This window comes from Pseudomonas sp. (genome assembly GCF_046581935.1).
GTDB lineage: Bacteria > Pseudomonadota > Gammaproteobacteria > Pseudomonadales > Pseudomonadaceae > Aquipseudomonas.
This window is the reverse complement of sequence record NZ_JAYGFK010000005.1, coordinates 56725-114395: the sequence shown is the minus strand read 5'-3', so window position 1 is coordinate 114395 and position 57671 is coordinate 56725. Positions and strand designations below refer to the sequence as shown.

General features: G+C 58.3%; 53 protein-coding genes and 2 pseudogenes (2 of these 55 only partly in view). 13 read left to right on the top strand and 42 right to left on the bottom strand.

Annotation, left to right across the window (positions count from 1 at the left end; translation table 11 throughout):
• Together VCA57_RS05310 and VCA57_RS05305 are read right to left on the bottom strand one after the other, a co-directional pair.
• A protein-coding gene (locus VCA57_RS05310) for a BolA family protein (RefSeq protein WP_411183917.1) crosses the window boundary here: on the bottom strand, positions 1-148 show its 5' portion. Its footprint begins 146 nt before the window's first position; the window shows 148 of its 294 coding nt (coding positions 1-148); the start codon lies at positions 146-148; its stop codon lies beyond the left edge, outside the window.
• A 12-nt stretch (positions 149-160) separates the two neighbouring features.
• Positions 161-661, bottom strand: coding sequence for a DUF2059 domain-containing protein (locus VCA57_RS05305; protein ID WP_411183916.1), 501 nt, complete (start codon positions 659-661; stop codon positions 161-163).
• Positions 662-1184: 523 nt separating this feature from the next.
• Here VCA57_RS05305 and VCA57_RS05300 point away from each other — a divergent pair.
• The 3 genes from VCA57_RS05300 to VCA57_RS05290 all read left to right on the top strand — a co-directional run bounded on the left by VCA57_RS05300 (position 1185) and on the right by VCA57_RS05290 (position 4318).
• Positions 1185-2195 carry a DUF2804 domain-containing protein gene (locus VCA57_RS05300; protein ID WP_411183915.1) on the top strand — a complete coding sequence of 337 codons (1011 nt, stop codon included), beginning with the start codon at positions 1185-1187 and terminating at the stop codon, positions 2193-2195.
• A 115-nt stretch (positions 2196-2310) separates the two neighbouring features.
• Positions 2311-3705 carry a class II fumarate hydratase gene (locus VCA57_RS05295; RefSeq protein WP_411183914.1) on the top strand — a complete coding sequence of 465 codons (1395 nt, stop codon included), beginning with the start codon at positions 2311-2313 and terminating at the stop codon, positions 3703-3705.
• On the top strand, positions 3698-4318 hold the full coding sequence (locus tag VCA57_RS05290; RefSeq protein WP_411183913.1) for an NAD(P)H-dependent oxidoreductase: 621 nt from the start codon (positions 3698-3700) through the stop codon (positions 4316-4318). Before VCA57_RS05295 ends, VCA57_RS05290 begins: the two co-directional genes overlap by 8 nt.
• 30 nt (positions 4319-4348) lie before the next feature.
• On the opposite strand, the gene VCA57_RS05285 is transcribed toward VCA57_RS05290, so the two are convergent.
• The gene (locus tag VCA57_RS05285) at positions 4349-5311 is read right to left on the bottom strand and encodes a DMT family transporter (protein WP_411183912.1); all 963 of its coding nucleotides are present in this window, start codon (positions 5309-5311) and stop codon (positions 4349-4351) included.
• Positions 5312-5601: 290 nt separating this feature from the next.
• Here VCA57_RS05285 and VCA57_RS05280 point away from each other — a divergent pair, with 290 nt between their 5' ends.
• Positions 5602-5811 (top strand): DUF6316 family protein, encoded by a 210-nt coding sequence (locus VCA57_RS05280; protein WP_411183911.1) that lies wholly within the window; start codon positions 5602-5604, stop codon positions 5809-5811.
• A 146-nt stretch (positions 5812-5957) separates the two neighbouring features.
• On the opposite strand, the gene VCA57_RS05275 is transcribed toward VCA57_RS05280, so the two are convergent.
• From VCA57_RS05275 to VCA57_RS05255, 5 genes are all read right to left on the bottom strand, one after another.
• Positions 5958-7142 (bottom strand): thiolase family protein, encoded by a 1185-nt coding sequence (locus VCA57_RS05275; RefSeq protein WP_411183910.1) that lies wholly within the window; start codon positions 7140-7142, stop codon positions 5958-5960.
• 118 nt (positions 7143-7260) lie between these two features.
• Positions 7261-8748, bottom strand: a complete 1488-nt coding sequence (gene pap, locus VCA57_RS05270) for a polyphosphate:AMP phosphotransferase (RefSeq protein ID WP_411183909.1) — start codon at positions 8746-8748, stop codon at positions 7261-7263.
• A gap of 60 nt (positions 8749-8808) precedes the next feature.
• On the bottom strand, positions 8809-9117 hold the full coding sequence (locus VCA57_RS05265; protein ID WP_411183908.1) for a class I SAM-dependent methyltransferase: 309 nt from the start codon (positions 9115-9117) through the stop codon (positions 8809-8811).
• Between the two features lie 390 nt (positions 9118-9507).
• Positions 9508-9942 carry a DoxX family protein gene (locus tag VCA57_RS05260; protein WP_411183907.1) on the bottom strand — a complete coding sequence of 145 codons (435 nt, stop codon included), beginning with the start codon at positions 9940-9942 and terminating at the stop codon, positions 9508-9510.
• A gap of 278 nt (positions 9943-10220) precedes the next feature.
• Complete coding sequence (locus tag VCA57_RS05255; protein WP_411183906.1) at positions 10221-11606, bottom strand: transglycosylase SLT domain-containing protein; 1386 nt, start codon at positions 11604-11606, stop codon at positions 10221-10223.
• A 234-nt stretch (positions 11607-11840) separates the two neighbouring features.
• On the opposite strand from VCA57_RS05255, the gene VCA57_RS05250 reads away from it, so the two are divergent.
• The 3 genes and pseudogenes from VCA57_RS05250 (at position 11841) to VCA57_RS05240 (ending at position 14330) form a co-directional block, all read left to right on the top strand.
• Entirely contained in the window at positions 11841-12665 is an 825-nt protein-coding gene (locus VCA57_RS05250) for a TatD family hydrolase (protein ID WP_411183905.1), read from the top strand.
• A gap of 195 nt (positions 12666-12860) precedes the next feature.
• A pseudogene (locus VCA57_RS05245) lies at positions 12861-13460 on the top strand (HAMP domain-containing protein); the annotation flags it as partial.
• Positions 13461-13781: 321 nt separating this feature from the next.
• Positions 13782-14330, top strand: a complete 549-nt coding sequence (locus tag VCA57_RS05240; RefSeq protein ID WP_411183930.1) for a methyl-accepting chemotaxis protein — start codon at positions 13782-13784, stop codon at positions 14328-14330.
• Positions 14331-14388: 58 nt separating this feature from the next.
• Here VCA57_RS05240 and VCA57_RS05235 read toward each other — a convergent pair whose 3' ends face one another.
• The 9 genes and pseudogenes from VCA57_RS05235 to VCA57_RS05195 all read right to left on the bottom strand — a co-directional run bounded on the left by VCA57_RS05235 (position 14389) and on the right by VCA57_RS05195 (position 23141).
• Positions 14389-15186, bottom strand: coding sequence for an acyl-CoA thioesterase (locus VCA57_RS05235; protein WP_411183904.1), 798 nt, complete (start codon positions 15184-15186; stop codon positions 14389-14391).
• A 111-nt stretch (positions 15187-15297) separates the two neighbouring features.
• Complete coding sequence (locus VCA57_RS05230) at positions 15298-16065, bottom strand: CHAD domain-containing protein (RefSeq protein WP_411183903.1); 768 nt, start codon at positions 16063-16065, stop codon at positions 15298-15300.
• A 72-nt stretch (positions 16066-16137) separates the two neighbouring features.
• Positions 16138-18126: a DUF3488 and DUF4129 domain-containing transglutaminase family protein gene (locus tag VCA57_RS05225; protein WP_411183902.1), complete on the bottom strand. Its 1989-nt coding sequence runs from the start codon at positions 18124-18126 to the stop codon at positions 16138-16140.
• Positions 18123-19079: a DUF58 domain-containing protein gene (locus VCA57_RS05220; RefSeq protein WP_411183901.1), complete on the bottom strand. Its 957-nt coding sequence runs from the start codon at positions 19077-19079 to the stop codon at positions 18123-18125. Before VCA57_RS05220 ends, VCA57_RS05225 begins: the two co-directional genes overlap by 4 nt.
• On the bottom strand, positions 19076-19993 hold the full coding sequence (locus tag VCA57_RS05215) for an AAA family ATPase (protein WP_411183900.1): 918 nt from the start codon (positions 19991-19993) through the stop codon (positions 19076-19078). Before VCA57_RS05215 ends, VCA57_RS05220 begins: the two co-directional genes overlap by 4 nt.
• A 102-nt stretch (positions 19994-20095) precedes the next feature.
• The gene (locus VCA57_RS05210) at positions 20096-20809 is read right to left on the bottom strand and encodes a methyl-accepting chemotaxis protein (protein WP_411183929.1); all 714 of its coding nucleotides are present in this window, start codon (positions 20807-20809) and stop codon (positions 20096-20098) included.
• Between the two features lie 141 nt (positions 20810-20950).
• A pseudogene (locus VCA57_RS05205) lies at positions 20951-21367 on the bottom strand (HAMP domain-containing protein); the annotation flags it as partial.
• 887 nt (positions 21368-22254) lie between these two features.
• Complete coding sequence (locus tag VCA57_RS05200) at positions 22255-22863, bottom strand: flavin reductase family protein (RefSeq protein ID WP_411183899.1); 609 nt, start codon at positions 22861-22863, stop codon at positions 22255-22257.
• Positions 22863-23141: a hypothetical protein gene (locus VCA57_RS05195; protein ID WP_411183898.1), complete on the bottom strand. Its 279-nt coding sequence runs from the start codon at positions 23139-23141 to the stop codon at positions 22863-22865. Before VCA57_RS05195 ends, VCA57_RS05200 begins: the two co-directional genes overlap by 1 nt.
• A gap of 220 nt (positions 23142-23361) precedes the next feature.
• Here VCA57_RS05195 and VCA57_RS05190 point away from each other — a divergent pair, with 220 nt between their 5' ends.
• Entirely contained in the window at positions 23362-24387 is a 1026-nt protein-coding gene (locus tag VCA57_RS05190) for a patatin-like phospholipase family protein (protein ID WP_411183897.1), read from the top strand.
• Here the strand turns inward: VCA57_RS05190 and VCA57_RS05185 are convergent.
• The 17 genes from VCA57_RS05185 to VCA57_RS05105 all read right to left on the bottom strand — a co-directional run bounded on the left by VCA57_RS05185 (position 24384) and on the right by VCA57_RS05105 (position 44360).
• Positions 24384-25076 (bottom strand): response regulator, encoded by a 693-nt coding sequence (locus VCA57_RS05185; protein ID WP_411183896.1) that lies wholly within the window; start codon positions 25074-25076, stop codon positions 24384-24386. The two genes, VCA57_RS05190 and VCA57_RS05185, sit on opposite strands and share 4 nt — an antisense overlap.
• Positions 25077-25086: 10 nt before the next feature.
• Positions 25087-27741 (bottom strand): DUF4118 domain-containing protein, encoded by a 2655-nt coding sequence (locus VCA57_RS05180; protein ID WP_411183895.1) that lies wholly within the window; start codon positions 27739-27741, stop codon positions 25087-25089.
• 5 nt (positions 27742-27746) lie between these two features.
• On the bottom strand, positions 27747-28313 hold the full coding sequence (gene kdpC / locus VCA57_RS05175) for a potassium-transporting ATPase subunit KdpC (protein ID WP_411183894.1): 567 nt from the start codon (positions 28311-28313) through the stop codon (positions 27747-27749).
• 186 nt (positions 28314-28499) lie between these two features.
• Positions 28500-30551 (bottom strand): potassium-transporting ATPase subunit KdpB, encoded by a 2052-nt coding sequence (gene kdpB / locus VCA57_RS05170; protein WP_411183893.1) that lies wholly within the window; start codon positions 30549-30551, stop codon positions 28500-28502.
• Between the two features lie 12 nt (positions 30552-30563).
• Entirely contained in the window at positions 30564-32264 is a 1701-nt protein-coding gene (gene kdpA, locus VCA57_RS05165; protein WP_411183892.1) for a potassium-transporting ATPase subunit KdpA, read from the bottom strand.
• An 8-nt stretch (positions 32265-32272) separates the two neighbouring features.
• On the bottom strand, positions 32273-32362 hold the full coding sequence (kdpF, locus tag VCA57_RS05160; RefSeq protein ID WP_090253391.1) for a K(+)-transporting ATPase subunit F: 90 nt from the start codon (positions 32360-32362) through the stop codon (positions 32273-32275).
• A gap of 222 nt (positions 32363-32584) precedes the next feature.
• Positions 32585-34072 (bottom strand): YdgA family protein, encoded by a 1488-nt coding sequence (locus VCA57_RS05155; RefSeq protein WP_411183891.1) that lies wholly within the window; start codon positions 34070-34072, stop codon positions 32585-32587.
• A 280-nt stretch (positions 34073-34352) separates the two neighbouring features.
• The gene (locus VCA57_RS05150) at positions 34353-35429 is read right to left on the bottom strand and encodes an AI-2E family transporter (RefSeq protein WP_411183890.1); all 1077 of its coding nucleotides are present in this window, start codon (positions 35427-35429) and stop codon (positions 34353-34355) included.
• A gap of 90 nt (positions 35430-35519) precedes the next feature.
• Positions 35520-36332, bottom strand: a complete 813-nt coding sequence (locus VCA57_RS05145) for a DUF4892 domain-containing protein (RefSeq protein WP_411183889.1) — start codon at positions 36330-36332, stop codon at positions 35520-35522.
• Entirely contained in the window at positions 36329-36991 is a 663-nt protein-coding gene (locus tag VCA57_RS05140) for a glutathione S-transferase family protein (protein WP_411183888.1), read from the bottom strand. The genes VCA57_RS05145 and VCA57_RS05140 overlap by 4 nt, the downstream gene beginning before the upstream one ends.
• A 51-nt stretch (positions 36992-37042) precedes the next feature.
• Complete coding sequence (locus tag VCA57_RS05135) at positions 37043-37906, bottom strand: alpha/beta fold hydrolase (protein ID WP_411183887.1); 864 nt, start codon at positions 37904-37906, stop codon at positions 37043-37045.
• Positions 37903-38712 (bottom strand): alpha/beta fold hydrolase, encoded by an 810-nt coding sequence (locus VCA57_RS05130; protein ID WP_411183886.1) that lies wholly within the window; start codon positions 38710-38712, stop codon positions 37903-37905. Before VCA57_RS05130 ends, VCA57_RS05135 begins: the two co-directional genes overlap by 4 nt.
• 238 nt (positions 38713-38950) lie before the next feature.
• Positions 38951-39397 (bottom strand): hotdog fold thioesterase, encoded by a 447-nt coding sequence (locus VCA57_RS05125; protein ID WP_411183885.1) that lies wholly within the window; start codon positions 39395-39397, stop codon positions 38951-38953.
• Positions 39398-39459: 62 nt separating this feature from the next.
• Positions 39460-41127 carry an AMP-binding protein gene (locus VCA57_RS05120; protein WP_411183884.1) on the bottom strand — a complete coding sequence of 556 codons (1668 nt, stop codon included), beginning with the start codon at positions 41125-41127 and terminating at the stop codon, positions 39460-39462.
• A 209-nt stretch (positions 41128-41336) separates the two neighbouring features.
• Entirely contained in the window at positions 41337-43211 is a 1875-nt protein-coding gene (locus VCA57_RS05115; RefSeq protein ID WP_411183883.1) for an MFS transporter, read from the bottom strand.
• Positions 43212-43317: 106 nt separating this feature from the next.
• Entirely contained in the window at positions 43318-43647 is a 330-nt protein-coding gene (locus VCA57_RS05110) for an AzlD domain-containing protein (RefSeq protein ID WP_411183882.1), read from the bottom strand.
• Entirely contained in the window at positions 43647-44360 is a 714-nt protein-coding gene (locus tag VCA57_RS05105; RefSeq protein ID WP_411183881.1) for an AzlC family ABC transporter permease, read from the bottom strand. The genes VCA57_RS05110 and VCA57_RS05105 overlap by 1 nt, the downstream gene beginning before the upstream one ends.
• A 167-nt stretch (positions 44361-44527) precedes the next feature.
• Here VCA57_RS05105 and VCA57_RS05100 point away from each other — a divergent pair, with 167 nt between their 5' ends.
• Together VCA57_RS05100 and VCA57_RS05095 are read left to right on the top strand one after the other, a co-directional pair.
• A complete protein-coding gene (locus tag VCA57_RS05100; protein ID WP_411183880.1) occupies positions 44528-45784 on the top strand; it encodes an MgtC/SapB family protein in 1257 nt (418 codons plus the stop codon).
• Positions 45785-46159: 375 nt separating this feature from the next.
• A complete protein-coding gene (locus VCA57_RS05095; protein WP_411183879.1) occupies positions 46160-47137 on the top strand; it encodes an alpha/beta fold hydrolase in 978 nt (325 codons plus the stop codon).
• 76 nt (positions 47138-47213) lie between these two features.
• On the opposite strand, the gene rmuC is transcribed toward VCA57_RS05095, so the two are convergent.
• The 4 genes from rmuC to VCA57_RS05075 all read right to left on the bottom strand — a co-directional run bounded on the left by rmuC (position 47214) and on the right by VCA57_RS05075 (position 50920).
• Positions 47214-48578: a DNA recombination protein RmuC gene (rmuC, locus tag VCA57_RS05090; protein WP_411183928.1), complete on the bottom strand. Its 1365-nt coding sequence runs from the start codon at positions 48576-48578 to the stop codon at positions 47214-47216.
• A 236-nt stretch (positions 48579-48814) separates the two neighbouring features.
• Positions 48815-49222: a tetratricopeptide repeat protein gene (locus VCA57_RS05085; RefSeq protein WP_411183878.1), complete on the bottom strand. Its 408-nt coding sequence runs from the start codon at positions 49220-49222 to the stop codon at positions 48815-48817.
• A 379-nt stretch (positions 49223-49601) separates the two neighbouring features.
• Positions 49602-50354, bottom strand: coding sequence for an RES family NAD+ phosphorylase (locus VCA57_RS05080; protein ID WP_411183877.1), 753 nt, complete (start codon positions 50352-50354; stop codon positions 49602-49604).
• A 197-nt stretch (positions 50355-50551) separates the two neighbouring features.
• On the bottom strand, positions 50552-50920 hold the full coding sequence (locus VCA57_RS05075) for an antitoxin Xre/MbcA/ParS toxin-binding domain-containing protein (RefSeq protein WP_411183876.1): 369 nt from the start codon (positions 50918-50920) through the stop codon (positions 50552-50554).
• A gap of 144 nt (positions 50921-51064) precedes the next feature.
• On the opposite strand from VCA57_RS05075, the gene VCA57_RS05070 reads away from it, so the two are divergent.
• The 3 genes from VCA57_RS05070 to VCA57_RS05060 are packed head-to-tail and all read left to right on the top strand — an operon-like array spanning position 51065 to position 54234.
• The gene (locus tag VCA57_RS05070; protein WP_411183875.1) at positions 51065-53665 is read left to right on the top strand and encodes a YdbH domain-containing protein; all 2601 of its coding nucleotides are present in this window, start codon (positions 51065-51067) and stop codon (positions 53663-53665) included.
• Between the two features lie 22 nt (positions 53666-53687).
• Positions 53688-53879: a YnbE family lipoprotein gene (locus VCA57_RS05065; protein ID WP_392539624.1), complete on the top strand. Its 192-nt coding sequence runs from the start codon at positions 53688-53690 to the stop codon at positions 53877-53879.
• Positions 53880-53889: 10 nt separating this feature from the next.
• The gene (locus tag VCA57_RS05060; RefSeq protein WP_411183874.1) at positions 53890-54234 is read left to right on the top strand and encodes a YdbL family protein; all 345 of its coding nucleotides are present in this window, start codon (positions 53890-53892) and stop codon (positions 54232-54234) included.
• Between the two features lie 60 nt (positions 54235-54294).
• Here VCA57_RS05060 and VCA57_RS05055 read toward each other — a convergent pair whose 3' ends face one another.
• From VCA57_RS05055 to VCA57_RS05040, 4 genes are all read right to left on the bottom strand, one after another.
• Positions 54295-55287 (bottom strand): sulfate/molybdate ABC transporter ATP-binding protein, encoded by a 993-nt coding sequence (locus VCA57_RS05055; protein ID WP_411183873.1) that lies wholly within the window; start codon positions 55285-55287, stop codon positions 54295-54297.
• 3 nt (positions 55288-55290) lie between these two features.
• Complete coding sequence (gene cysW, locus VCA57_RS05050) at positions 55291-56163, bottom strand: sulfate ABC transporter permease subunit CysW (RefSeq protein ID WP_411183872.1); 873 nt, start codon at positions 56161-56163, stop codon at positions 55291-55293.
• A 10-nt stretch (positions 56164-56173) separates the two neighbouring features.
• Positions 56174-56992, bottom strand: a complete 819-nt coding sequence (gene cysT / locus VCA57_RS05045) for a sulfate ABC transporter permease subunit CysT (protein WP_411183871.1) — start codon at positions 56990-56992, stop codon at positions 56174-56176.
• Positions 56993-57169: 177 nt separating this feature from the next.
• On the bottom strand, positions 57170-57671 hold the 3' end of the coding sequence (locus tag VCA57_RS05040; protein WP_411183870.1) for a sulfate ABC transporter substrate-binding protein. Its footprint extends 509 nt past the window's final position; the window shows 502 of its 1011 coding nt (coding positions 510-1011); its start codon lies beyond the right edge, outside the window; it ends in the stop codon at positions 57170-57172.

The window sequence follows — 57671 nt, the reverse complement described above, 5'->3', positions numbered from 1 at the left end:
CGTTGAGCCCGGCGAACTGCTCACTCACAATCACCGCCTTGTAGTGGGTTTCCAGGCCACGGCTGTGCATGTGGCTTTCATCCAACACCTCAAGGTGCTGAGGCTGCAGGCTAGTCAGTGCCGCCTGCAATAGATCGATCTTTGGCATCAGGGCAATCACTCAGGGCTTCTTCGGCGTCAACTTAGTGGTCATGTCCGCGAGGAGCTGATTGACCTTGGGTACTGCTGTTTCCAGCTTGGTTTGAGTCAACTGTGCCGACTGCGCGGTCAATGTCGGCATCTGTTGCAGCACTTTCTTGCCCAGAGGCGACTCATAGAAACGGATCAGGTCTTTCATTTCCTGTTCGTTGAAGGTGCTGGTGTAGAGCTTGACCATGTCTGGTTTGATTTTCTCCCAACCCACAGCCTGTTCAAGAGCGGCGTTAGCTTGTGCCGTATAGGTTTCCAATACGGCCTTCTCGCTCTCGGGCGCCTTACTCTCGGCAAAGCGCTGAGCAAACATCTGCTGTACTTGGGCATACACAGGCACAGCGAGTTTGTCGGCACGCGCCAGCAGCAGGAAACGCTCGGCATCAGCCGCATGGCTCTTGGCATCGGCGAGCACCTGAGCGCTACCGCAGATCAGTATTAGGGCAGCGCAAAAGGCAGGTAAACGTGACATGTACGACTCCTGAACAAGAGAAAGAGCCCTGTTGGACTCTGTTAGCGGCATTTTGTGCCCAAGCGCTTCTCGTACTCAAGTCAGTACGCTGCTCACGCTAGGGTCTATTGCCGTTTCACTCGCGGCCACGCCGGAGCCAGTTTTTGCGCGAGGCAAGGCACGAGATGCGAAGTTTGGCAGGCCAAATGAGCCATCGAGTAACACCGCATCGCGTAAAAACTGGCCCGGCCCGTAGGGTTGCGCGGAAAATGGCCCCTGCTGCTGTTGCAGTACTTGGCAAGGGAACAACCATTACCTGCGTCCTGCGCCTAACCGCGGGCCATTTCTCGCAGCAACGCGGCTCGCGATGAAACGGCAACAGACCCTAGCACTGTGCACTAGCGCACAGACTGCTTAAAGTCCAAAATGCCAGCAATTGCCGAGCCTAAGTAGGCCTGTGCATGCTCACACGCACTAACAACTTGGCTTCAGTGCGCTGCTGCTCATACAGCTAAGCGCCTTCGCACACACATGGACGTGTTTGATGAATAGCTTTACCCACCCTCCTGAGCCATTCGCTGCCATCGCGCTCTGCGACAGCCACGGCCAACTTAACCCACAGGCAGTCGGCTGGTCGCCTAAGCCCATTATCGACTGCGCAATACCGGGACACTTCGGCCGACGTAAGCGCTGGAACCATTGGTGCATCACTACCCCGCAATGGGTGCTCTCCTTTACCCAAGCGGACCTTGATTACCTGGGTTATGCCGCCGCCTACTTTCTCGACCTGCAAAGTGGCGAAGCCGTTGCCTACAGCCAGTACCGACTATTTGCCCGCGGCTGCGCCCTGCCAAACCAGCCGCAAGCAAGCCACGAATTCAATCACCCACAGTTACAACTGCGGGTGATTGAACACACCGGGCGCACATGCATCACCATTAACGCACCCAACATTAGTGGCCGACCGCTGCAGGTTGCCTTGGATGTTCAGCGCCCTAGCCATCTGGACTCAGTCAATCTGGTAGCCCCGATCGACGCACGTAACTTTCATGCCACTAGCCGCCAAGTCGGCCTGCCATGCAATGGCAGCGTGCAACTGGGCAACCAGCACTACAGCTGTATCGCGGGGCAAAGTTTTGCATCACTGGATTTTGGCCGCGGCGTATGGCCCCTCAACAGCAACTGGATGCGGGCCGCCTTCGCAGCCCCTGGCGGTATCGCCGGCAACTTCGGGGCCGGCTGGACGGACTACAGTGGCCTGTCGGAGAACACCCTCTGGTTTGGCGGCGAACTGCAGCATCTAGATACCGCGATCACAATTTCAGCGCCAAACAATCCACGGGCCCCGTGGCAACTGCGCAGCCCAGATGATGCCGTCGACCTTACGTTTACTCCGCTGCAACGCCACCAGGCCTACCGCCGGACAGGCCCGTTCTATGCAAACACGCAGCAGTGGTTTGGCCATTTCGATGGTGTACTGCGCAGCCAGCAAGGTGAACGCGTCCCCGTCAGCGATGCCCTTGGTTGGCTCGGTGAGACCCACGCACGCTGGTAGTTGCCATTCAAGTTGAACCTCTGCGGCTACGTGGCGACCTAAGCTGAAATACAGCCAGACCGATGACGGTCTGGCAATCTGCTTCACGTTTCGCGCAACCGTCAGGAGAGCCGCAATGAGCCGCATTGAAACCGACAGCCTAGGCCCAATCGAAGTACCTGATGAGGCGTACTGGGGCGCCCAGACCCAACGCTCACTGCTGAATTTCGCCATTGGCCAAGAGCACATGCCATTGCCGGTAGTGCATGCCCTTGCACTGATCAAAAAAGCCGCCGCGCGGGTCAATCAGCGCACCGGCGCACTGCCTGCAGATATCGCCCGACTGATCGAACAAGCCGCCAATGAGGTACTGGCCGGCCAGCATGATGGGCAGTTTCCATTGGTGGTCTGGCAGACTGGCAGTGGCACGCAGAGCAACATGAACGTCAACGAAGTGATTGCTGGCCGCGCCAACGAACTGGCCGGCAACGGCCGTGGCGGCAAGGCACCGGTACACCCCAACGACCACGTTAATCGCGCGCAAAGCTCTAATGACAGCTTCCCGACTGCGATGCACATCGCCACCGTACAAGCCGTGCAGCAACAACTATTGCCCGCTCTGCATGAATTGCGCGACGGCCTACAGGAACAGGCCGAGCGACATATGCATCTGCTCAAAACTGGTCGCACCCATCTGATGGATGCCACACCGATCACCTTCGGCCAGGAACTGTCTGCCTTTGTCGCGCAACTGGGTTACGCCGAGCGGGCCATTCTGGCGAGTTTTCCGGCCGTCTGCGAACTGGCCCAGGGCGGCACAGCCGTAGGTACCGGTTTGAACTCACCGCACGGTTTTGCTGAAGCCATGGCCGCCGAATTGGCGGCTTTGAGCGGCTTACCGCTGACCAGCGCCCCGAACAAATTTGCCGCCCTTGCAGGCCACGAGCCATTAGTGGCGCTATCAGGGGCCTTGAAAACCCTGGCCGTGAGCCTGATGAAACTTGCCAATGACCTACGCCTACTGGGCTCTGGGCCGCGCGCCGGTTTTGCCGAGGTGCGTTTACCCGCCAATGAGCCTGGTAGCTCAATCATGCCGGGCAAGGTCAACCCGACCCAGTGTGAAGCGTTGTCGATGTTGGCCTGCCAGGTGCTAGGTAACGACAGCACCATTACCTTTGCTGCGAGCCAGGGGCAGCTGCAACTTAACGTGTTCAAACCAGTGATCATCCACAACCTGCTGCAGTCGATACGTTTGCTGGCAGACGGCTGCCATAACTTCCAAGAGCATTGCGTTGCCGGCTTGCAACCGGATGCTGCGCGCATGGCCGAGCACCTGGAACGTGGCCTGATGCTGGTAACCGCACTGAACCCGCACATCGGCTATGACAAAGCGGCACAAATCGCCAAGCAGGCTTATCACGACGGCACCACGTTGCGTGAAGCGGCGCTGCAATTGGGTTATCTGAACAATGAACAATTTGACGCCTGGGTGCGTCCCGAAAACATGCTAGAGGCAGGCCAACATGAGTGAGGCGGTAAAGAGCGGCGCAACGCCACTGGAGGGCGACGGCAAGCGGATTCTGGTAATCCTCGGCACGCCGAAAGGCAACAGCTTCTGCCATGCCCTAAGCGAAGCCTATGCCCAGGGCGCGCGCAGTAAAGGCCACGTGGTCCGCGAACTGAAGCTGGGGGAAATGAGCTACGACCCAGTGCTGCGGGATGGCTACGAGCAAAGCCAGCAACTAGAGCCTGACTTACTTGAAGCCCAGCGACAGATTCACTGGGCCGAACACCTGGTCTTCGTTTACCCGGTCTGGTGGGGCGGCATTCCCGCGCTGCTCAAGGGCTTCTTCGATCGCACCTTTCTGCCCGGTTTTGCCTTCAAGTACCGCAACCGTTCACAGCTGTGGGACAAGCTGCTAAGTGGCCGCACCGCCGACCTGCTGGTGACCATGGACACCCCACCTTGGTACTTTCGCTGGATCTACGGCGCACCCGGACATCGACAGATGACCCGTACTATCCTCGGTTTCAGCGGTATCAAAACCCGCCGCCTGGCCGAATTCGCCCCGGTACGTCCCTCCTCCGAAGAACAGCGCCTGGGCTGGCTGCGCCGCGCCGAAGCACTCGGCGTACGCGCCTGAAATCTGGATGGTGTTGCATGGCACAGGGGACTAAGCCAATGCAGCCAAGCGTGCTTTTCGAGCACGCCAACCGGCCACGACTGATGGGCCGAGCGCCGTCAAGGCCGACCCCAGCATCACCAACACCGCTCCACCGTAGGCCAGGCCATTAATCTGCTCCGGCTGTACATGATCAGGCCACCAAGTAGCTGCCAGGGCTACCGAGGCAAGGGTTACCAGCGGCGTGAGCGCCAAGGTTGCACTAACCCGAGACGCCTCCCAATGGGCCAATGCTTCGGCAAACGCACCATAGGCCACCAAAGTGTTCAGGCAGCAAGCAAGCAGCAACCAGCCCTGCAAGGGGCTCAGCACGAGTACCTGTTGCGGCTGCGCCCAGGGTGTTAGCAACAGCGCACACGCCAGGTAGATCACCATCATCACCTGCAGCGAATTCCACACCGTTAGCAGCTGTTTCTGCGCCAGGCCATAAAATGTCCAGACAAACGCCGCCAGCAGAATGGTCAGCACTCCGGTGGTGTAAGTCGTCAGCGAGGTCAGCAGCTCACCCAGACGCTGATTGAAAAACAACGCAAAGCCAGTCAGCAGCACCAGCAAGCCCAGCCCTTGGGTAAGACTGAAACGCTCGCGAAAAACAAACAGGCTACTGATCAATAGCAAAATCGGTGCAACTTGGATCACCAGTTGCGCGGTGCCGGGGCTGAGTCGGTTGAGCCCCACCAAATACAGCACATAGTTGGCGGTCAAACTGACCACTGCCAGCAGCAGTAGCCAAACGCCCTTTTTACCCAACGGACGGAACGCCGGTAAACGCCCACTGGCCGCCAGATAAGCCAGAAGGATCGAACCGGGCACCAACAAGCGAAACCAGGTTACCGTCACCGGATCCATGGCCTGCAACACCTCTTTGAGCTTGATCGGCAGTACGCCCCACAGCACAGCCGTCAGTAGAGCGAGAAACAGTCCGTAGACCCAACGACCAGAAGAAATGTGCATAACCGCTCCGAAACCAGCGCCACAACCTTTGCCTGATGCTGGTTGCAGTAGAAGCGCAGCATTCTAGGTTGCAAGCTCTGACAGACACAGCGACAGCCAGGTACAGCTATGCAGTGGAACTGTACCGGTGGCCGCGCGAGGTCAGCCAGTTAGCTGACGCCAAAAATCACAAAAAATAGCCGTTCTATCTGTAAAAACCGCTAAAAATGACCATCTGTCGCTAACGCCTGCAATGCTGTAAAGGCCGCTTAGACTGAGTTCAGTAGCTCAATTTCGCGGGAGGTTCATCCATGTTCGGCCAGCGCCATATCGACCATAAACCCGGCACCCACTATCGCAGCGAGCGCGTCAGCTCAGTCAATGGCCAATACTTCTTCTCCACCCGCGAAGGCACTTTGGAAGGCCCGTATTTCAATCGAACGGATGCCGAAAGAGAGATCGCCTTCTATATCCGCCGAATGATCCAGGCTAACGAAATCATCGAGAGCCGCGCGTTTTGAACAAAAAATGGCCCACAAAAAACCGCGAGAAATCGCGGTTTTTTATGGGTTACCTACCAGCCGCAGCCTACAGGCAGGCTTATTTTCGCAATGGCAACCTGTCCATCGGACACGCGCTGCCTAGCGAAAAGAGCTGTATCTACAATTCAGCGTACCGCCTCAAACAGCCCGGTTGCGCCCATACCACCGCCCACACACATGGTGACGATGCCATAACGCAGACTGCGGCGTTGCAGCTCACGCACCAAATGGCCGACCTGACGCGAGCCAGTCATACCAAACGGGTGACCAATGGAAATCGAACCGCCATTAACGTTGTACTTGGCGTTATCAATCTGCAAACGATCACGGGCATACAGGCATTGTGAGGCAAAGGCTTCGTTTAATTCCCACAGGTCAATATCGTCAATGCTCAAGCCCTTGGCCTTGAGTAGCTTGGGCACCGAGAACACCGGACCGATGCCCATTTCATCCGGCTCACAACCCGCAGCAACAAAACCACGAAAGAACGCCAGCGGTTTGAGGCCCAGCTCGATGGCTTTATCCAGGCTCATCACCAAGGTCATTGAGGCGCCATCAGACAACTGCGATGCGTTACCGGCGGTTACCGAACCATCATCGGCAAATACCGGCTTCAGCGCAGCGAGACTTTCCAGGGTTGTGTCGGCGCGGTTGCAGTCATCATGGGCGACGATGCCGTCAACGATGCTCTTCTCGCCAGTGGCCTTATCTTCAACCTGATATTTGACGTGCATCGGCACAATTTCATCGTCGAACAACCCTTCTTTCTGCGCTCGAGCAGTCCGTTGCTGGCTTTGCAGGGCGTAGGCATCCTGCGCGTCACGGCTGACGTTGTAACGCCGTGCGACGATCTCGGCTGTCTGGCCCATGGGGTAGTAGATGCCCGGCACATCTTTTTGCAGCAGTGGATTGAACAGATTTTGCGTGTTCATGCTCTTCAGCGTCATGGTGATCGACTCGACACCACCGGCCACGATCACGTCGCTGCAACCGGACGCAATCTGGTTAGCCGCAATAGCAATGGCTTGCAGACCCGATGAGCAGAAGCGGTTGAGGGTCATGCCGGCCACGTTAGTGCCCAGCCCAGACAACACGGCCACGTTGCGGCCAATGTTCATGCCTTGCGCGCCTTCATTCGAACCGGCGCCGACGATGCAGTCATCAACCAATGCTGGATCGATGCCTGTGCGCGCCAGTAACCCATTGACGCAATGAGCCGCCATATCATCAGGACGGGTCAGATTGAACTTGCCACGGAAGGACTTGGCCAAACCAGTCCGTACGCTGTCAACGATCACCACTTCACGCATGCTGCACCTCATTGTTATTGGTTGAATTGCCAATGAGAATAAAACCGGACAATCTCACTCGGCGATGATTATTCATCAGCCGTATGCGCGACCATCCTGCAGCACACACTGTTGTTCCTCAGTCTTTAGCGAAGGCCGCTTCAATAGCTTCATTGATAGTGCGCAGCACTTTGATCCGGGCAAAGCGTTTGTCATTGGCTTCCACTAAGGTCCAGGGCGCGATTTCCGTACTGGTGCGATCAACCATATCGCCAACCGCATCGCGGTACAGCGGCCATTTTTCGCGGTTGCGCCAGTCTTCCTCGGTGATTTTAAAGCGCTTGAAGGGGATCTGCTCACGCGCCTTGAAGCGCTCCAGTTGGGTTTGCTGATCTATCGCCAACCAGAACTTCACCAACACAACGCCAGCGTCACTGAGCTGCTCTTCAAAATCATTGATCTCGCCATAGGCCCGTAGCCAGTCGCCGGTGCTGCAGAACCCTTCAACCCGCTCCACCAGCACCCGGCCATACCAAGAACGGTCGAACACGGTGAACTTGCCGCGCGCTGGCAAATGCCGCCAGAAACGCCACAGATAAGGCTGCGCACGCTCCTCCTCGGTCGGCGCGGCAACCGGCAAGATGCGGTATTGGCGCGGGTCGAGGGCACCAATCACCCGACGAATCGCTCCGCCCTTACCGGCGGCATCATTGCCTTCAAATACCGCGATCAGCGAATGCCGGCGCATACGTTTGTCGCGCATCAAGCTGGAAAGGCGCGCCTGCTCACTGACCAGTTGTTCAGCGTAATCTTCCTTGTCTAACTCCTGATTCATATCCAGGCTGTCGAGCAGCCCACGCTCATCCAAACTGGACGTCAGCGGCGCAGCATGGGGATGGGGCAACGGCCGAGTTTTCTCTTTGAGTGCGGCTTGCAGGCCCTCAAGCAAAATGCGCCCGACAGTCAGGCTACGGTAATACTCGTCTACCCCTTCCACCACATACCAGGGGGCGTAATCACGGCTGGTACGACGCAACACACGTTCACCGTAGCGCACAAATTTGTCGTAGGTTTTTGACTGCTGCCAATCCAGCGGGCTGATCCGCCAACTGTGCAGCGGGTCATCCTTCAAGGCATTTAAACGTGCCTTCATCTGCTGTTTGGAGAGGTGAAACCAGAACTTGAAGATCAGCGTGCCTTCGTCGCAAAGCATGCGCTCCATCCCCAGGGTGGTATCGATGGCCTGATCGAGCACGGCATTCTTGATCCGTCCATGCACGCGGCCTTGCAGCATCTGGCTGTACCAATTACCAAAGAACACGCCAATACGCCCCTTAGGCGGCAATTTGCGCCAGTAGCGCCAGGCCGACGGGCGAGCAAGCTCCTCATCTGTTTGCTGATCAAAGGTGTCGACCTGGATCAGCCGCGCATCCATCCACTCATTGAGTAATTTGACCGTCTCACCCTTGCCAGCCCCCTCGATGCCGTTGATCAGAATCAGCACCGCAAAACGCCCCTGCTGCTGCAGCTCGTACTGTGCTTCCAGCAGCGCCTCACGCAGTGCTGGAGCCTCGGCTTCAAAGGTTTCTTTATCAATGCTGCGGCCGATTTCGGCGGATTCAAACATGCTTCACTCCCTGGCAATGTCGCTTGAGCCTAGCGCGTTGGCTAGATCGCCGCACCCTTATCAGCGCCGGGTAATCAGCCCTTGCTTGGCCACTCGCGTCAACTGACGCACGGTCTCTTCGAGTTGGGCAGCGGCCGGGGCCTGAATAACTGCCATATCGAAATTGTTGCTGGCAAAGCGCGACAGAGATTCGCCGTCGTGAACAAAGTTGATCAGAAAGGTGCGCGGCCCTGCCCAGCGCCTGGGCCAGCCATCTAGGTAGCGCAACAGGGTTGGCTGGTGACTACCACCGAGAAGGATTTTCGGATTGCGCTGAATCAGCCCCGAAGTAATTGGGGCCAAGCGAATAAGTGGTTGGGCACAATGCATCGATATGTCTCCGCCTCATGAGTCCGCTGGGCAGCGGTGAGAGGCGACACCGAACCAGCGCTTTAGCGGTATTTCGAAGTCTCTGCAAGAGTGCTTCTAAGGGCGCTGCAATCAGCAGGTAACCCGGCGCCCCGCAAGTAGCTGTTTAAATCGGCGCATGGGCAGCATCCTAGAGAAGCGCCAACATCGCTGTCAAGACGCGCCCTCTTATGCACTGCCCAGCCAGATAACAATCGCCGCCAGCCATCTGGCGACAAGAGGTTTTGAATAAGTAATAACACTGTGCCGGGCAGTAATCCGTCGAACAATGGCTGAAGCCGGCTGAGCCCAGTACTACAACGCAAAAAGCCCACAGATGTGGGCTTTTTGCTGGTTACTGCAGCTTACTGATCAGCCAGCGATACGCTTGTCTAGCGACAGCTTGCCTGCGCCTTCGATCAGCACAGCGATGCTAATCGCCAGCAGTGCCAAGGCAAACTCGTAACCGTTGTTGCTCATAAAGAAGCCATTGGCCAAATGCACGGTGGCAATCGCTACCACCATAGTCACCGCCAGTACCGCTGCTGCCGGACGCGCCAGCAGACCGATGATTAGCGCTAGGCCACCAAAGAATTCGGCACTGCCGGCCATCAAAGCCATCAGGTAACCAGGAGCCAGGCCAATGCTTTCCATCCACTGGCCGACACCTTCCAGGCCGTAGCCACCAAACCAGCCAAATAGCTTCTGCGAACCATGGGCGGCAAATGTGAGGCCGGCGATGATGCGCAGCACGGTCAGGCCATAGCCTGCTTGAGTAGCAACAACAGATTTGATCAGAGCGTTCATGTGCAGTAGTCCTTGTAGTGGCGAGTTGATGGAGGAAATATTAAATCAATTAAAACGAAATAAAATCGAATAATATCGCTTTAACCAATCTATAAATTTGATCAATTTAGCCTTTCACATCCACTCGAAGCAGCGAGAGCACAGCCAAGGAATGGCCTAAAGAACCTATTTTCGTAGTTCATGCTGGAACGCGTTAGGTTCAAGAGCTGAAGACTGACCGATTGCTCAGTCGATGCTTAGTACGGGCACGGTAAGGCCGGAAGCACTTGAATAGAGAATCAAGGCTCCAGCGAATAGCGTTCGCGGTCATAAGCCAGATAGTACTTATTCACGCTATTCACATAGCTGACGACGCCCATCCCCATTTGCTCCATCGCCACCCGCTCCACCTGGAAGAACCACTGATTCGGGTTCAGGCCGCGCCTACGCGCTTCCGCCCGTAAGCCCTGCACCCGTTGCGGCCCCAAGTTATAGCCCGCCAGAATAAAAGCCATGCGCTCGCGCTCGTTAAGCTGTGGGCTGTTGAAATAGTTGCGGCGGATCATTGCCAGGTACTTGGCGCTGGCCTGCACATTGTTATCCAGCACATTGATATTGCTGATACCTACACTGCGCGCCGCAGCGGGGGTAATTTGCATCAAGCCAGTGGCACCGCTGGCACCTCGCGCAACGGGATTTAGCGTGGACTCTTTAAACGCTAACGCCGCCAGTGCTAGCCAGTCGAAATCATGCTGGGCAGCAAAGCGCTGCAACACCGGGCGCACTTTCTCTAACCGCTGACGCTCTCTGCGGCCAAGTGGGTCATGCACTTTGTACAAGCGTCGATAGACACGCTGAAATACCGCATCAAGATCTGCTGGGTCGTGATAAGCCTTGAGAAAGCGGTCAATACTCGCACCGAGCATTGACGCGTCACGCCGCACATACCAGCGCATGTCACCGTTGTTGGCCAACTGCAGATGGCGGTCTAGACGCAGCTTGGGCATCACCTTGGCCCAACGCTCAGCAATCGGCTGCTCAACCGCGGTCACACTGAAGATGTTGGCCTGCACCATCTCCAACACGTCCTCAATCGCCAAGGTTGGGTCGACCCACTCGATAATGATCGGTGAACGTTTGCTGTCGATCAGTTTTTGGTTTAGCGCGCGTATCGCTTCCCCAGCAACACTTCCCGCCGGTAAAGCCAGGCTGCGCCCGGAAAGCTGTTCAAGATTCTGATAACGCCGATTGCCCTGGCGGGCGACAATAATCAGCGGCACATTTCTACGGATAGCCGCACTGGCACTGAGCTTGCTGCCGCTGGGTATATTCAGCAGCTCACCAGGGGCAACCAGATCGCCTTCGCCGCGCTGCAAGGCTGCCAGCAACTGATCCTTAGCACGGGGAATAATCTTGAGTTTGAGCGTGCGGCCATCTCGCGAGTTGCGATTGAGGTACTGTTCGAAGGCGCGTAAGCGGTGATATTCGACACCAATACTCTGGCCTTTAACTTCACCAGAACTGTTGCGACTCTGATTAACCAGTACACGCAACTCACCACTGTCACGGATACTCGCCAGATCACGGGTGGCCTTGGGTTGCTCGACTTCCAGCGGCCCAGCCACACGCGCTACCGCTGTGCAAGACAGCAGCAATAGGCAGCAGGTGAGCAGCACTCGTAACATCAACGCTCCAGGACCAGAGTGACCGACAGATCAATGCAACAGGTTCATCTAAATCAGCCGTCACGGGCAACAGACTGCTCGCGCGGGGCGCGGAGGTTGGCACAGCCCGCCTTGGGATGCCAGTCACTCACAACACAAGACATTAAGTTAATTACATAAGCTGCTGTATTTATTTAATTTTTATCCACAAAAAAAGCACTAATCGGCAGCCTATAAAACTCAACAGGTAGCACCATGCAACTCATCGACATTGGCGTCAATCTGACCCACCCAAGCTTTGCTGAACAGCGTGAGGCACTCCTCACCCGCGCCTATGCAGCAGGCATCCAGCAAATGCTGCTGACCGGCACTAGCCTCACAGAAAGTCAGCATGCCCTAGAGCTGTGCCGGCAGTTGGATGCAACTGCTGAGCATTTGTTCAGTACTGCCGGTATTCATCCTCACGATGCTAGCAGTTGGAACAGCGACAGCTTTGCCGAACTAAAGGCCTTACTGGACGACCCCAGAGTGCGCGCGGTTGGCGAATGCGGGTTGGACTTCAACCGTGACTTCTCACCACGGCCACAGCAGGAGCTGGTTCTCGAACAACAGTTGGCCTTGGCGGTAGAACTGCAATTACCGGTGTTTCTGCATGAGCGCGATGCCAACGAGCGCCTGCTGGCCATCCTGTGTCACTACCGTGACCAGCTTCCAGCTGCCGTAGTGCATTGTTTCACCGGAGAAAAGCGCGCGCTGTTCAGTTACTTGGATATGGACCTGCACATTGGCATTACCGGCTGGATCTGCGACGAACGCCGCGGCAGTAACTTGCACCCGCTGGTTAAAGAAATCCCCCGAGGCCGCCTGATGCTCGAAAGTGATGCGCCCTTCCTACTGCCCCGTAGCTTGCGCCCAAAGCCGAAAAACGGTCGCAACGAACCGGCCTTTCTCATTGAAGTTCTGCGTGAAGTAGCCTTGCACCGAGGGGAAACCGAGCAGGTGCTGGCAGCCCATAGCAGCGCCAGTGCTCAGAAGTTTTTCAACTTACCCAGTTTGAGCAGTGCTCAGGCATCGTTATGAATAGCACCTGTTGATAAGGATCAATAGCGCTACGCTTACTTTCGCCGAGAATGGTGGCACTTTGCCGCACACGATTTACGTCGCAACTCTAAACTCGAAGCGCCCTACGCCGATAACAGGCTTACAAATACTCACTTTCACTACAATGCAGCCAAACTGTGTTGAGCAACCACCCTCCACAAGGAAGAAACTTGCATGGGTAACTGGATTAGCGACCTATCCCTGAAATACAAGTTTTGGGCCGTCAACGCTGTAGCCTTCGGCACCACCCTGCTGCTAGTGCTATATGCCGTTCACCTGGAGCATCAGGTGCATCACAACGCCGCCAAGTCAGCGGCACAGCAAAGCGCGAAACTACTCAGCCAGTGGCCGCAAAACAGTCCATTGCCAACGCTCAGCAATGTGTTGAGCTTCTCGCCAGAGCAACCGCCGCGCCTACCGGACAACCAAGGCAGCCTGCTGGCCAAAACCAACAGCGGCTGGGTGGACCTCAACGGCAATGAGCAGTTGATTGGTGCAGAGGTCATTACCCGTACTGACGGCCAACGCCTGGCTGTTACCGCCTACGCCCCGAGCCTGCCAGAGGTGTTTTTCGACCGAGCGCCAAGCTATGCAGTGGCCGTTGCACTGTTGATGCTACTGCTGCTAGCCGCCTCACAACTGCTGATTCGCTTCCTGCTGAGCCACCTCAACACCCTCAAAGACGTCATGTTGCAGGTGGAAAAAAGCGGTGATCTAAGTGCCCGTGTACCGCTTGAATGCAAAGATGAAGTGGGCCAGATGGCCAGCGCATTCAATGCCATGCAGGCCGGCTATCAACGCGTGGTTGGCATCGTCGCGCAATCCGCGGCGCAGTTGGATGAAGGGGCCGAGCGCCTGGCTGGCAACATGCGTGATGTACGCCACGGCATGCTGGAGCAACAGAGTGAGACCGAGCAGGCGGCCACGGCCATCAATGAAATGTCCGCCACGGTGCACCACATTGCCGAACACACCGCCGACACCCGTGATCAGTCGAAAACGGCCGAACAACTGACCCGCAATGGTCAGCAGGTAGTCAATCGTGTGGCCTTGTCTATATCGGGGCTATCTAGTGGCGTGCAGCAGACCGCGCAGATGATTGCGCAACTGGCTGCCGACAGCCAGAAAATCGGCAGCGTGGTCAGTGAGATTCATGGCATTGCCGAGCAGACCAACTTACTCGCGCTGAACGCTGCGATTGAAGCCGCCCGCGCTGGCGAGATGGGCCGTGGCTTCGCCGTGGTCGCCGATGAAGTACGCAACCTGGCCAAACGCGTACAGGTTTCCACTGACCTCATCACGCAAATGATCAACACCCTGCAAAGCGGCACCCGCGATGCCGTGGACTTTATGCAGGACAGTTCAATTAAGGCCGATGAGTGCGTCAAGCAAGCCGATGAGGCCGGTCAAGCCCTGGTCGCCATCACCGAATCAGTGGCGCATATGCGGGAAAGCAATACGCAGATTGCAGTAGCAGCAGAACAACAGAGCCAAGTGGCCGAAGAAATGAACCGCGCGGTGATCCGTATCCGCGATGTCACCGAGCAGACCGTCAGCCAGACGGGCCAATCAGCCGTGACCAGTGCGGACCTGGCCAATCTGGCGGGCGATCTGAATAAAGCCATTCGCCAGCTCAAGCTTTAGTGCACTGAAGCGTTTGCCGTTGCAGCAATCAGCAAGACTGCAACGGCATCGCTATTCCCTAGCCAAACACGGCCACTGTCTGTCGACTGATAGCGAGCAGCTCTCCCTTCGGCGACCATAACGCAGCGGCCACATGCCCATAACCATCGCGGGCATGCTCGATCTGTGCGCGATAGAGGCACCAATCCAGCGTGCTTAACTCACCTACGGGTTGCACGAACTCAATCGTCCAGGTCAACGAACTGCCCGGTGCTGGTGAGCTCAGGTGGGACAACACCGCAGGTGGCCAAGCGTCAACCAGGGCTAACAGGTGGGCTTCATTAACCGGCTCGGCGCTGTCTTGATCGCGCAGTCGCACCCAACCGCCCATTTCTCGCGACGGATTATTCGAGAAAGGCATTCCACCGAAGGCCCAGCGCATTGCTAGATAACGGGTGAACTCAGGCGTCACATTGGCGATATAGGGCATTTCCTGGCACTCATCCACGGCCTTGGCCTGTGGCGCTTGCTCGGACTTGACGACAATGCGTGACTTACGCCCAGCACCGAAACTGCCCTGCACGATGCTCACCACCTGGCCATCCTGTATGGCACGGCCCAACACCTGGCTGACGGCCTTGCCTTCGCGTAGCACTTCCACTTCAAAACTGATCGGCACATCCGGCGCTGCAGGCCCAACAAAGGTGATTGCCAAAGAACGCGGCGGCCGCTCGGCCGGCACCTTGGTGCGCATGGCTTCGTACACCAGCGCCGCCACCAGGCCGCCAAAGCTGGCGCGGCCCTGCCCCCACTGCGCAGAAATACGCACGGCCTGCGGGTTATCACGGACAGCCTGCAGTAACTCGGAAAACCCCATAAATACCTCACACCGTAAAGATGTGGACGATCTTAGGGCAAAGCCTGCTACGAATAACACGACATTTAGGCCAAACAAGCGCAAGCCATGACGACTCGTCAGCCATCCGCTCTAACGACGAGCAAAAGTTGCGGCCAATTGTTGCACCGCCAGGTCGGCCTGCTGCTCGGCACGTCGCATTGCCGCATGCCAAGCAACCACACAGGGCTGTAGGTCCGGCTCAGCTTCGGCACGCAGCAGCCATTGCCAATGGTCGTGCCAGTCCCCCAGCGTCGATTGCGCCTGCTTGAGAGCAACCAATGCCTGCTTGGATAATCCGCTTTGCTGTGGGTAAGCCTCGGTTGCATAACGCAGGCGTTTAACCAGTAAACGCAGGCGATGACGATCATGCGCCGGATCACGCAACGCCTGCGCCAAATGCCGGTGGTCTTTGCGCAGGCGTTGGCGGATCAGTTTGTGCAATTGATGCCGCTGTCCGGTGCCAAGCGCCTCTCGCCAGCGCTGCGGCCAAACATCCAGCGCCTGCAGTAGCTGAGCCAGCGCGGCACTAGCAAGCAATTGCGCATAGCCGTCCTGCAGAAGGGGCTGACGTGACTGCGCGGCTGTGCTCAGTCCTTGCTGCTGCAGATAGCCCTGCAGCACTTCAAGATCACGCAAGGGACCGGTCAATCGGCCCAGCTCGGCGGCCCGCTGCTGCAGATCACTACAGCCGGCAATTGCCGTAAAAGGACGCAGCAAACTGCGCAGTTGGCGTAAGGCAATGCGCAGATCATGCAAGGCCTCGCCATCGGTATTCGCCAGCAGCCGTGCATGGCAAGCAAACAGGCGTACCTGTATACGCAGCACGTGCCGCAGCACTTCATCACCTAAACCTTGCATGACCCCACCCCCAAGTACCCGCACCTCAGCTTACGCCCCCACCCATAAGCCACAAGTGGCCAATGGTCGCGCTTACATGCGGGTGAAACGCCATGGCAATGCCCGCTGCAAAGCCTTCAAGCGTTGGCGCAACTGCACCGCTGAAAGCGCTTGCCCGGCATAGCGCTGCGCTTCAAAGGCTGCGGCAAAATCAGCAATTGCCTGAGCCTGTGCCGGTAACTCCTGAGCTGCCCGCGCAGCAAAGTCGCGCGCACCTTCGCTGGGGTTACGCTGCACACCATGGCGCGCCAGCAAACCCTCAAAACGCCGGAACAGACGCTGTTGCACATCACGTTCACGCTGCCAAGGCTTGAACAGCCAAAGCGCAAGCAAGCCGAGCAACATTGCACCACCGCCGACCAAGCCGATCACCAGCGACCGAGCATCTACGCGGCCTAACCAACGCTGGAGAAACTCCAATTGCTGCTGGCTCTGGTAGCCCAACACCCAGCGCTGCCAGCCGTAATTGACGTTGTCCCAAGCCATGCGCAACTCATTCAGCCAACTGAGGTTGCGATAGCGCAACGGGGAAAAGGGCGAGTCCTCAAGAAAGCTCTGCTCACCCGCCAAGGCTTCCTCCAGGCCCAAGTCAATCCGTTCGGGCGCAACCTGGAACGTCGGGTCCACGCTGACCCAGCCCTGCCCGGCCTGCCAATACTCGACCCAGGCATGTGCATCAAACTGGCGCACCTGTACGTAGTTGCCGGCGGGGTTGTACTCACCGCCCTGGTAACCGGCTACCACGCGGGCCGGAATACCCGCAGCGCGCAGCACAAAGGTCATGGCCCCGGCGTAATGAGCACAAAAGCCGCTGCGGGTCTCGAACAGAAAGTCATCAATATTGTTTATCCCCAGTCTCGGCGGGCGCAGGGTGTAAGCGTAGGGCTCGCGGTTGAAGTGGCTGAGCAGCGCCTGCACCAATTGCTCAGGCTGTGGATACTCTCGCTTGAGTTGCTCGGCCCAGGCGCGACTGCGGGGTTCGCCTTGCGTAGGTAGCTGCAAGGTACGCTGCCTCATCTCAGCCGATAGTTGCGGCTCGCGCAGCGCCTGAGGCCAGGAGGTCACCTGATAAATCAGCGAACGCTCCACCGGCTGCCGCCGCTGCAGGCGAAAGTCGCTCATCAACCGGGTCTGCTCCAGGTTGGTTTCTGCTACATCCAGAGCAAACAACCAGCGCTGCATACTGGGCTGCATCACAATGCTGTAGCTCAGCGCCTCACCCTGTTTTTGCCACTGCGCGCCAGGACCATACTCCGCGTAATTGGATTGCGACCATCGCCTGCCATCGAAGCGCTCCAGAGTCAGGGCTCGCCAGTACAGTGCACTGCGCGGTGGTGTTGCCGCGTTGAAACTGGCGCGAAAGGCCAATGCGGAGGAGCGGCTCAGCTCAGCAATATCAGCCGGCGTCATGCTGTCCGACAGGCCCGTGGTGGCCTTGCCATTGACCACCGGCAACGACCACAACGGGCCCATTCGCGGGAAGAACACAAACAACAGCAGCATCACCGGTAGCGCCTGCAACATCAGCGCGCCGGCCAGGCGTGCGGTCGGCCACGGCTGCGCGGCCAAACTGCTCTGTTGCAGACCAATCAGCGCAGCGAGCAAGGCGGTGACCGGCAGCAAGCTGTAAAACGCCATCAGCATGCTGTCATCAAACAGGTAAGCGGTTACCACCACAAAAAAACCAAGGAAAATCAGTACCAGCGCATCGCGCCGTGTACGCATCTCCAACAGTTTGAGCACGAAGGCGGCCACCAGCAGCACCACACCCGCATCCAAACCGACCAAGCTGCCGCGCGAAAGAAATACCCCGAGCGCCGCTGCCAGCATCAAAGCGCCTTTGGCCCAGGCATTTGGGTAGCGCGCACGCATGCGGAAAATCTGAATGCGCCAGGCCGCACTGCCCAGCCACAACCCGATGATCCACAGCGGTAAATGGCTTACGTGCGGAATGATCACCAACACCTGCGCCACCAGCAGCCAGGTCAGGCTGATGCGTGGGATCACAGCAATACGGCTCATGCTGCACGCCCAAACAGCGCCAGGGCGCGCAGGCAAGCATCGCGGTGCAATTCGCCAGTATCGGCCGTCAGTATCTGGCCCGGCAGGCTCAGAGCAAATGGCTGCTGGCGCTCGGAAAGTTGCAGCACCCAATAGCAAAGCAGTGAAAGACGGGCTTCGACATCGCCGGTCAGCACCTCGAAATCCAGGTGTAGGTCACGCCCAGTAATCGAGGCAAAATCCTTAACCAACAAACCCTGGCCACGGGAATAAGCCTTCCAGTGCAGGCGACGCTTGGAATCGCCGGGCTGATAATTTTTCAGCCCCTGGTAATCATCCGCACCCTGGCCATGGGGCCGACTGCCCTCCTCATCCTGATTGTCACTAGCACCAGCGGACAACGGCAGTTCGCCTATCAAGGGGCGCGGATAGACCAGCACTTGCTGATCTAAATCGAGCCAACTCCAGGCGACCAAAACACCCAGTGGAAAACGGCTCTCCACACGTAGACGACCCGGTCTTAACCAGCCGCGCTGCAACGCGGGTAGATTCAACTGGCACTCGCAAACGCCTTGACCCGGCACATCCTGGGTCTGCAGTTCAACAGCTGGCCAGCCCAAGCTGACCGCATGATGGGGACGTTGGCTACTTTCCAGGCGCACGCGAAAACTGGCGGACTCACCGACGAACACCGCAGGCGCGCTGCCGGCCTTGAGAATCAACCCGGCCAGATTGCGGTAGGTGTGCAAAATGGCAACGACAAAAACCGACGCCAGTAGAAAAGTCAGGCCATAGGCCAGGCTGTTCTGATAATTGATGGCCGCCAGCAGCATCAACAGCAATGCCAGCAGAAACGTCGCACCGACTCGACTGGGGATGATGAAAATCCGCCTACGGTTCAGCCGCACACTGGCGGCCGGCGGAATACGCCGAGCCAGCCAACGGTTCCAGCGCGGTTTTAGCGGGGCAATCAAAGCGCCGGCACCTCACGCAGCAACCATTGCACCAAACCGCCAGCACCATGTCCGGCAGGGTCAGCGCGCTCGCGCAAGCGATGTCCGACCACCGAGGGCAACACCGCCTGTACATCTTCTGGAATCACATAATCACGCCCGGCAAGAAACGCCCAAGCGCGCGCAGCCGCCAACAATGCCAAACTGGCCCGTGGAGACAGTCCCCAAGCAAATTGCGGCTGGGTGCGGGTGGCATCTACCAGGCGCAGCACATAGTCGATCAAGGCATCGCTGGCGCGCACCTTGGGGATTTCCGCCTGCAGCAGCGCCAACTCGCGGTGATCGAGCAGTGCGGTCAGATTGGGCAATAGTGAGCGACGCGACTCGCCCACTAGCAGCGCCTTTTCAGCCACCTTGCCGGGATAGCCAAGCGACAGGCGCATCAGAAAACGGTCCAACTGCGACTCCGGCAAGGCGAAGGTGCCGCCCTGGCTCACCGGGTTCTGCGTCGCAATCACAAAAAAGGGTTCAGGCAACGGCCGAGTGGCGCCCTCGATGGTCACCTGGCCCTCCTCCATGGCTTCCAGCAAGGCACTCTGGCTTTTCGGCGTGGCGCGGTTGATTTCATCGGCCAACACCAGCTCGGCAAAGATCGGCCCCGGATGGAAGATAAACTGCCCGGTGTCCTTGTCGAATACCGAGGTGCCGAGAATATCGCCAGGCAGCAGGTCAGAGGTGAACTGAATGCGCTGAAAGCTCAAACCTAGCACCTTGGCCAGAACATGGCTAAGGGTGGTTTTACCCATCCCCGGCAAGTCTTCGATCAGTAGATGACCGCGCGCCAGCAGGCAGGTCATGGCCAGGCGGACCTGAGCTTCCTTGCCCAGTACCAGTTGATTGACCGAATCCAGGCAGGCGTCTAATTTCGTGCGCATCGCTCACTCCTTATGCAAGTGACTCGATGCTACTGGGCCGCATAAGGTCGGCAAAGGGCAAAGTTACCTTTGCTCACGAATCTGTGCGACCTGCACGCAACTTTAAAAACGAAAGTGCGCTGCCATGCTCTGCAAATCGCGCCCCAACGCCGCCAGTTGAACGCTGGAACTGGCCGATTCATCCATGGCCAGCGCAGACTGATCGGCAATATCGCGAATCGACGTAACGCTCCGGCTGATCTCCTCCGCCACCGCGCTTTGCTGTTCAGCCGCCGCCGCAATTTGCTGGTTCATCTCGAAGATCTGGCTGACTGCTGCGGCAATTTCCGCCAGCGCACCTTCGGTTTGATTCGCATCCGTCACGGTCTGCTCAACCAGTGCGCCACTCTGGCGCATATCTTCGACGGCGCGCCGAGTCCCTTCGCGAACGCTGGTGATCAGTCCTTCAATTTCCGCCGTGGATTGCTGGGTGCGCTTGGCCAGTGCGCGCACCTCGTCGGCCACCACCGCAAAACCACGGCCCTGCTCACCAGCCCTGGCGGCTTCAATGGCGGCATTCAGAGCCAGCAGATTGGTCTGTTCGGCCACGTTCTTGATCACCTCCAAAACCGCATCAATACGTTGCGTATCCTGGCTTAGCCGCTCAATGCTCTGGGTCGTGGTTTGCATGGCGGTTGCCAGCTGGTTGATGCGGCCAATGGTCTGCTGCACAACGGCCACACCGTTGTTAACCCGGCGATCCGCCAGCTCAGTTGACGCTGCGGCGGCCTCGGCATTACGTGCCACCTCATGCACCGTGGCAGTCATTTCACTCATCGCCGTAGCGACCTGATCGGTCTCGACCTTCTGCCCATTGACGCCCAAACGTGTTTGCTCAGTGGTCTCGGATAATGACTGAGCGGACGCAGAAATCTGCGTCACCCCACCTTGCAAGCGCCCAACCATCGCTCGCAGGTTGCTGGACATACCCTGCATAGCCGTCAGCAGCTGACCCACTTCATCACTGCGCAGCACTTCAATATCCGCCCCAAGGTCGCCATCGGCAATACGCCGCGCCTGTTCGATCACCTGCTTCAGTGGCCGCACGATAAGCAAAGTAATGACCAACGTGGCCAGCAAGCCAATAAACAGTGCCAGCACCGTGGCCAGTACGATCAACCAGGTACTGGCCTGTAATTGCCCATATAAGCTGGTCTTTTGCCGCGCATAAGCTTGATCAACCTGCGTCAGAATGCGCTCAGCCTGCTGCACCAGGTTGAGGTACTCACGCTTTTGCTGTTGCAGCAACCCGGTGTACTCGTTGAGCCGGTCGTTGAACGAATTGACGTTGCCGATCACCTCGGCAAGCACTGCCGCATAGCCGGGATCGTCCATGGCATCACGCAACTTGCCAGCCAAGGCCTGGGCATCGACCGCTTCCTGGATAATCGTCGGCGCAGCCTCACCGCTGCTACGACTCTGCTCCAGTAACACGCGAGCCTGGTCCAGCGCGCGCAGCAATAATTCATGCACCTGACTGATCTGCATGGCCTGCAGCACGGAATCACCGCCCTCTTGGCCTTGACTGCTCTTGAGCAGGTCAACCCCGTCCTCTGCCAAACCATCTTTTAGTAGATCCAGGCTGTTAGACGCACTGACCACCAGCCAGGTGGCGGCATCCAGTGACAGGTGCATGTTGTCGCTCTGCTCGACATAACGGTCGAAGGCAGCCAGGTACTCAGCCATGGCCGCCGCCACCTCATCGAGCCCCTGGCGTTCCTCCGCGGGCAACAACACCTGCAGTTCGGTACTGGCCTGAAGAATTTGCTGCGCTTGTTCATGCAAGCGAGTGGCGTGCTGCTTATCACCGGTTAGGGCGAAATCCTGCTCGCTACGACGTATCTGCATAACCTGGCTATTGATTGCACTCATGCGTTCAAGCAACGTCGAACGAGCACTGACATCCCGCAAAGCAAGAAACCCGGTGGCGGCAACCAACGCTGTTAGCGCCAAAACAATGCCAAAACCCGTGGCCAATTTCGTGGCCGTGCTGAAACTGGCGACCCGCCGTTGCACAAAAGTCCACATAGCTCCCCCTGCGCGAATGGTCGCAAGGCAGCCATGCGCTGCCTGCATCCCAGTCGGGCAACATAGGAGCACAGCCTTACTGGCGACAAGCCAGCATGCAGGCGGTTTGGTGCTAATAGCTAAAAGGAGGTCGTTTTTGACATATTTGCCACGTCAAACCGGGCGATTTGACGCAACCAGCACTCCCGAAATTATCAACTAGGCCGCTGCAACTCGAAGGTGTCGCGGGTTCGGCTGTAGGCCATACCACCCAATCTGCCGACCAAATCCAGCTTGTGTGGGTCGATACGGCCTTTTTCATTGAGCACCGCATCATCGATATGCGCTAACAGCACCTCAGCGAAAATCAGCTGGCAATTCGCGGCATTGGGCGGATAAGGCAGGATCTGCGCCACGCGACACTCAAAAGCCACTGCCGCGCCCGCGACCCGAGGCGGAGCAACTCGCTGTGAAGGTAACGATGCAATCCCACACTGCTCAAACTCACTGATGCCATAAGGCAGCACAGATGCACTGGCATTCATCGCCTCGGCCTGGGCGAAAGACACCAGCTGGATCACCAACTCGCCGCTGGCCTGCACATTCAGCAGGGTATCTTTCAGCGTGCCATCGGCACGGTGATTGACGTTAACCATCAAGGTCGGTGGGTCATCGCTAATCACTTGAAAGAAGCTAAACGGGGCCAAGTTGCTAACGCCCTCAGGCGATTGACTGGAGACCCAAGCAATCGGTCGCGGGGTAATGGTCGATGCTAGCCAGCGGTAGCGCTCAAACGGTTCGAGTTTAGTGAAATCCAGTTGCATCAGCGCCCTGCTCGCGATTCACGAATATAGAAACGGGCACGTTCGGACTTAGCCGTACAGCCCTTGTACCCCTCAAACTGCTGCTGGGTTTTCGCCGCAGTCAGCAGCGACAGCGCCTTAGAATAGCTCACCGTGCCAGCAAAACCCTCAGCCTTGGCCAGATCCAGCTCACGCCAGGCAGCATCCAGCTGATTGGCGCAGTTATTGCGGTACGCAGTTTTACCCGCACAGCCGCTAAGCACCAACAGCAACATGGGCAATACGATCCACAGTTTCATCAGGTAACTCCAGGAAGATAGACAGTCGATTGATTCAATCAGAACACAGCGATACAGCCACTAAGACGCGCAAAATTGGCAAAAGTGCCAATACGCCAGCATGCGTATTCATAATCAGCGAACTCAGGTGAAAACCAGGCCTAAAAACAACCAATCGCGCCTTGGCGTTAGCTCGCGCCACGCGTATGTTCGCAGCATGGACCTTCACGGAGAACGACGGATGAGCAAGCGCATTGCGCTGGTACTGGGCTCCGGTGGCGCGCGTGGTTATGCGCATATCGGTGTTATCGAGGAGCTGGAAGCCCGTGGTTATGAAATCGCCTGTGTTGCTGGCTGCTCCATGGGCGCGGTGGTCGGTGGCATCTACGCCGCAGGCAAGCTTAAGGAATACCGCGAATGGACGCAGAGCCTGGATTACCTCGACGTGCTGCGCCTGATTGATGTGAGCTTTCGCCTCGGCGCGATTCGCGGTGAGAAGGTCTTCGGCAAGATTCGCGAAATAGTCGGCGAGATCAACATCGAGGACCTGCCAATCCCCTTCACCGCCGTCGCCACTGACCTTACTAACCAGCAGGAAATCTGGTTTCAGGAAGGCTGCATGCACCAAGCCATGCGCGCCTCGGCGGCGATTCCCAGCCTGTTCACCCCAGTGGTACAGGGCAAACGCATGCTGGTCGATGGCGGCCTGCTCAACCCACTGCCCATCGTGCCAGTGGTATCCGCACACTGCGACCTGATCGTTGCAGTCAACCTCAACTCAACCAACCAACAGCACTACGAGCTGCCAGTAATTGAGCGCACACCGGCACTTAAAGGTCGCTTTGACCTGTTGATGAGCTCTCTCGGCTCACACCTGCCGTCGTTCAAGCGCAAACCTGGTGAGGACGACGAGCTGCTGTTACTGGAGGACAACAGCAACAGACTGCAACCTGAGGCCATCAACCCTTGGCAGCAAAATGCCCGTGGTAATTTAGGCAAACCCGCCGCGCCAAAATCCGCCAGCGGTTCGCGTGTGGCCGATTTGAGCGGCCCAGCCTCATTGCTGGAACTGATCAACCAGAGCTTTGAAGTGATGCAGACCTCATTGTCGCAGTACAAAATCGCCGGTTATCCACCGGATATCCTGATTAACGTGCCCAAGCGGGTGTGCCGCTTCTTCGAGTTCTACAAAGCACCGGAGCTGATCATGCTAGGCCGGCAGATCGCCAGCGATACCCTGGATAAGTACGAGCGTGGCGACCGTTAAGCTTCACGCAGGCGATAGCCAACGCCAGCTTCGGTGACGATAAAGCGCGGCGCGGTGGGGTCGTCGCTGAGCTTCTGCCGCAGATGGCCGACCACCACACGCAGGTAGTGGCTGTCCTCGCCATGGGTGGGGCCCCAGATGTCCTTGAGCAGTTGCTGCTGGGTCACCACCCGGCCGATATGCCGCGCCAGTTGCGCCAGCACCGCGTATTCCTTGCGGGTCAGGCTAACTTCAAGCCCCTCCAGGCGGACCCGGCGATAGGCAAAATCCACCTGCAGCGGACCGCTGCTGACCGTAGCGCCGGCCTGTTCCACCCCGCCGGCCAGACGCAGCAATACACGCACGCGGGCGAGGAACTCCTGAATGCCGAACGGCTTGGTCACGTAGTCGTTGGCCCCGCCATCCAGCGCCAGCACTTTCTCGACCTCGCTGGCCCGCACCGACAGCACCAACACGGGCACCTGCGACCACACGCGTAGCTCACGCAGCACCTGCTGCCCGTCCATATCCGGCAAACCGAGGTCGAGCACCACTAAATCCGGTTTAGCCAAGGCTGCTTGCGCCAGACCTTCCTGCCCCGTGGCCCCTTCCAGCACTTTGTAGCCCTGCGCCGTAAGGCTGATACGCAGAAACTTGCGAATCTGCGCTTCATCGTCAATGACCAGAATGGTCGCAGGGTTATGGCTCATGGCTTACTCATCACTGTTCGTCTTCCATCTGCGGCTGCGTGTGCAATGGCAGGTGCAGGGTCATGCTCGTACCCAAACCATCAAGCCCCTCACTCACCGTTACCCGGCCGCCATGGGCGCCGAGCATGCCCTGGCAGATCGCCAGCCCCAGACCAGTACCCTGGCCACCGCGATCACCACGGGCGGCGGTGTAGAACATGTCGAAAATCTTCGCGCGCTCATGCTCGGGAATACCCGGCCCCTGGTCACTGACAATAAAGCGCAGTTGCTCGGTATCCGCTTCGATGGCCACACGTAAACGCCCCTGGGGTGGAGAAAAGCGCGCCGCATTTTCCAGCACATTGACCAATGCCTGCTCAATCAACGCCGCATGCACATACAGCAGCGGCAATTGCGGCGGTGCATGTATCTCCAGCAGTAATGCGGACAATACCGCGCGCAGGCGCTGCGTCGCACTGGCGACGACATCTGCGGGCGCCACCCAGTCTCGCTCTAATTTCAGGCCACCGTGACCTAGACGGGTCATATCCAGCAGATTCTGGATATAGCGATCGAGACGCTCAGCTTCATCACGCGTGCCCTCCAGCAGTTCGCGGCGATCAGCCATCGGGATCTGCTCGCCAAGGGCCAGCAAGCTGTCGATTGAACCGCGCATGGCCGTTAGCGGTGTGCGCAAATCATGCGACACAGACGCCAGCAAGGCGCTGCGCAACTCTTCGGTTTGCCCATGCAAGCGCGCGGCTTCAAGGTCTTCGGCCAGCTGCGCGCGTTGCAACGCCTGCGCCAAGGGCTGGCCAAGCGCGGTAAGCAAGCGCCGCTGTTCGGCAGGCAATGCTCCGCCATCACGGGGGCTTACGCCGAGCAGTAGCAACGGCCCGTCCTCGCCCGACAACGGCCACCACCAGCAACGTCCATCCGGCAAGGTGCCGGTGCCAAGCCCGGCCGGTTGCTGATGCTGCCAAGACCAGTCCGCCGCCGCGCGCTCTTGGTCTGTGAGCAACCGTTGCACGCCTGCCTCCACCTGCCACACACCATCGGGGCTACGCGACAGCAAGCCAATATCGACCTCCTGCCACAGGCCGAATTGCTGCATGGCCGCCGCCAGCACTGCCTGACGGTCGGTGGCGGCAGTCAGCTTGCGTGATAACTCCAGCAATGCGCTGGTTTCTCTTTGCGTCTCGCGCAGCGCCTGCAATTGCCTGCGCTGACGGCTCGCCAAGTTACCGGTGAGCCCGGCCATCAGCAGAAAAAACAACAGCGTCAGCACATCTTCCTGACGCTCGATGGTCAGGGTCAGGGTCGGCGGGATAAACAGAAAGTTGTACGCCAGAAACGACAGCCCCGCACAGACCATGGCTGGCCCCAGGCTGCTGCGCACGGCCACAACCAGAACTGCAGCCAGCAGGATCAGCGAAATATTCGGCAGTTCAACCACGCGGGACAAGCCCAGCGCAAGAGCAGATGCCAGCGCGGTGGCCAACAGCGCCAGTAGATAATCGGCCCAAACCAGTTGCTGAGGGCGATGCGCGCGTACCGGGGCACCACTCACCTGCGTGTCGAGCACGCTGATTTCCAGGCCCTGGCCCAATTGCAACAGACGCTCAGCGAGGCCGCGACCCAAGCGCCAGAGTCGGTACAAGCGCTGCTGACTACGACCCACCAGAATCAAACTGGCGCGCCGTTCGCGAGCATGTTCAACCAGGGTTTTCGCCACCTCACCGCCGCGCAAACTGACCACCTCGCCGCCCAGACGCTCAGCCAGTTGTTGCGCACCTTGCAGGTAACCGAGGCGCGTTTCGTCACGCTCACCACCGGTGTCGACATGCACCACCGACCAAGGCAGATGACGGCGCTCGGCCACCCGACAGGCGTGCCGCACCAGGCGCTCGGCCTGGTCATCGCCATCAATACCAACCAGCAAGCGACCACGCACCGCCGGCGCTTGCTGGCCCTGTTGGCTATAGCGCCGACTCAGATCGGCATCGACCCGCGCGGCGGCGGTCTGCATCGCCAGCTCGCGCAGCGCGGTGAGGTTGGTCTGGCTGAAGAAGGCATCGATAGCCGCCCGCGCCTGCTCAGGCACATACACCTTGCCTTCACGCAGGCGCTCAAGCAGCTCGCGCGGTGGCAGGTCGATCAGCAAAATCTCGTCGGCTTCCTGCAGTACCCAGTCCGGCAGGGTTTCGCGCACCTGCACGCCGGTGATGTCGCGCACTTGGTCGTTCAGCGCTTCAAGGTGTTGCACGTTGACCGTGGTGTAGACGTCGATACCAGCACTGAGCAGTTCCTGCACGTCCTGCCAGCGTTTGCTGTGACGGCTGCCAGGGGCGTTGCTGTGCGCCAATTCATCGACCAGCAGCAGCTTCGGTGGCTGGGCGAGAATGCCATCGAGATCCATCTCGCTCAGCGCCACACCACGGTATTCCAGGCGCTGCTGCGGTTGTTGCGGTAAGCCCGTAAGCATCGCCTCGGTTTCCGCACGGCCGTGGGTTTCCACCACACCCACGCGCAGGTCGACACCCTGGCGCAGCTGCGCCTGCGCCGCCTGCAACATGGCGTAGGTCTTACCCACGCCCGGCGCCGCACCGAGGAAGACCTTCAGCCGGCCGCGTCCTTCGCGCGGCATATCATCCAGCAGGGCATCGGCGCGTACGGCATCGCTCATGCAAGTTACTCAGTTTTGACGAGGGACGAATTGTCGGCCAGCGCCAGGTTCAGCGCCAGCACATTGACCACCGCCGGCCCCACTAATGGACGCTCAACATGCTGTTCAATCAGACGTTTCAGGCTGGCTGGGGCAATCCCCCGCGCTGCCGCCACTCGCGCCAGCTGATACTCAGCGGCAACGGGTGACAAATGCGGGTCGAGACCACTACCAGAGGTGGTCAGCAATTGCATGGGCACCGCGCCCTGGTCCTCGCGATATAAACCCTGGGCATCCTTGGCGATACGCTCAGCCAGCGCCGGGTTGCTCGCGGCCAAGTTGCTCGCACCGCTGGCCACTGTGGCGTAATCAGCGGCTGAAGGGCGCGGCTGAAACCACTGCTTGCCCTCAAAGGGTTGTGCCAGTAACGCGCTGCCGAGCACCTCGCCTTGGGCATTACGCAGCAGGCTACCGTTGGCCTGCGCCGGGAATGCCAGTTGCGCCACAGCGGTGACCGCCAGGGGGTAAACCACGCCGGCGAGCAGGGTCATAACGGCCAGCAGGCTGATGGCTGGGCGGATTTGCTTAAACATGCATGTTCTCCAGATTTGGTGTAGCCCGGATGCAATCCGGGGACAGGATTTCCCGGATTGCATCCGGGCTACAGATTACGGGTGCTTAAACCAGCTCGTAGGATGGGTTGAGCGCAGCGATACCCATCAAAAAGTGACGTTGGGTATCGCTACGCTCAACGCCAACCTACAAAAACACGGCCCTCGTCACACCAGCCCTACCGCCACCAACAGCAGATCAATCAGCTTGATCCCGATAAAGGGTGCCACCAGGCCACCCAAGCCATAAATCAACAGGTTGCGGCGCAACAGGCTGGCAGCATCGGCGGCTTCTACACGCACCCCGCGCAGGGCCAGGGGAATCAACGCGACGATGATCAGCGCGTTGAACACAATGGCCGAGAGAATCGCGCTCTGCGGGCTGTGCAGTTGCATCAGGTTGAGCGCGCCAAGTTGCGGATAAATGCCAGTGAACAGCGCCGGAAGGATGGCGAAGTACTTGGCCACGTCGTTGGCCACCGAGAAGGTGGTCAGCGCACCACGGGTTACCAGCAATTCCTTGCCGACCTGCACCACATCGAGCAGTTTGGTTGGATCGGAGTCGAGGTCGACCAGGTTGGCCGCTTCACGCGCGGCCTGGGTGCCGTCGTTCATCGCCAGGCCAACATCGGCCTGAGCCAGTGCCGGGGCGTCGTTGGCACCGTCACCGCACATGGCAACCATCTTGCCTTCGGCCTGTTCAGTGCGAATGCGCTGCAGCTTCTTCTCCGGGGTGGCTTCAGCAATCACATCATCAACGCCGGCTTCGGCGGCAATCGCGGCGGCGGTCAGCGGGTTATCACCAGTCACCATGACGGTGCGAATACCCATGGCGCGCAGCTCGGCAAAACGCTCGCGAATGCCCGGCTTGACCACATCTTTGAGGTGAATGGCGCCTAGCAGCTTGCCGTCTCCTGCCACCAGCAAAGGCGTGCCGCCACTTTGGGCGATTTTCTCGATTTCACGGGCCAACTGCGCCGGCACATCACGACGCTCGATGCCGAGGTAAAGCAGCACCGCATCCACCGCGCCTTTGCGGTAACTGTGGCCGTTGTAGTCGGCACCGGAGAGGCGGGTTTCCGCGCTAAAAGCGATGGACTTGATCGCACTGCGTTCAGGCTCCTGCATCGCGCTCACGCCACGCAGGTACTCGACAATCGACTTGCCCTCAGCGGTGTCGTCAGCCAACGAGGCCAACAAGGCAGCGTCATTGAGTGCCGTGTCAGAAACCCCAGGGGCTCTGTACAGGGCGCTGCAGCGGCGGTTGCCAAAGGTGATGGTGCCGGTCTTATCCAACAACAGCACATGCACGTCCCCTGCTGCCTCCACCGCACGGCCGGACTTGGCGATCACGTTCAGGCGCACCAGGCGGTCCATGCCGGCGATGCCGATGGCCGACAACAAGCCGCCGATGGTGGTTGGGATCAGCGTCACCAGCAGCGCCACCAGGTACACCAACGGCAGGTCGCCGCCGGAGTAACGGGCAAACGGCTGCAAGGTCGCCACCACCAGCAGGAAGATCAGGCTCAAGCCGATCAGCAGAATATCCAGCGCCACTTCGTTGGGCGTCTTCTGCCGTTTGGCACCCTCAACCAGGGCAATCATGCGGTCCAGGGTCGATTCGCCAGGATTGGCGGTGATCTGCACCAGCAACCAGTCGGAAACCACGAGGGTGTTGCCGGTAACCGCCGAGCGATCACCACCGGACTCGCGAATCACCGGCGCGGACTCACCGGTAATCGCCGCCTCGTTAACCGCCGCGATGCCTTCGATCACCTCGCCATCGCCGGGGATAAACTCACCGGACTCGACTCGCACAATGTCACCACGGCGCAGGCTGCTGGCCGCTACGGTCTCGAACTGCTGACCATTCTTGCGTCGCGCATTCAGCCCTTGGCTTCCGGCCTTGAGGCTATCGGCGCGGGCCTTGCCCCGGCCTTCGGCAAGCGCCTCAGCGAAGTTGGCAAACAGCACGGTAAACCACAGCCAAAGCGCGATTTGCACGGCCAGGCCGGTAGAAACCTGTGGGCTAGGGATAAAACACAGCACGCTGGTCACCAGCGCAGTCAACTCGACCACCAGCATCACCGGCGAGCGCAGTAACTGGCGTGGGTCGAGTTTGACGAAAGCCTGGCGCAGGGCCGGCTGCCATAACGCGGCAAGCGCGGTTTTGGGCTGTTGCTGGGCGCTGTTCAGCGCGGATTCGGAACGGGCATTCATCATGGTTCTCCCTTAGAAGCCCTGAAATAGAGTCAGGTGTTCGGCAATCGGGCCGAGGGCCAGTGCCGGTAGGAAGGTCAGGCCGCCGACCAGCAAGACGGTCAAGGTCAACAGGGTGACAAACAACGGGCCATGGGTCGGAAAGCTGTTGCTGCCAACCGGCGAGCGTTTCTTCGCGGCCAGGCTGCCGGCAATCGCCAGGATCGGCAGGATGTAACCGAAGCGGCCGAGCAGCATGGCCAGGCCGATCATCACGTTGTGATATGGGGTACCCGCGGCAAATCCGGCAAAGGCTGAACCGTTGTTGGCTGTACCCGAGGTGTAGGCATAGAGCACCTGGCTAAAACCGTGAGCACCGGGATTGCTGACCGACGCTGCCGGGCCGGGCAGGCTGACGGCCAACGCGCCAAGCACCAGCACACCCAGCGGCATCACCAGCAGGGTTGCTACCAGCAGGCGCACTTCGCGGGCTTCGAGTTTCTTGCCGAGGTATTCCGGGGTGCGACCAATCATCAAGCCAGCGAGAAATACCGCGATCAACACAAATAACAGCATGCCGTAGAGCCCTGCCCCAACGCCGCCGAAGATCACTTCGCCAAGCATCATGTTGAACATCGGGATCATCCCGCCCAGTGGGCTGAAGCTGTCGTGCATGGCGTTGACCGAACCGCTCGAAGCGGCCGTGGTAGTCACCGCCCAAAGCGCTGAAGCGGTAGTCCCGAAGCGGCTTTCCTTGCCTTCCAGTGAGCCACTCTGCTCAATCGGTAACGCGCTCAGCGCCGGATTAGGCTGATACTCGGCGTACAGGGTGCCGGCCAGACCAATGCTGAACAGAATCAACATACAGGCCAGCAACGCCCGGCTCTGGCGCAGGTCTTTGACGTAGTGGCCAAAGGTGAACAGCAAGGCGGCCGGAATCAGGAGGATCGACACCACCTCGAACAGGTTGCTCCAGGCCGTGGGGTTCTCGAACGGGTGCGCCGAATTGACGCCGAAGAAGCCGCCACCGTTGGTACCGAGCTGTTTAATGGCAATCTGGCTGGCAGCCGGGCCGAGTGGTACGACCTGATCGGCACCGCTCACGGTATGCGCCGTGACATAAGCCAGAAAGGTTTGTGGCACCCCTTGCCAGACCAGCAACAACGCCAGCACCAGGCAGAACGGCAGCAAACCATAGAGCGCGGCGCGGGTCAGGTCGACCCAGAAGTTACCAACACTGTTGCTTGAGCGCCGCGCGATACCACGGCAGAACACCACCAGCACGGCCAAGCCGACCGCAGGGCTGACGAAGTTCTGCACACCGAGGCCAACCATCTGGCTGAAGTAGCTCATCTGCGCTTCACCGCTATAAGCCTGCCAGTTGGTATTGGTGACAAAACTCACTGCGGTGTTGAACGCCAACGGCCAATCCAACCCCGCAAAATGTTGCGGATTAAGCGGCAAGCTGCCCTGCAGCATGAGGATGGCAAACAGCGTCACCAGGCTGGCCAGAGTAAAGGCCAGCAGCGCCAGGGCGTAGTTTTTCCAGTCCTGCTCAGCTTCACTGTCAACACCGGCGACCCGGTAGCAAAGCCGCTCAACCGGCAGCAACACAGGGCTCAGCCAGGTTTTTTCGCCCTCCATCACGCGGTACAGATAACGCCCAATAAAAGGCGCCGGCAGCAGCACCAACGCGAAGAACGCCAGGATCAAGGTGAAATCGTAACTGTGCATATACGCCTCTACGCTTGATCAGCGCGCAGCAGCGCAACCAACAGATAGATGAATAGTCCCAGGGCCAGGCCTAAGGACACCCCGTCGAGAATGCTCATGTGTTTGCTCCTTGTTGCGCTTGCTTGCGCGTGGAGCAAATTGTCGACAACCAGGGCGTAAAGGAACGAGTGCGGACCAGGCCGCCCGGCATAAAGAAAGCGTAAAGATCGCTTACGAGGGGCACAAAAAACGGCCAGGCACCCTGTTTTGCAGGTCGCCTGGCCGCATTGACTGTGCGGGCTACACCAGTGAACTAGCCCTGAGGATGTTACGGAGGGGGCTTACTGGCCCATGCCGGCCAGACCGCCACCGCTGCTCATAAGCAAGGCAACGAACTGCTCGACGGTCATCTGTTTGCCGTTAAAGGTCACCTGATCATTCGCGTACTGCAGGCTGGAGCTGATGTTCTCAGCGTCGGCGCTCGCCAACTCGCTGGCCACGGCGATACCACTGGCCATCTCAGCCATCATGCTCGCCTGCTGGGCAATCGCCTCCTTGTCGGTTTCGCCAGCAAGTGCCGCTTGTATACCCACCACATCGCTGATCATGGCTTTGGATACCTGCAACTTGACCTCCAGCTGGGCAATCAGTTGTTTGACCAACTCAGGCGCAGGCAGGTCGAAGGACGCTGGTTTATCCAGGTCCAGGGCGAAGTTGAAACTGCTCTCGCCATTGGCGGTTTTAAACGACAGATTTTCCAGGGCCAGACTCGGCTTGCCGGCCAGGAGTTTTTCCAGATCGGCTTTAAACTGTGCGGCCTGCTCGTCGCTCAGCTGCGGCATGCCGCTTTCACTGTCGACCTGGCCGTTTTGCAGCAAGGTGCCGTACAAGGTGATCATCGATTGCAGGGCGGCGGCATCAAGGTTCGTCACGTTCCACTGCATGTGCGATGAGCCGATGTCCTGGCCTTGGTAGCTGATCATGCCCACGTCATAGCCGTAGCGCGCCGCTAGCTGCTGGTTGGTTTCGCTGGTTTCATCGTGCTGAACAAAATCCTTGAACAGGATCGGCGCAGCCTCGCCCACTTGCAGCTCGATCACCTGCATACGCACTTCGTTGCGGCCCAGGTAAAACTCACTGCTGCCTTTGCGCGTATTGCTATTGAGGCTCATGCCTTTTAACTCAATGCGCATGTCTTCATCACTGGCCAGCGTAGAGCTGACTTTGAAGCTGTCCATCATGCCAGTGGCGGCAATCTGCTCGGCATTGGCGCTGGCATCAAAGTCGATCTTGAGGCCGCTGAAGTCGATATTGGTCTGCTCATCCAACGCCACTTGTAGCGGTTGTAGCTGCAGATTACCGCTCATCGAGCGGTCATAGCCCAGGCTGACCTGCCCCTGCAACGGCGCACCGTCCTGGCTGCCAGCAAACCATTTTTCCAACTGCGGGCTGCGTTCCAGTTGGTAATTGCTGGTAGCCATAACAGGCAGCAGCTTGAATGCCTTGAGGCGGGACAATGGCAGCGGGCCGTGTTCGATGTGGTCCGCAACGGTCCACTCAAACGTGCTGGGCGATTCCCCATCGAAGCTGCCAACAACCTGAATTCGATAGCGCGCGTCACTGCTGAACAGTTGACGCTCCAACGACAGTAGCTCGAGCGTGGCGGTAAAGCCCGCCGCTGGCAGGGTCTTGGCCATGCTCTGATTGGCCTGCTGGATCGAGGTGTCCAGCACGGCGGGCAGTTGTTGGCCGGTGTACCAGGCACCGGCGGTGCTCAATGCACCGAGAACGGCAACAACGCCCAAAGCGCTGAGGGCAATTTTCTTCATGGGGATCAATCCTGCGTGTCCGTTGATTGTTTAAAAAGCCTTCCTTGTCACCGTATTCGCTAATTACCAGCGTCACGGTTTGAGGCACACCAGCCGACGACTGGCGAAAAGCGCGCGCAGGCTACCACCAGGCCCGGTGGTGACCAAGCAAGGTTGATGCGCCTCAACTGAAAATGCCAACCCGCTCGAATAACCGCGGGTAATATTAGGGGCTGTTGCAGTTTCATCGCGAGCCGCGTTGCTGCGAGTGAAACGGCAACAGCCCCTAGCCAAGTAGCAGCTAACTCTGCGGTTTATCGCTCTCCAGCGCCTTGGTAGTCGGCTGTACTGCGGGCACGCCAACCCAGTCGCTCAGCAGGCTATAGGCCACAGCCAGCAAGGTTGGGCCGAGGAACAGTCCCATAAAACCGAAGGCCAGAATGCCGCCGAATACGCCAAGCAGCACCACGATCAATGGCAGGTTGCCGCCACGGCTGATCAAGTACGGTTTGAGGATGTTGTCGACACCACTGATCACGAAGAAGCCCCAGATCAGCAGGAAAATCCCCATGCCGACTTCGCCCTGCCAGAATAACCAAGCAACAGCCGGGCCCCAGATCAGCGGCGGCACCATGACCAGGCTGAAGCCGAACGTCAGAATGCCCAAAATCAATGCCCCCGGAATCCCGGCGATGGTGAAACCAATCCAGGCCAAAATCGCCTGTGCTGCCGCTGTGCCGATCACGCCATTGACTACCCGCTGCACCGTGCCGGCCACCAACTCCAGATAGTGTTCGGCGCGGTCACCAATCAGTCGCTGCAACAGGCTCTCGGCAAAGGCCGCCAGACGCGGGCCATCACGATAAAAGAAGAACACCAGTATCAGGCTAAGCGCCAACTCCACCATGCCACCACCAATCCGCGCGCTGCGGGCCAGCAACCAGTTGCCCACCTGGCCCAGATACGGCTGCACGGTAGCGAAGAGCGCAGCGCCCTGCTGATCAATGGTCTGCCAGAAGCTCAGCAGGCTATCCCCCACCAGTGGCACATTAACCAGCCAGGCGGGTGCTGGCGGTAAGCCATCGACCTGAAAATCCTTGAGCAAGCTGGTCAAACCCTTGATGTGGTCGGCCAGGTTAAGCCCCAGCATAATTAGCGGCACTGCCACTAAAAGGGTCCAAACCAGGGTCAGCAGGCCAGCAGCCGTTGCTTGGCGCCCACCCAGCAAGCGGGTCAGCACGCGCATAACCGGCCAACTGGCAAAGGACAGTACGGCGGCCCAAAACAAAGCCGACCAGAACGGTGCGAGTACCCACAGGCTGGCTCCCAGTAACGCAAGCAGCAGGATCTGCACCAGCAGATGATCGTTATTGGCCATTCATACAGCTCCCAACAAAACGAAAAAGGCTCTGCCGCAAGGGGCAGAGCCGGGACATAGAGCGCCGCAAGATTACCGGTAAATCGATGTTTAGCGCAGTACGTTGAGCTGTATGCCGGTAACGTCAGGCTCACCCAACTCCAGGCGGCTGGCGCGTACTCGCTGTTCAACCAGCGCTTCACGCCAGGCTTCAGCTTGAGCACCGCTGATACTGACACGCAACGTACTATCGAGGTTAAGGCTACGCGCCAGCAACTCGACCCAGGCGGCGCTAGGCTCAGCCTGTTTGGCCAGGCGTAACTCACCCGTGCTTTTTAACTGTCGTTGCAAAGTAGCCGGCGTCGGCAAAACCTCAGCCAATGGGGCATTGGCTGCCAGCAGCTCAGCGTGCAGGTAAGCGCGTTTGTTACCACGGGTGATGCTGTACAGCGCCAGCAAGCTGTCTTGCCGAGGTGCAGCCAGACGCATCAGTACATAGGCTTGCTCATCATCGGAGCCATACAACGTGGCGTTGCCAAATACCGCATTGGCCCACAGGCTGCTTGAACCACACTCGCGGCCCACGCACCAATAAAGCAACTCAGCATCTTCAGCTTGCAGGGTTTCACGGGCTGTGGCGAATACTTCATTAGCCGAGTGAGTGCGTGGTAACTCATACGTCACGGCGGTCAACTGACCTTGAGCAGCCACTTCACGCTCGTAGCGCAAGGTGCCGCTGATACGGCGTATCGCGCCTTGCGGATAGATGCGTTCCTGCGCCGCCACGTCTTTGAAGCTGACAATCTTACTGCCGGCAAAACGCGGCAGTACTTCAAGGTCATGGCTATCGGCAACGTCTGACCAAGCAGAAGCGCTAGCCAACAGCACGCTCAGGCCGAAGCAATATCGATTAACCCAACTCATTTGATCAACATCGACTGGCCAGCTTTAACGATTTTCTCACCATCATCTTCGCGCTTTGGCACTAATAGGCCGCGCTGCACGGCGGGACGCTCAGCCAGCTCATTCATCCAGCGTTGCAAATGCTCAAGGCCTTCAACTGACACACCGGCCCAGTCGTGGATGTGCACCCAGGGATAGGTGGCAATATCGGCAATGCTGTAATCATCCGCGAGGTACTGCGCCTCGCTCAGGCGCGTATCGAGCACCTCATAAAGACGGCGGGTCTCGCGCTGATAGCGGTCAATAGGACCTTGCAGTTTTTCCGGAAAATAGCGGAAAAACACATTGGCCTGGCCTTGCATCGGCCCAACGCCGCCCATCTGGAACATCAGCCACTGAATCACCCGCGAGCGGCCCTTGGCGTCGCTAGGCAGCAGCTGGCCGGTTTTCTCGGCGAGATACAGCAGGATGGCACCGGACTCGAATACCGCGAAATCATCATTATCGCGGTCGACAATCGCCGGGATGCGGCCATTGGGATTGATTTTGAGGAAGGCCGCAGCCTTCTGCTCCTGCTTATCGAAACTCAATGCCTGCACGCTGTAAGGCAGTTGCAACTCTTCCAGTGCGATGGACACTTTATGGCCGTTTGGGGTGGCGGCGGTATACAGGTCGATCATGTGAATCTCCGTGGATATCCAGCACACCTTTCCCCAGTTGCCTTCAGCAAGTCAAGGCGCACTCAGGAATGCTTTGAAACAGTCTGCTACCAAGCCCGCCCCAACCTCATCATCGAGGTGCAAATGATGGCCGCCAGGCAGCTGTGCCACCTCTATAGCCACGCCCTCAACCAACTGACTGATACTCGGCTGTGCGAGCAACATACCCTGCTGCGCCATCACCAGTTTGGCCGGGCATTGCAGATTACGCACAAACGCCAGCGCGTGAGCCTGGGTTAGACGTAGCGGTGATGGCAGGGTCAAGCGACTGTCAGTGCGCCAGGTGTAGCCGCCGGGCACCGGCATCAGGCCGCGCTGGGCCAATAGCTCAGCTGCCTCACGGCTAACCGCGCCGACGCCGCGCATGCGCGCCTCAACCGCACGGGAGAACTCGGCATATACCGGCTTGCTCTTGCCAGCCAGGGCTAGCTGCGCCTTGAGCGCCTCGCCGAGTTTCTGCGGCGCTGTGTCCGGCTCACCGGTATAGGGAATCAGCCCATCGATCAGCGCCAGGCGAGATACACGCTCGGGCATGGCTGCCGCCAGTAACACTGAAACAATCGCGCCCATGGAATGCCCAAGCAGGGAAAAACGCTGCCAGCCGAATTGCTCGGCAACCTGCAGCACATCGTGGGCGTAATCCCAAATGGCGTAACTTGCGCCAGGCGGACGGTGATCGGAATGGCCGTGACCGGCAAAGTCCAAAGCCACGATGCGCAAACCCGGCAACAGCGGTGCCAAGCGGGAAAAGCTGGCCGCATTGTCCAGCCAGCCGTGCAGGGCAATCACCGGCTGACCATCCTCAGGCCCATATAAATGGGCCGCCAACTCAATGTGCGGCAGGCGCAGGCGCACCTCTTGGAAATTCAGGCTCATGCGCTTTTCTCGCTGGTAGGCTGGCCGGACCAGCGTTGGAGGAGTGTTTTCAGCAACGCAGCAGTGCCTTGCGGGTTCTCCAGCGGAAACATATGACCGCCGGGCAGTGTCAGGTATTCACCTTGCGGTACGCGCCGAATCAGGTGGGCGTGATGCGGCATAACCACCCTACTATGCAAACCGCGAACCATGGCCAGTGGCACTTGCAGCTGTTGTGGGCGACCTGGGCTGGTATGCGGCACGCTGCGATAAATGCTGATTTCAGTGGCGGGATCAAAACGCAAACGCAGGCTATTCGGCGTGGCCTGCAAACCATGCTCGATATAGGCATCCAGGCACTCTGGATCAAACCGGCGAAACAGGCTCTTGCCGGCAAAATAACCGCGCGCTTCGGCCGGATCGGCAAACTCCTCACGGCGGCCAAGAGTGCGCCCAGCGGGCGTAATGCGGTCGATAAAACCAAAACGCTTGGCCGCGCGAATGACAATTTTATCGGCCAGGGTCAACACCGGCGAGTCGAGCATCACCACGCCGCGATACAACTCAGGCCGGAGCAAGGCCGCGTGATAATGCAACACGCCACCCAGCGAATGGCCAACGCCCCACACCGGCTGTTGGTTGGCCTCAAGATGGTGGATCAATTCATCGACCAAATTGCTCCAGTTATCATTCACCGGAAAACGCGGATCATGGCCATGCTGCTGCAGATGCTGCACCTGATAGTCAGGTGCCAGCGCGGCAAACAGCTTGCTGTAGGTGGCCGAGGGAAAACCGTTGGCATGGGCGAAGAACACAGGCTGAGTCATGGCGGTGGGCTGATCGGAGAAGTAGGAACTGATTGTCCGGCAGCGCTTGCTATGCAGCAATGACAAAACGGCCAGTGAATGACGGCACTACAGCCAAAGCTGATGGGAGGCCCGCCAGTTGACTCGGCACTAGCGGGTTATTGGTTAGGCAGCACTCAGAACCGGTGTAACGTAATCGCTAGCAAGAGCCTGTTTTTAACGTAGCAAAACCAACGTGCAGCAGCACTATGTACAGGTTTTAGCGCAGCACCGGGCCACTCTCGCCCAACGGCACAATGGCCATGGTCAATCGCGAAATACAGCTGGCCTTACCATCCTCACCACTCAGGCGAATATCCCAAACGTGGGTAGTTCGCCCGAGGTGTATAGCGCGCGCCACTGCCGTCACCCGACCACTGCGCACGCCACGCAAGTGGTTGGCGTTCACCTCCAGACCGACGCAATAGAACTTGCTACTGTCGATACACAGATGGCTGGCGGTAGAGCCCAAGGTTTCCGCCAACACCACTGACGCGCCGCCATGCAGCAAGCCGTAAGGTTGGTGAGTACGCGAGTCGACGACCATGCTGGCGGTCAACGACTGGTCATCGAATGCCTCAAAGCGGATGTCCAATTGCTCGCCGATGGTGTTCTTCAGAAAGCCATTGAGTTGTTCGATATTCGGAGTTTGCAGCCAAAGAGCCATAGCCTGTCCTTCCTGATTTTCAGTAGAACGTGGCCGGCATCTGCTGCCGGCCACGCACCTGATCATTCGTGCCAGAGCACTGTTTCACTGCGCGAAGTCCACTCTTCGAAACGCACACCATATGTACCTTCCACCACCGCACGCTTGATCTTCAAGGTTGGCGTGAGGAAGCCGTTGTCCACGGCCCATACCTCTTTGACCAGTATCAAGCGCTGCAGCCGCTCATGCTTGTCGAGGCTCGAATTGACCTGTTCCAACAAGTTTCTCAAGCTGGCTTCCAGCTCACCACGGCCACTGTTGGCGGCTTCACTGCGGCCTACATCGGAGAGCACGCACAGCGCCATCGGTTGCGGCATGCCATCGCCAACCACGCACACCTGTTCAATGCGCGAGTGCTCGCCCAAGCGGTTTTCGATGGGGGCTGGAGCCACGTACTTGCCTTTACTGGTCTTGAATATTTCCTTAATCCGCCCGGTCAGACGCAGGTTGCCTTGGGCATCCTGCTCGCCTTTATCACCGGTACGCAGGAAGCCATCCGCAGTAATGGTTTCGGCGGTCTTTTCCGGGTCTTTGTAATAGCCCTGCATGGTTGCACCGCTACGCACCTGCACCTCACCATCCTCGGCAATGCGTACCTCAACGCCAGGACTGTTCTGTCCTATCCAACCTTGTTGAAACTTACCCGGTCGACAGACATGCGAGTAACCGCAGTTTTCGGTCATGCCATAGACCTCAAGCACATTCAGCCCCAGGCGCTTGTACCAAGTAAGCAGTGCTCCAGGTACAGGCGCCGCACCAGACAGTGCATAACGCACCGCATCCAGCCCCAGGCCGACCAGCACCTTCTTACCGACGATGCGGCCGATGATTGGCAACTTGAGGAGAAAATCCAGCTTCTCGGCCGGCATCTTGCTGTAAACGCCCATCTGGAACTTGGTCCAGATGCGCGGTACACCGAATATCACCGTTGGCCGTGCGCGCTTTAGGTCCTCAAGGAAGGTATCCAGGCTTTCGGCGAAGAAGATTGTCAGCCCCGAATAAAGCGAGGACAGCTCGACAAACATGCGTTCGGCCACGTGACACAACGGCAAATAAGACAACACACGATCGCCCTCACCCACCCCAAAAAGCGCAGTAGCATGGCTGGCGGCAAAACCGAAGTTGCTGAAGTGATGCATCACGCCTTTCGGCGTACCGGTGGTGCCGGAGGTATAGACGATGGTGGCAAGCTGGTCAGCCGCTGGCGAGGGATTGTCCTGAATAGGCGTACAAGCCTGCAAATCATCCCAAGTAAAGTTGAACTCGCCTGCCGGGCGCAGTGGCAGACCAATAGTAGAAACACCTTCCGGTATGCCAGCGGCCATGGCTGGCCAGTCATCCAACTTGCCGACAAATACCAGAGCGGCCTCAGAATGACGCAGCACCTGAGCGACCGAATCAGCCGTAAGGTTGGGGTACAGCGGCACGGAAATATGCCCGGCCATCCAGATCGCCAAATCAGTGACAATCCAGTGTGCGCAGTTCTTGGAAATGATCGCTATGCGACTGCCCTGCGGCAGTTCACGGCTACGCAACCAATTAGCCGCGCGCCGGGCCTGCTCCCCCACCTCGGCCCAACTCAATTCCTGCAGCTGACCGCTAGGCAGCGGCTGCACCATGTAGCGTTTATTCGGGTGCCGAGCTTCTCGCTCATAAAACACCTCAAGCGGCAAACGGATTGCATCAGCCACAGGGCTTCCTCCTTTGTTGTTTTTGTGGAGCCAACCAAGCAATTGCTTGGTTGGACTATTCCACGCACAACCGCGACCCGCAAGAGGAGAAATGTTTCGGTGTGTAGTGCTAGCTCAGCGCTTATTTATGTATTGAAGAATTAGCGCCATGCCAGACGCTATGTTCGGCTCAAAACAGCGAGAGGTCGCCCTACGCAAACAACTCGCGATCAACGTCGTTCACCACGTAGATCGCCTACCTGAGCCTGCAACAGCTCACGCTTGGCCGCTTCGGCCGCCACCGGTGCACCCGCCACCAGGGTAATACGCGACCACAGGCGCTTGAACAGACCCTTGTGCGGATCACGGCTGAAGAAACTGCCCCACAACCCTTGTAGTGCCAAAGGAATCACCGGCACCGGGTTTGCTTCGACAATGCGTTCGATGCCGCCCTTGAACTCATTTATCTCGCCGTCTGTAGTCAACTTCCCTTCGGGGAAGATGCACACCAGCTCGCCATTTCGCAGGTATTCAGCGATTTTCTTGAAGGCAGCGTCATAAATCAGCAGGTCTTCATTACGCCCGGCAATCGGCACAGTGCCGGCGGTGCGGAAGATAAAGTTGAGCACGGGCAGGTTGTAGATCTTGTAGTACATGACAAAGCGTATCGGCCGGCGCACCGCGCCACCAATCAGCAGTGCATCGACAAACGACACGTGGTTGCACACCAGCACCGCTGCCCCTTCATCAGGAATCGCCTCCAGCCCCTTATGCTCAACTCGGTACATCGAGTGGCTGAGCAGCCAGATCATAAAGCGCATGCTGAATTCGGGAACGATCTTGAAGATGTAGCTGTTGACCGCGATGTTCATCAGCGAAATGGTCAAAAACAGCTGCGGAATCGACAGCTCAGCCACGCTGAGAAAGAGGATCGAAGCTATTGCCGAAGCCACCATAAACAGCGCGTTAAGAATGTTATTGGCAGCAATCACCCGCGCCCGCTCGTGCTCTGCTGTGCGCGACTGAATCAGCGCATACAGCGGCACGATGTAAAAGCCACCAAACAGACCGATACCGAGAATAGAACCGAGAATCCACCAGGCCTGGCCAACGCTCAAGACGCTCAACCAATCGTGCGCAACTGCTGCCTCAGGGAAGCCGCCGGAAAACCACCAGAGCGCGACACCAAACACGGTCAAGCCGATTGAGCCAAATGGCACCAGGCCGATTTCCACCTTATGCCCACTCATCCGCTCACAGAGCATCGAACCCAGGGCGATGCCGACCGAGAACACAGTGAGAATCAGGGTGACCACGCTTTCATCGCCGTACAGCCACTCTTTGGCATACGCCGGAATTTGCGTCAGATAGACCGCGCCGAGAAACCAGAACCACGAGTTGCCGACCATTGAGCGAGACACCGCCGGACGCTGGCCCAGACCAAGTCTCATGATCAGCCAGGACTGGCGAAAAATGTTCCAGTCCAATTTAAGCTCCGGCATGGCCGCCGCTGCAGCGGGAATTGCCCGACTGGCCAGGTAACCCAGCACTGCCACCAGCACGACGCACGCGGCAACAATCGGCGCGTAGCCAGTGCTGGCCATGATGACGCCAGCGCCAATGGTCCCCGCCAGGATGGCAAGAAAGGTGCCCATTTCCACCAGAGCATTGCCACCCACCAGCTCCTGCTCGTCAAGATGCTGCGGCAGAATCGAGTACTTAACCGGGCCAAACAATGCCGACTGGGTGCCCATGGCAAATAGCACCGTCAGCATCATGGGCAGATTGCCCAGCAACACGCCGACCGCGCCCAGCAACATGATCACGATCTCGGCGAACTTGATCTTGCGGATCAGTGAGTCCTTGGCAAACTTCTCGCCAAACTGGCCACCGAGCGCAGAGAACAAAAAGAACGGCAGGATAAACAGCAAGGCGCAGAGATTGATCAGCAACGCCTTATCGGCCCCAGAACTGATTTTGAACAGAATGGCTAGAATCAACGACTGCTTAAAGATGTTGTCGTTAAAAGCACCTAACAGCTGGGTAATGAAAAACGGCAGAAAGCGCTTTTTGCCCAATAATGCGAATTGAGAGTGTTCGGTCATCGTCCGTGTACCTGTGTGCAAGGTTGTAGGCATTTGACTGTAAGAACACCCGACAACGCCACAGCAAAGCGAGTTTTTTGCTGGGTTTTCGGCAAATCACCGGCAATCACACCGGCAACTGCCCCAACAACCCACGCAACACAAAGAACACCAACAAGCCACCGCCAATGGTTGCTAGCAAATGCCGCGTTAGCACAGCAATAGCAATCGTCGCTAGGCCAGCCAACAAATAGGCATTGTGCAGATTGAACGCCCAGTGCTGGCCATCAGGAATGAGCATACCTGGCAGCACAATGGCACTCAGCACAGCGGTCGGCACATAGTGCAGGCCCTGGCGCACCAGGGGCGGGAAACGCAAATCTGGAAAAGCAAACAAGCTGTAGCGAATGGCAAAGGTAATCAGCGCCATGCCGAGAATCAGCAGCCAGATATCCATCAGGCAACCTCCCCGCTTGAGACGGCCACCTTGCGGCGCTCCAAGATCACTCCAATCGCGATACCGCTAAATGCAGCCACCATCAGTCCCAGCTTGTATGGCCAGGTATGACACAATAGTGCGACGGCACCCGCGACCACTGCAGCAGCAACTTGCGGCTGGTTACGCAATGCCGGCACGACGATGCCAATAAAGGTTGCCAACATGGCGAAATCCAGCCCCCAACCAGCCAAATCCGGGACGTTTTGACCAAATAGCGCACCGACCAGCGAACTGCCCACCCAAGACATATACAAGGGCAACGCCACCCCGGCGTGATACCACTGGCCATGCTCAGTCATACCGTGCGCCAAGTAATAGCGCTGAGCCACGGCAAAGGTTTCATCGGTCAGACCGAACGCCAGCGGCACCCGCCAGCGTTGTGCGAGCGAACCGACATAGGGCTGCAGCGCCGCGCTGTAGAGCACATGACGTAGATTAACGATCAGGGTAGTCAGCAGAATAACCAGCGTGCCACTGCCCAGGGTCAGCAGGCTGATGGCGATAAATTGCGCCGAACCGGCATATACCAGCAAGGACATGCCCAGCGCCTGGGCGAAGCTGAGCCCAGCCAGACTGGCCAGCGCGCCGTATATCAAACCGAACGGCAGAATACCGACGATCATCGGAATGCTGTCGCGACTACCATAGAGAAAATGCTGCAAACGGCTCATGCGCCCTCCTTAATGCAGCAAGCCTGACGTGTCACGGCCGCTTGGTCTTGAACAATCTTGCGCATCATCACAAGCGCCCACTGAGTTACAAGCGCACACTGACTTAGCGCAATGCATCCGATAGCTCACTGGCTAAACTGCCCTCACCCTTCGCTCAGGTCGCACTCATGCCGGAAGCCCTCGACACCTTGCTGAATTTCGCCAGTGCGCTGGCCGCAGGCCTGTTAATTGGCGCTGAGCGGGGCTGGCAGGGACGTAATATCGATGACAGTCAGTTGGCTGCGGGAATACGTACCTTTGCCCTGAGCAGCTTGCTTGGGGCCTTTGCCATGCTGCTTGGCGAACACTTCGGCGTGATGGCCTGGGCCGTGATCTTTGCCGGCTTTGCCATTCTTGTAGCGGCCTCCTACTTTGGCGAACTGCAACGCCTGGGTGATATGGGCCTGACCAGTGAAGTGGCGCTGCTGATTACCTTCCTTCTAGGTAGCCTGGCCATGGCTGACTATGCCGGGGTCGCCGCAGCAGGAGCCGTGGTAGTGGCACTGCTGCTGAATCTCAAGCAGCCCTTGCACAGCGCTCTGCAACGACTTAGCGCAGCGGAACTGTCCGGCGTACTGAAGCTGCTGTTTATTTCCTTGGTACTACTGCCAGCACTGCCCAATCAAGGCTACGGGCCCTGGCAGGCATTTAACCCTTACGCCATCTGGTGGATGGTGGTGCTGATTGCCAGCATTGGCTTTGCCGCCTATGTGGCGATCCGCCTGGTGGGCATGCGCAGTGGCCTGCTGATAACCTCACTACTCGGCGGTATGGTGTCGTCCACAGCGATGACCGTGACCCTGGCGCGAATGTCCGCAGGACGCAACCTGCACATGATTCTGGCCTGCGGCCTGCTCGCCACCTCGGCCTTGATGTTTCCGCGCATTCTGCTGGAAGTCGGCTTGGTCAATGTCAGTTTATTACCACAGCTGGCCTGGCCTCTGGGCGCAGCCACCCTGGTCTATGCCGGCGGCGCGCTGCTGTACTTCATACGCGCGCGAACGCAAAGCGAGGAAGCGGCAGAACCACCACTGAAGAACCCCTTCGAACTGGGCCCAGCATTGCGTTTTGCAGCATTACTGGCGCTGATCCTGTTGCTGGTCGAGGGCGCGCAGCGTTGGCTCGGCGACATGGGCGTGTACCTCGTTGCCCTACTCTCAGGGCTGGCCGACGTGGACGCCATCACCCTGTCGCTGGCACGCAGTGCCCAAGGCGAATTGAATGCCCAGGTAGCGGTGCAGGGGATTTTTCTCGCTGCGTTGAGCAACAGCCTGGTCAAAGCCTGCCTCGTCGCCCTTATTGGCGGCCGCAAGTTGGCACTGTTGACCGTGCCGGTAATGGCAGCTGGGCTGCTGGCCGGTGCTGCAGTGTTGCTGCTGTTATAAGGCGATGCGCAGAACAACAGGTTGAACAGCAGCGCACCTGCCACTGTACGAGCATCTGCGCTCGCCCTATCAGCAATAACCCTCACGACAAGCGCCAACAACGCCCCAACTAAGGGCTGGAATTGCCATGCGCGCCCTCTCAGCTAAACGATAAAAAACCACGAAACCCTTTTGCTAGAGCCTTTCACGGCACATCAGCAGCCCATGAGCTGAACAGCAACAATGCCTAGGCAGGAGCGATCTTCACGTCCAACAATAACCGGGATAGCCCCGTAGTCAGCCATCCAATTTGGAGACGCCCATGCCCACTCGCCCTGCCTTACCCATCACGCATCCTCGCTTCGTATCGCTCATCGACCCGCGCCAGAAGCCCGCATGAACGCCTCAGCACTGCAGCCAAACGTGAACCTAAAGGTCAAACAATTGCGCGTTCAAGGCGATGGCGTAGCGCTGGCGAGCTACCGCTGGGGCAACGCGAGTGGGCCAACCCTACTGCTGGTGCACGGCTACCCGGACAATCACGAAATCTGGTTACCGCTGGTACACGAACTGGCCAACGATTTCCAGATCATCGCCTATGACGTACGCGGTTTTGGTGCCTCGCAGATACCGCGCGAATGCCAGGACTATCGCCTAGAGAAACTGGCAAATGATCTGGAAGCGGTGATAAAGGCTCTAAGCCCCAATCAGCCCGTGCATTTAGTGGCCCATGACTGGGGCTCGATTCAAGCCTGGGAGGCCGTCACAGAACCGCGTATCCAGCCATTACTGGCGTCTTACACCAGCATCTCCGGCCCCTGCCTAGATCACGTCGGGCACTGGATGCGTGATCGCCTCAAGCAAAAACGACCAAGCGCGATGTGGCAAGTGCTCAGCCAACTCGCCAGTTCTTGGTACATCGCCCTTTTCCACATTCCAGTGCTCGCAGAACTGACCTGGCGCTGGGGGTTGGCGCGCAACTGGCCACGGCTGTTAGCGCTGGTTGAAGGCCTGGCGAATGTTCCAATCAGCACAAGTCAGTGCTCGGACGGCGTACACGGGATCAAGCTGTACCGCGCCAATTTTATCCGCAGCCTGGGTAAACCACGGCTGCGCTACACCCGAGTGCCAGTGCAGCTGATCGTGCCAACCGCAGATCGTTTTGTACGCCCGCAACTGTTTGAACAATTACCCAAATGGGCACCCACGCTATGCCGGCGCGAAACCAACGCAGGCCATTGGCAACTGCTGCTCGAACCGAAGCAACTGGCGGCCTGGCTACGTGAGTTCAGCCAACACATACAGGGCAGCGTAAGCCATCACCAGCAGCACGAGCCACTAACGCCTAATGCCACGTCTAATCAGCCTGGATAGCACGGCATGCAAGTAGGAACGTTTATGGATACACCCGCTGCACTGCGCTTACAGCGCCTGGAACTGGCGACACGCCCTACTCGGCCACCTCATCATCCAACTGCATTACACCGGCTGCCTGCTCAAGCAGATCAACAGGCAGGCTTTTGCTGGCACGGGCTCCGAGCAGTTTGAGATTTTCCACCCGGCTGATGATATTGCCACGACCATCGCAGAGCTTGTTGCGCGCCCCGGCATAGGCCTTATCCAATTGCTGCAGGCGTGCACCCACTTCATCCAAGTCCTGAATAAAGGCGACGAACTTGTCATACAGCGCCCCGGCACGCTCGGCGATCTCGCGGGCGTTTTGGCTTTGCCGCTCCTGTCGCCACAGGCTGTCGATCACCCGCAGCGTAGCCAGCAAGGTAGTCGGGCTGACGATCACAATGTGTTGATCGAAGGCTTCCTGAAACAACCCCGGATCGGCCTGTAGGGCCGAGGCAAACGCGGCTTCGATAGGCACAAAAAGCAGCACGAAATCCAGGCTGTGCAACCCTTCCAGACGTTGATAGTCCTTCAGTGACAGCCCCTTCAAATGCCCGCGCAGGGATAGCACATGTTGCTTCAAAGCCTGCTGGCGGCTGCTGTCATCTTCAGCGGCAATAAACTGTTGATACGCCGTCAGACTGACTTTGGCATCCACCACCACTTGCTTATTACCCGGCAACTGGATCAATACATCTGGCTGAAAGCGCTCGCCGTCGGCGCTCTTCAAGCTGACCTGAGTCTGGTACTCGCGGCCCTTCTCTAAGCCGGCGTGTTCCAACACGCGTTCCAGCACCAACTCGCCCCAATTGCCCTGGGTTTTCTGCCCCTTGAGGGCGCGAGTCAGATTGGTTGCCTCATCACCCAAGCGCTGATTGAGCTGCTGCAAACGCTCCAACTCCTTACCGAGGGAAAAACGCTCGCGCGCCTCCTGCTGGTAACTTTCTTCCACGCGCTTTTCAAACGACTGAATGCGCTCTTTGAGCGGATCAAGCAGCTGACCGAGTTGCTGCTGGCTGGTTTCCGCAAAGCGCTGCTCGCGCTCATCGAAGATCTTCCCAGCGAGCTCGGCGAACTGCGCGCGCAACTCATCACGTGAGCCTTGCAGATCGCTCAGGCGCTGCTGATGACTGTCCTGCTGTTCTTTGAGTTCGGCACTGAGGGAAGCGCGCAATGCATCCAGGCGACGGATTTCCGTTTCCTGCTGTTCGCGCTGGAGGGTCCAGCTCTGCGCCGACTCACGGGCGATCTGCCGCTCCTGCTGGAGTAAATCGCTCTCACGGCGCAAGGCCGCCAGTTCAGCCTGCTGATCAGCCTTGATCTCGCTGATCTCGGCGACCTCCCCACGACAATCATCCAGCTGCGTAGTCAGTCCAGCCTGAGCCAGCAGTGCATTACTTAGGCGCTCCTGCAGCAGGCTGAATTCCAACTGCTGGTTAGCCAGGCGGCGCTGTTGCGCCCAAGCCAAATAAAGAAGAGGAAGTGCTGCAGCGGCGAAGCCGCACAACGCGGGCGCCAACGTAGTGAGCAGATCGATAGGCATAAACAGCTCCGCATAAAAGTACTGGCAGTATAACCAGTACCCTAGGGTCTGTTACCGGTTTATCGCGAGCCGCGTTGCTGCGAGTGAAACGGCAACAGCCCCAAGCAGAGTCAGAGCTGTTTGAGCAGTTGCTGCGCTTCTTGCGAGCCTTGTCCGGCGGCCTGCTCTAGCCAGAACCGGGCTTGTTGCGGCTCGAGACTGCGTGGCTGGCTATACAGCTGCCCCAACTCCAGTTGAGCACCCATGTCGCCCGCACGGGCAGCTTGGCGCAGCAACTCAAAGCCCATACGCCGATCGCGTTGGTTGCCGCAATCACGGCAAAGCATTTGCCCCAATCGGCTTTGTGCCTGCACAACACCTTGCAGGGCTGGCTGCTTGAGCAAACGGCCGGCAAAGCGTTTAACGCTGTGGGCGTGACCAATATGTGGGCTGTCCAACAGCCAAAGCGCAACACGCGTAGGCAGGCGAGGCACGGCAACAGAATGGGCTGCAGGTATACGAGTAATCGCGCGAGGCATAAAAAGCGGCGGTGGCTGGAAAGGCGCGCCACTCTACTCTTTTTTTCGCCAAGGTAAAGCCCTGAAAAAAGCGCCAACCGGCGGTCTAGAGCAAGCGCTTAGCTTAATCCACAGAAGCTGTGGATAACTTCGTGGATAACATGGGTGCAAGCGTCCTCAGCGCCTATGCTGTGGGGCTCAAGGTCAAACTGGTGATTTTTTCACCAGTGCAAAAAAACCATATATTTCATTGACTTATAAAATGAATAAAAAGAATCAAGGGTTTACGTCAATCAACGCACCCTGCTTGACAGAGCGCATCGCAATTGTGCACAAGTCTATGCGGCACGCCGTCGCACTGCCCTTTTACAGGGCAAACTCCCTGTAAAAGCCGCCCTATCTAGGCCGGGCGCGGCAAGCGGCCATCTTGCTGATAGGTCGCTAGAGAGAAAACCCTGGGGGTATCCGGAACCTGAGCACTTTTGAAGGCGACATACTCGCTGGTGGTTTCACATAACCAGCTCAGCAGATTGCGCGGGCGCTTCTCCGCCAGCGCCCCGGGAATGAATAGCGCAACATTGTTGCCCTTGAGCGGGCAGCGCGCTGAACGGTATTCGAACGCTTCAACCCCTTCCACACGCATACTGGCACCCAGCGCCTGACAAGGTTGATAGGCACTGGCATGACACAGCTGTGCCTGATACTCGTTAAAAGGCGGGCGCTGCAACTGCACGCCGCGCTCAACCTGATAACGCGCCTCAAAGGTGCAGTGTTCAGAAAGGATGCGGCCACTGGGCGGTGCCACGCTCATGCCATCCCAGAGCAGGAAACGGTAGTACGCGGCCTCAGCCATCGCGGTTTCGATGCGCAACGCGCCATAAAACAGGCTCGGCTCATGCACAGAGCCAAAGCGCGAACCCCAACGCAATGGTGGATAGCGGAACGGGGTTTTCAGCAAGTAGTGCAGCGGCTCGGCGCTCAGCGGCAACGGCGGCTTGCTGGTTTCCAGCAACTCTTCGAGTAGCGCCTGTTCAGCCAACGTATCGACTAACTGCAAAGTGGCGACTTGAGCCTGGCTCTCGACCAAGCGCACCAAGCGTCCCCGCAACGGTTTGATCTGAGCTGGGCCTTGGCAGTGTTGCCAGATATCCATGGTGGTGTTGTCCTTAACTTTTATTATTGTTGGGTACTGCGCTCACATCTTGCGACGTAGAAGCTGCTTAGGACCTCGCGAGCTAGAGTCCTGCAAGGCAAAAACAGGCGAGGAAGCGGAGTGTACTTTTGTACATGAGCATTCCGAGCCTGTTTTTAACGCAGCAGGGCCGACGCGCAGCAGGTCATAAACAGCTTCTAGCCTTTGCCGCGAATCGCATCGAGATACTCCACTACTCGCACAAGCCCCTGCACCTGCTGCATCAAGGCCAAAGGTGGAGCATCAAGGTGGCGATTATCAGTCCGTAGAAAGTGCTGCATATCTGCCAAGTTGCCGCCAAACAGGGCGAACAACGAGCGGTAGATGCGAATCAGCAACAGGGCCAGCTCGCCGGTTTTACTGTGCACCCGCAGACCACTCTCGGCCCAACGCGAGATGGCGGTGCGGTGCACACCAATGATGTCCGCCAGCTCCTGCTGAGTCAGGTCGAGTTGCTCGCGGGTATTGAGCAGCGCCTTGGCCAGCACCGCATCGGCGTCGGCAACCGGTCGAATTAATGCGCTCATCACGGCCTCCACTTATCGAATGTCTATTAACAACAAAAATACCACCAAATGCTGTAATTACACAGCACAGAATAACCGGTGATTGGCAGCCTGCTGCACATGGGTTAACGTCCAGCCACGTAACCCCACTATGGATCAGTGCTTATGCCCAGCCGGCGTACCTGGCTGCGACTTATCGGTTGCCTGGCTTTACTGCTCGCCCTACTAAGCGCTTACGGCTACGTAAGCCTGGGCAAACTGCTTGAACGCGAGCAGATAAAAGACCTCGATTGGCACGGCTTAAGCCTGTCCTCTGAAGGTATCCAGCTTGACCAGCTCAGCTTGCAGCACCCCAACGGCGCATTGCAGCTGCAACACCTTCAACTGCAGTGGCACGGATTCAGCCTGGCGCTGCCCTTTTGGCAACAGATTTATATCGCCGACCTGCAACTAAGCCTGCCTGCTCAGCCCGGTTCCGCCAACGCTGACAACACGACCATAGAGGTGCAACTTGAGCAACTTGCCAGCGTTGCAGCCTCACTACCGCAGCACCTGCAGATTGCTGCCCTGCAGGTCGAACTGCCCTGTGCGGACACCCGCTGCCGCCTGGTCGGTGACTTGCAACTGCTAAAGCAACCCACAACGACTGGGCAGCAGCTCGATGTGCAACTCAACCTACAACAGCAACAAGACCAGCTGCGCTGGCACGCACAACTGCAAGGCGACAGCACACTGGCAGAGCTGCAGTTAACCCTGGCCATCAACCAACAGCCCCAACTGCAACTCAATAGCAGTTGGCAGCGCACAGCCACTGACCAGCTCTGGCAAGGTCAACTCAGTGGTGATCTGCAACAAGGCAAGGTGCTGCAAAGCTGGCTCAACCAATGGCTGCCCATCGATACAAATAGCCTGCCTGCTGCTCCAAAGGCAGCGCAGTTAAACGCAAACTGGCAATTGCAACTCGCGCCCGGCGCGCTCAGCTTGGCGCAATTGCAACACGCCAGCGGCCAGTTCAAGGCCAGCGCCAACCTGCCAGAACCCTGGCCGATACCGGGTATTGGCCAGCTACAAGGTAGCTTCAACGCATCAGCCCACACGCAAGATGACGAGTGGCTAGCAGACAGCCTGATCGCGGACCTTATCCTGCAAAATTTGCCCAGCGACCTCATCAGCGACCTGCCGCCAGAGCTGCATCCCGAGTCCCTGCAGCTGAACATCCAAGCCACGCCAATGCCCGCCGTAGTGGCAGAACAACTAAGCGGTCGCGCCCTGCCCCTGCGGCTACATCTGACTGGCAAGGGGCGCAGCCAGTTTGCACTGCAGGGCACGCTGATCCTGGCCAACGGCCTGCCCTGGGCCGTGCAACTGCTGGACGGCAGCCTCAGCGCCAGCAGCCCTGCACTGCAATTAGCCAATTGGGATATCGGCGCCCTGCAAACGCAATTGCAGCTCGACGGCTACATGGATGCACAGCAGCTCGATCTCATCCTGGATAAAAACTCGCACGTAAGCCTACAGCAGCTGATTAATGGCGATTTGCACGCACAGCAGATAAAGGCCAGCACCTCGGCGCTGCAACTGCATGCACAACTGGCTGCCGGAGCGCTAATCGACTGGCACCTACAAGGCCCCCTCGACTTGAGTGCGCAGCTACTGCATGGCCAACTGCTGCCGCAACGCTGGTACTGGCAAGGCCCCGTGGAGGCCGACCAACAGCAGGTGGCACTAAACGGCACCCTGCACAACGATGCCAGCCTGCAACTCAAGCTGCAGGCGCAATACAACAGCGCCCAGGGCCTCAGCCTAAAAGGTCAACTGGCGGAGCTGTTTCTGCGCGGAGGCAACCCCTTGCAAGCCAGCTTCAGCGCTTGGCCGGCGCTGCTGGAGCTGAATAATGGCCGTTTGAATGCCAGCGCAAGCCTCAGCCTGGCCAGCGACCAACAATTACCCACCCTCGAACTGGCACTTACCGGCAAAGGCCTGGGTGGGATTTATGACCGCACCGCCATAGAGGGCATGGACGGCAAGCTCAGTGTGCAAATCGACCCTAAACAGCTGCAGCTTGAGCTAAGCGAATTACGCCTGGCCCAAGCCAACCCAGGCATCCCAATAGGCCCACTACAGCTCAAAGGCCGCTACAGTGCCGCCCTGCAAAAACCCACGCAAGGTCAGTTACAGCTGCAGCAAGCCGAGACAGCCTTGATGGGCGGCCACCTGCGTCTGCCAGCCGGGGAGTGGAACCTCGCCGCCGAACCACTGCTGTTCCCTGTAGGGGTGCAAGGCTTGGAACTTGAGCAACTGTTTATCCTCTACCCCACAGAAGGCTTGGCCGGCACGGGCACCCTCGACGGCCACTTGCCACTGCAGATCAACCAGCAAGGCGTGAGCATCGAGCAAGGCCAATTGAGCGCACGTGAACCCGGTGGTCGGCTGCAGTTCCACTCCGAACGCATCCGCGCCCTGGGGCGCAGCAACCCGGCGATGCAACTGGTGACTCAATCGCTGGAGGACTTCCGCTTTACCACCCTCAGCAGTCAGGTCGACTACAGCCAACAAGGCAAACTTGCCCTAGCGATGCGCCTAGAGGGACAGAACCCAGCCATCGAGCAGGGTCGCCCGATCCACTTCAATATCAATCTGGAAGAAGACATCCCGACGCTACTGGCCAGCCTGCAACTGACCGACAAAGTCAGCGACATCATCAAACAACGCGTGCAACAGCGTATGCTGCAACGCAATGCCAAGAAGGCTCCGACAGAGCCATGATTCATGATCAAGGAGAAGTGTCATGCGCTTGCGTAGTTGTTTCGCCGCCCTGCTGCTAGGTCTGCTCAGCACAGCCTGCACGCCGACCGTGCAACTGGCGATGCCCAACGAGCCGATCAACATCAACCTCAATGTGAAGATCGAACACGAAATCTATATCAAGGTGGATAAAGCCCTGGACAGCATGTTCAGCGAATCCAGCGGATTGTTCTAAGGAGCCCGAGATGAACCTAACTAAACGCCTCGCCAGCCTGTTGTTGCTACTCAGCCTGAGCCTGCCGGCGCTAGCCTTGAACCTCAACGAAGCCATGTCTGCCCTGGGCGATGCCAAAGCCAGCGGCCAACTGGGCGAAATGCCCAACGGCTATCTGGGGGTTGTCAGCGGCAGCGGCCAGGCCAGCGAAATAGCCAAGCTAATCAACCAGGCCCGCCGCGCCGAATACCAGAAACTGGCCACTCAAAACGGTATTCAAGTGAGCGATGTAGAGGCTATTGCCGGGCAAAAAGCTATCGACAAAACCCCGACTGGTCAGTACATCCAGCTTGAAGGTAAGTGGCAACGTAAATAGCTTTACCGCAAAACCAACAAGGAGCGCATTGCGCTCCTTGTTTGCTTTACACGCCTGAACTCAGCGCTGCTGAATCACCGGCTGCCCAGCCTTGGGTTTGAAGTACAGGGTTTCACCGCGCGTCAGGTTGGCCAGGCTGAGGTGATCCTTGGCCACTTCGGCTTCGATTGGCTCGCTCTGCCCGGCGACTTTAAGGGTCACACGGGTGATCGCGCCCAGCGGGCGAATATCACGCACTTCACCAGCCTGATGGCCTTCCTCGGCCAAGCGCGAGAGGTGAATCTCGTGCGGGCGGAACAGCACATGCTCTTCACCGCCGACATACAGACGGTTGGCATCACCCAGGAAGTGATAAACAAAATCGCTGGCCGGATTTTCGTACACCTCAGCCGGTGAGCCGATCTGCTCGATCACCCCTTTGTTCATCACCACAATACGGTCGGCCACTTCCATGGCCTCTTCCTGATCGTGGGTCACGAACACCGACGTCAAGTGCACTTCTTCGTGCAGGCGCGCCAACCAGCGGCGCAGCTCTTTACGCACCTTGGCGTCCAGGGCACCGAAAGGTTCGTCGAGTAGCAGCACCTTCGGCTCTACCGCCAGCGCACGGGCCAGGGCGATACGTTGGCGCTGGCCGCCGGACAGTTGCTCTGGGTAGCGATCAGCCAGCCAGTCGAGCTGCACCAGGTCGAGCAGTTCGTGGACTTTCTGTTTGATCACTGTCTCGTTCGGGCGCTCACGCTTAGGCTTCATGCGCAGGCCGAAAGCGACGTTGTCGAACACGGTCATATGGCGAAACAGTGCGTAATGCTGAAACACAAAGCCGACGTTACGGTCACGCACGTCGTGATCCGACACATCTTCGCCGTGAAACTCGATACTGCCGCTGTCCGGGATTTCCAGGCCGGCAATGATACGCAGCAAGGTGGTTTTGCCGCAGCCGGACGGGCCAAGCAAGGCGACCAGTTCGCCGCTCTGGATATTCAGGTTGATGTCATTCAGCGCTTTGAACGCATTGAAGTTCTTGCTGACATTGGATACTACGATGGACATGACTTATTCCTCGCCAGCACTGGCTTTCAGGCGGTTGATACGTGACTCGCTCCACTGCTTGAGCAGCAGAATAAACAGCGCCAGCAACAGCAACAGGCTGGCGACACTGAACGCGGCGACGTGATTGTATTCGTTATAGAGAATCTCTACATGCAGCGGCAGCGTATTGGTGTAACCACGGATGTGTCCGGAAACCACCGATACCGCCCCAAACTCGCCCATGGCCCGCGCCGTACACAGCACCACACCATAGATCAGGCCCCATTTGATATTCGGCAAGGTGACATGCCAGAACATCTGCCAGCCATTCGCCCCGAGTAGGCGCGCGGCCTCCTCTTCCTGGGTGCCCTGCTCTTGCATCAGCGGGATCAGCTCGCGAGCAACAAAGGGCACGGTGACAAATACCGTGGCCAGAACGATGCCCGGCAGAGCGAAGATGATCTGGATATCGTGCTCACGTAGCCAGGGGCCAAAGAAGCCCTGCGCGCCGAACAGCAGCACATAGATCAAGCCGGCGATCACCGGCGAAACCGAGAATGGCAGGTCGATCAGCGTCACCAGAATGCTCTTGCCGCGAAACTCATACTTGCTCACGCACCAGGCAGCGGCCACGCCAAATAGCAGATTGAGCGGCACCGAAATACCCACGGCCAGCAGCGTCAGCTGTAAGGCGGAGATCGCATCGGCCTCAAAGATTGCGCCGAAGAAGGTGCCGATGCCCTGCCTAAGCGCCTCACTCAGCACGATAAACAGCGGCAACAGTAGAAACAGTGCAAACACCAACCAGGCACTGATAATCAGCAGCCGACGGCCGAGCACATTACCGCGCCGCGCCGTGTTGGCCGAGGCTGACGCGCTTAGGGTGATAGAAGACATGGCGACCTCCTCAGGCTTTAGCGATCTGGCGCTGCAGCAGGTTGATCAGCAGCAGCAGAATGAAGGAGACCACCAGCATCAACACGCCGATAGCCGTGGCACCGGTGTAGTCGTATTGGTCGAGCTTGACCATGATCAGCAGCGGCAAAATCTCGGTCTTCATCGGCATGTTGCCGGCGATAAAAATCACCGAACCGTACTCGCCGACCCCGCGGGCAAAGGCCAGCGAGAAGCCGGTCAACCAGGCCGGCAGCAACGCCGGTAGCAGCACATAGCGAAACACCTGCAAGGGTTTGGCACCCAGGCAGGCCGCCGCTTCTTCGACCTCACGCGGGATATCCGCCAGCACCGGCTGCAGGGTGCGCACCACAAACGGCAGAGTGACAAAGGTCAGTGCCAGGGTGATACCGATGGGCGTGTAAGCAATTTTAAAGCCCAGATCGGTGGCGAACTGCCCCACCAGGCCGCTTGGGGCATACAAGGCGGTCAGGGCGATACCGGCAACGGCGGTGGGCAAGGCGAAGGGCAAGTCGATCATCGCTTCGATAATCTTGCGTCCGGGGAAGCTGTAACGCACCAACGCCCAAGCCAGCAGCGTGCCGATAATGCCGTTGATGATTGCCGCCGCAAAGGCCGTGACAAAGCTCAGCTTGAGCGCTGCCAGTACCCGCGGCGCGGAAATAATCGCCCAGAACTCAGCCCAGGTGAGCTGAGCGGCGTGAACGAACATGGCACCCAGAGGAATCAAAACCAACAGGCTGAGATACACCAGGGTGTAACCCAGCGTCAGCCCGAAGCCGGGTATGACCGGGGAAGTACGACGAGACATGGTTTTGGCCTTGTACTTGTTAAACGACGAGCTAATGACGCAGACGAATCCGTAGGATGGGTGGAGCCTGCGATACCCATCGCAACGTATGGTTTGCAGCAGATGGGTATCGCTTCGCTCAACCTGCGAGGCCCGACCTACGCGGCCCGTCCCATCCTACGTTCTGGCATCCCAGGCTTACTGCGCCTGATAGATCTGATCGAAAACCCCACCGTCGCTGAAGAACTTCGGCTGTGCGGTCTTCCAACCGTTGAAGTCCTTATCGATGGTCACCAGTTTCAGTTCTGGGAACTGCTTGGCGAACTCACCGGCAATGGCCTGGTTACGCGGACGGTAAAAGTGCTTGGCCGCCAGACGTTGACCTTCATCGCTGTACAGGTAGTTGAGGTAGGCCTCCGCTACTTTGCGCGTACCTTTTTTGTCGACGTTTGCATCCACTACAGCCACCGGCGGTTCGGCCAGGATCGAAAGCGACGGCGCAACGATTTCGAAGTTGTCGCCGCCCTCTTCCTTCAGCGCCAGGAAGGCTTCGTTTTCCCAGGCCAACAGCACGTCGCCAATGCCATTGTTGACGAAGGTAATCGTCGAGCCGCGCGCCCCCGTGTCGAGTACTGGCACGTTTTTGTAGAGCTGGGCCACAAACGTTTGAGCCTTATCTTCACTGCCATATTTCTGCTGG

Bases quoted from the DNA above. Each gene is read 5' to 3' on its own strand.
- VCA57_RS05130 (WP_411183886.1), bottom strand. From the start codon at position 38,712: ATGACTCAGCCTGTGTTCTTCGCCCATGCCAACGGTTTTCCCTCGGCC.
- VCA57_RS05150 (WP_411183890.1), bottom strand. From the start codon at position 35,429: ATGGCCAATAACGATCATCTGCTGGTGCAGATCCTGCTGCTTGCGTTA.
- VCA57_RS05225 (WP_411183902.1), bottom strand. From the start codon at position 18,126: ATGAGCCGTATTGCTGTGATCCCACGCATCAGCCTGACCTGGCTGCTG.
- VCA57_RS05285 (WP_411183912.1), bottom strand. From the start codon at position 5,311: ATGCACATTTCTTCTGGTCGTTGGGTCTACGGACTGTTTCTCGCTCTA.
- cysT (WP_411183871.1), bottom strand. From the start codon at position 56,992: ATGTCTCGTCGTACTTCCCCGGTCATACCCGGCTTCGGGCTGACGCTG.
- VCA57_RS05115 (WP_411183883.1), bottom strand. From the start codon at position 43,211: ATGACCGAACACTCTCAATTCGCATTATTGGGCAAAAAGCGCTTTCTG.
- VCA57_RS05215 (WP_411183900.1), bottom strand. From the start codon at position 19,993: ATGCGCACGAAATTAGACGCCTGCCTGGATTCGGTCAATCAACTGGTA.
- VCA57_RS05155 (WP_411183891.1), bottom strand. From the start codon at position 34,072: ATGAAGAAAATTGCCCTCAGCGCTTTGGGCGTTGTTGCCGTTCTCGGT.
- VCA57_RS05075 (WP_411183876.1), bottom strand. From the start codon at position 50,920: ATGAGCGCATTAATTCGACCGGTTGCCGACGCCGATGCGGTGCTGGCC.
- VCA57_RS05070 (WP_411183875.1), top strand. From the start codon at position 51,065: ATGCCCAGCCGGCGTACCTGGCTGCGACTTATCGGTTGCCTGGCTTTA.
- VCA57_RS05145 (WP_411183889.1), bottom strand. From the start codon at position 36,332: ATGAGTTGGGTTAATCGATATTGCTTCGGCCTGAGCGTGCTGTTGGCT.
- VCA57_RS05105 (WP_411183881.1), bottom strand. From the start codon at position 44,360: ATGAGCCGTTTGCAGCATTTTCTCTATGGTAGTCGCGACAGCATTCCG.
- kdpF (WP_090253391.1), bottom strand. From the start codon at position 32,362: ATGAGCATTCTCGACGGGGTGTCCTTAGGCCTGGCCCTGGGACTATTC.
- VCA57_RS05085 (WP_411183878.1), bottom strand. From the start codon at position 49,222: ATGCCTCGCGCGATTACTCGTATACCTGCAGCCCATTCTGTTGCCGTG.
- VCA57_RS05305 (WP_411183916.1), bottom strand. From the start codon at position 661: ATGTCACGTTTACCTGCCTTTTGCGCTGCCCTAATACTGATCTGCGGT.
- VCA57_RS05275 (WP_411183910.1), bottom strand. From the start codon at position 7,142: ATGCGTGAAGTGGTGATCGTTGACAGCGTACGGACTGGTTTGGCCAAG.
- VCA57_RS05240 (WP_411183930.1), top strand. From the start codon at position 13,782: ATGATTGCGCAACTGGCTGCCGACAGCCAGAAAATCGGCAGCGTGGTC.
- pap (WP_411183909.1), bottom strand. From the start codon at position 8,748: ATGTTTGAATCCGCCGAAATCGGCCGCAGCATTGATAAAGAAACCTTT.
- VCA57_RS05280 (WP_411183911.1), top strand. From the start codon at position 5,602: ATGTTCGGCCAGCGCCATATCGACCATAAACCCGGCACCCACTATCGC.
- VCA57_RS05200 (WP_411183899.1), bottom strand. From the start codon at position 22,863: ATGCAACTGGATTTCACTAAACTCGAACCGTTTGAGCGCTACCGCTGG.
- VCA57_RS05195 (WP_411183898.1), bottom strand. From the start codon at position 23,141: ATGAAACTGTGGATCGTATTGCCCATGTTGCTGTTGGTGCTTAGCGGC.
- VCA57_RS05235 (WP_411183904.1), bottom strand. From the start codon at position 15,186: ATGGGGTTTTCCGAGTTACTGCAGGCTGTCCGTGATAACCCGCAGGCC.
- VCA57_RS05100 (WP_411183880.1), top strand. From the start codon at position 44,528: ATGCCGGAAGCCCTCGACACCTTGCTGAATTTCGCCAGTGCGCTGGCC.
- kdpA (WP_411183892.1), bottom strand. From the start codon at position 32,264: ATGCACAGTTACGATTTCACCTTGATCCTGGCGTTCTTCGCGTTGGTG.
- kdpC (WP_411183894.1), bottom strand. From the start codon at position 28,313: ATGTTTAAGCAAATCCGCCCAGCCATCAGCCTGCTGGCCGTTATGACC.
- VCA57_RS05210 (WP_411183929.1), bottom strand. From the start codon at position 20,809: ATGAGTGAAATGACTGCCACGGTGCATGAGGTGGCACGTAATGCCGAG.
- VCA57_RS05135 (WP_411183887.1), bottom strand. From the start codon at position 37,906: ATGAGCCTGAATTTCCAAGAGGTGCGCCTGCGCCTGCCGCACATTGAG.
- VCA57_RS05230 (WP_411183903.1), bottom strand. From the start codon at position 16,065: ATGCAAGGTTTAGGTGATGAAGTGCTGCGGCACGTGCTGCGTATACAG.
- VCA57_RS05250 (WP_411183905.1), top strand. From the start codon at position 11,841: ATGCAACTCATCGACATTGGCGTCAATCTGACCCACCCAAGCTTTGCT.
- VCA57_RS05300 (WP_411183915.1), top strand. From the start codon at position 1,185: ATGAATAGCTTTACCCACCCTCCTGAGCCATTCGCTGCCATCGCGCTC.
- VCA57_RS05110 (WP_411183882.1), bottom strand. From the start codon at position 43,647: ATGGATATCTGGCTGCTGATTCTCGGCATGGCGCTGATTACCTTTGCC.
- VCA57_RS05185 (WP_411183896.1), bottom strand. From the start codon at position 25,076: ATGAGCCATAACCCTGCGACCATTCTGGTCATTGACGATGAAGCGCAG.
- cysW (WP_411183872.1), bottom strand. From the start codon at position 56,163: ATGTCTTCTATCACCCTAAGCGCGTCAGCCTCGGCCAACACGGCGCGG.
- VCA57_RS05095 (WP_411183879.1), top strand. From the start codon at position 46,160: ATGAACGCCTCAGCACTGCAGCCAAACGTGAACCTAAAGGTCAAACAA.
- VCA57_RS05265 (WP_411183908.1), bottom strand. From the start codon at position 9,117: ATGCATTGTGCCCAACCACTTATTCGCTTGGCCCCAATTACTTCGGGG.
- VCA57_RS05295 (WP_411183914.1), top strand. From the start codon at position 2,311: ATGAGCCGCATTGAAACCGACAGCCTAGGCCCAATCGAAGTACCTGAT.
- VCA57_RS05125 (WP_411183885.1), bottom strand. From the start codon at position 39,397: ATGGCTCTTTGGCTGCAAACTCCGAATATCGAACAACTCAATGGCTTT.
- VCA57_RS05255 (WP_411183906.1), bottom strand. From the start codon at position 11,606: ATGTTACGAGTGCTGCTCACCTGCTGCCTATTGCTGCTGTCTTGCACA.
- VCA57_RS05190 (WP_411183897.1), top strand. From the start codon at position 23,362: ATGAGCAAGCGCATTGCGCTGGTACTGGGCTCCGGTGGCGCGCGTGGT.
- VCA57_RS05260 (WP_411183907.1), bottom strand. From the start codon at position 9,942: ATGAACGCTCTGATCAAATCTGTTGTTGCTACTCAAGCAGGCTATGGC.
- VCA57_RS05080 (WP_411183877.1), bottom strand. From the start codon at position 50,354: ATGGATATCTGGCAACACTGCCAAGGCCCAGCTCAGATCAAACCGTTG.
- VCA57_RS05180 (WP_411183895.1), bottom strand. From the start codon at position 27,741: ATGAGCGATGCCGTACGCGCCGATGCCCTGCTGGATGATATGCCGCGC.
- VCA57_RS05140 (WP_411183888.1), bottom strand. From the start codon at position 36,991: ATGATCGACCTGTATACCGCCGCCACCCCAAACGGCCATAAAGTGTCC.
- VCA57_RS05065 (WP_392539624.1), top strand. From the start codon at position 53,688: ATGCGCTTGCGTAGTTGTTTCGCCGCCCTGCTGCTAGGTCTGCTCAGC.
- VCA57_RS05290 (WP_411183913.1), top strand. From the start codon at position 3,698: ATGAGTGAGGCGGTAAAGAGCGGCGCAACGCCACTGGAGGGCGACGGC.
- VCA57_RS05055 (WP_411183873.1), bottom strand. From the start codon at position 55,287: ATGTCCATCGTAGTATCCAATGTCAGCAAGAACTTCAATGCGTTCAAA.
- kdpB (WP_411183893.1), bottom strand. From the start codon at position 30,551: ATGAATGCCCGTTCCGAATCCGCGCTGAACAGCGCCCAGCAACAGCCC.
- VCA57_RS05060 (WP_411183874.1), top strand. From the start codon at position 53,890: ATGAACCTAACTAAACGCCTCGCCAGCCTGTTGTTGCTACTCAGCCTG.